Annotated in this window: 49 protein-coding genes (2 of these 49 cut by a window edge); 33 read left to right on the top strand and 16 right to left on the bottom strand. The window is 37.1% G+C overall.

The window, feature by feature from the left end; translation table 11 throughout:
* From HMPREF0874_RS04450 to HMPREF0874_RS04430, 5 genes are all read right to left on the bottom strand, one after another.
* On the bottom strand, window positions 1-19 hold the 5' end (the start) of the coding sequence (locus tag HMPREF0874_RS04450) for a M23 family metallopeptidase (RefSeq protein WP_008601903.1). 938 nt of this gene lie to the left of the window's left edge; only the first 19 of its 957 coding nucleotides appear in the window; the start codon lies at window positions 17-19; the stop codon falls past the left edge of the window.
* Window positions 20-28: 9 nt separating this feature from the next.
* Complete coding sequence (locus tag HMPREF0874_RS04445) at window positions 29-550, bottom strand: DUF4446 family protein (RefSeq protein WP_004694397.1); 522 nt, start codon at window positions 548-550, stop codon at window positions 29-31.
* Between the two features lie 207 nt (window positions 551-757).
* Window positions 758-2,023 (bottom strand): [FeFe] hydrogenase H-cluster maturation GTPase HydF, encoded by a 1,266-nt coding sequence (gene hydF, locus HMPREF0874_RS04440; RefSeq protein WP_008601902.1) that lies wholly within the window; start codon window positions 2,021-2,023, stop codon window positions 758-760.
* Window positions 2,024-2,358: 335 nt separating this feature from the next.
* Window positions 2,359-3,288: a ParB/RepB/Spo0J family partition protein gene (locus HMPREF0874_RS04435; RefSeq protein ID WP_008601901.1), complete on the bottom strand. Its 930-nt coding sequence runs from the start codon at window positions 3,286-3,288 to the stop codon at window positions 2,359-2,361.
* A 179-nt stretch (window positions 3,289-3,467) separates the two neighbouring features.
* Window positions 3,468-4,238: a ParA family protein gene (locus tag HMPREF0874_RS04430; RefSeq protein ID WP_004698040.1), complete on the bottom strand. Its 771-nt coding sequence runs from the start codon at window positions 4,236-4,238 to the stop codon at window positions 3,468-3,470.
* Between the two features lie 921 nt (window positions 4,239-5,159).
* Between HMPREF0874_RS04430 and HMPREF0874_RS04425 the strand changes: the two genes are divergently transcribed.
* Genes HMPREF0874_RS04425 through HMPREF0874_RS04415 form a run of 3 tightly spaced genes read left to right on the top strand, consistent with a single transcriptional unit; the run spans window position 5,160 to window position 9,289 of the window.
* On the top strand, window positions 5,160-5,927 hold the full coding sequence (locus tag HMPREF0874_RS04425; protein ID WP_039965172.1) for a methionine synthase: 768 nt from the start codon (window positions 5,160-5,162) through the stop codon (window positions 5,925-5,927).
* A gap of 47 nt (window positions 5,928-5,974) precedes the next feature.
* Window positions 5,975-8,410: a homocysteine S-methyltransferase family protein gene (locus HMPREF0874_RS04420; RefSeq protein ID WP_008601894.1), complete on the top strand. Its 2,436-nt coding sequence runs from the start codon at window positions 5,975-5,977 to the stop codon at window positions 8,408-8,410.
* 21 nt (window positions 8,411-8,431) lie between these two features.
* A complete protein-coding gene (locus tag HMPREF0874_RS04415) occupies window positions 8,432-9,289 on the top strand; it encodes a methylenetetrahydrofolate reductase (protein ID WP_083791380.1) in 858 nt (285 codons plus the stop codon).
* Window positions 9,290-9,598: 309 nt separating this feature from the next.
* Here HMPREF0874_RS04415 and rsmG read toward each other — a convergent pair whose 3' ends face one another.
* The 8 genes from rsmG to rpmH all read right to left on the bottom strand — a co-directional run bounded on the left by rsmG (window position 9,599) and on the right by rpmH (window position 16,451).
* Window positions 9,599-10,351 carry a 16S rRNA (guanine(527)-N(7))-methyltransferase RsmG gene (gene rsmG / locus HMPREF0874_RS04410; RefSeq protein WP_039965171.1) on the bottom strand — a complete coding sequence of 251 codons (753 nt, stop codon included), beginning with the start codon at window positions 10,349-10,351 and terminating at the stop codon, window positions 9,599-9,601.
* A 124-nt stretch (window positions 10,352-10,475) separates the two neighbouring features.
* Window positions 10,476-12,347 carry a tRNA uridine-5-carboxymethylaminomethyl(34) synthesis enzyme MnmG gene (gene mnmG / locus HMPREF0874_RS04405; protein ID WP_008601888.1) on the bottom strand — a complete coding sequence of 624 codons (1,872 nt, stop codon included), beginning with the start codon at window positions 12,345-12,347 and terminating at the stop codon, window positions 10,476-10,478.
* A gap of 50 nt (window positions 12,348-12,397) precedes the next feature.
* Complete coding sequence (mnmE, locus tag HMPREF0874_RS04400) at window positions 12,398-13,783, bottom strand: tRNA uridine-5-carboxymethylaminomethyl(34) synthesis GTPase MnmE (protein ID WP_008601886.1); 1,386 nt, start codon at window positions 13,781-13,783, stop codon at window positions 12,398-12,400.
* Window positions 13,784-13,972: 189 nt separating this feature from the next.
* Window positions 13,973-14,770: an RNA-binding cell elongation regulator Jag/EloR gene (gene jag, locus HMPREF0874_RS04395; protein WP_008601884.1), complete on the bottom strand. Its 798-nt coding sequence runs from the start codon at window positions 14,768-14,770 to the stop codon at window positions 13,973-13,975.
* 9 nt (window positions 14,771-14,779) lie between these two features.
* Window positions 14,780-15,445, bottom strand: coding sequence for a YidC/Oxa1 family membrane protein insertase (locus HMPREF0874_RS04390; protein WP_004692948.1), 666 nt, complete (start codon window positions 15,443-15,445; stop codon window positions 14,780-14,782).
* A 162-nt stretch (window positions 15,446-15,607) separates the two neighbouring features.
* The gene (gene yidD / locus HMPREF0874_RS09915) at window positions 15,608-15,829 is read right to left on the bottom strand and encodes a membrane protein insertion efficiency factor YidD (protein ID WP_012865047.1); all 222 of its coding nucleotides are present in this window, start codon (window positions 15,827-15,829) and stop codon (window positions 15,608-15,610) included.
* Between the two features lie 48 nt (window positions 15,830-15,877).
* On the bottom strand, window positions 15,878-16,237 hold the full coding sequence (gene rnpA / locus HMPREF0874_RS04385; RefSeq protein WP_008601880.1) for a ribonuclease P protein component: 360 nt from the start codon (window positions 16,235-16,237) through the stop codon (window positions 15,878-15,880).
* Window positions 16,238-16,316: 79 nt separating this feature from the next.
* Entirely contained in the window at window positions 16,317-16,451 is a 135-nt protein-coding gene (rpmH, locus tag HMPREF0874_RS04380) for a 50S ribosomal protein L34 (protein ID WP_004692946.1), read from the bottom strand.
* 1,054 nt (window positions 16,452-17,505) lie between these two features.
* On the opposite strand from rpmH, the gene dnaA reads away from it, so the two are divergent.
* The 9 genes from dnaA to HMPREF0874_RS04335 all read left to right on the top strand — a co-directional run bounded on the left by dnaA (window position 17,506) and on the right by HMPREF0874_RS04335 (window position 27,157).
* Window positions 17,506-19,080, top strand: coding sequence for a chromosomal replication initiator protein DnaA (gene dnaA, locus HMPREF0874_RS04375; protein ID WP_039965169.1), 1,575 nt, complete (start codon window positions 17,506-17,508; stop codon window positions 19,078-19,080).
* A gap of 326 nt (window positions 19,081-19,406) precedes the next feature.
* Window positions 19,407-20,519 carry a DNA polymerase III subunit beta gene (dnaN, locus tag HMPREF0874_RS04370; protein ID WP_008601868.1) on the top strand — a complete coding sequence of 371 codons (1,113 nt, stop codon included), beginning with the start codon at window positions 19,407-19,409 and terminating at the stop codon, window positions 20,517-20,519.
* Window positions 20,520-20,676: 157 nt separating this feature from the next.
* A complete protein-coding gene (locus HMPREF0874_RS04365; RefSeq protein ID WP_004692943.1) occupies window positions 20,677-20,910 on the top strand; it encodes an RNA-binding S4 domain-containing protein in 234 nt (77 codons plus the stop codon).
* Window positions 20,911-20,913: 3 nt separating this feature from the next.
* Window positions 20,914-22,014 (top strand): DNA replication/repair protein RecF, encoded by a 1,101-nt coding sequence (recF, locus tag HMPREF0874_RS04360; RefSeq protein ID WP_008601866.1) that lies wholly within the window; start codon window positions 20,914-20,916, stop codon window positions 22,012-22,014.
* Window positions 22,001-22,903, top strand: coding sequence for a DUF721 domain-containing protein (locus HMPREF0874_RS04355; protein ID WP_008601864.1), 903 nt, complete (start codon window positions 22,001-22,003; stop codon window positions 22,901-22,903). Before recF ends, HMPREF0874_RS04355 begins: the two co-directional genes overlap by 14 nt.
* A gap of 13 nt (window positions 22,904-22,916) precedes the next feature.
* Window positions 22,917-23,165 (top strand): DUF370 domain-containing protein, encoded by a 249-nt coding sequence (locus HMPREF0874_RS04350; RefSeq protein ID WP_004692940.1) that lies wholly within the window; start codon window positions 22,917-22,919, stop codon window positions 23,163-23,165.
* Window positions 23,166-23,242: 77 nt separating this feature from the next.
* Window positions 23,243-25,144 carry a DNA topoisomerase (ATP-hydrolyzing) subunit B gene (gene gyrB, locus HMPREF0874_RS04345; RefSeq protein WP_039965168.1) on the top strand — a complete coding sequence of 634 codons (1,902 nt, stop codon included), beginning with the start codon at window positions 23,243-23,245 and terminating at the stop codon, window positions 25,142-25,144.
* Window positions 25,145-25,154: 10 nt separating this feature from the next.
* Complete coding sequence (locus HMPREF0874_RS04340) at window positions 25,155-26,636, top strand: amino acid permease (RefSeq protein WP_008601859.1); 1,482 nt, start codon at window positions 25,155-25,157, stop codon at window positions 26,634-26,636.
* A gap of 203 nt (window positions 26,637-26,839) precedes the next feature.
* On the top strand, window positions 26,840-27,157 hold the full coding sequence (locus tag HMPREF0874_RS04335; RefSeq protein WP_004692937.1) for a YbjQ family protein: 318 nt from the start codon (window positions 26,840-26,842) through the stop codon (window positions 27,155-27,157).
* Window positions 27,158-27,366: 209 nt separating this feature from the next.
* On the opposite strand, the gene HMPREF0874_RS04330 is transcribed toward HMPREF0874_RS04335, so the two are convergent.
* The 3 genes from HMPREF0874_RS04330 to HMPREF0874_RS04320 form a co-directional block, all read right to left on the bottom strand.
* Window positions 27,367-30,429 (bottom strand): efflux RND transporter permease subunit, encoded by a 3,063-nt coding sequence (locus HMPREF0874_RS04330; RefSeq protein WP_008601851.1) that lies wholly within the window; start codon window positions 30,427-30,429, stop codon window positions 27,367-27,369.
* Window positions 30,426-31,490: an efflux RND transporter periplasmic adaptor subunit gene (locus HMPREF0874_RS04325; protein WP_008601850.1), complete on the bottom strand. Its 1,065-nt coding sequence runs from the start codon at window positions 31,488-31,490 to the stop codon at window positions 30,426-30,428. Before HMPREF0874_RS04325 ends, HMPREF0874_RS04330 begins: the two co-directional genes overlap by 4 nt.
* 419 nt (window positions 31,491-31,909) lie before the next feature.
* Window positions 31,910-33,265, bottom strand: coding sequence for a hemolysin family protein (locus HMPREF0874_RS04320; protein ID WP_004692934.1), 1,356 nt, complete (start codon window positions 33,263-33,265; stop codon window positions 31,910-31,912).
* A 254-nt stretch (window positions 33,266-33,519) separates the two neighbouring features.
* On the opposite strand from HMPREF0874_RS04320, the gene HMPREF0874_RS04315 reads away from it, so the two are divergent.
* The 21 genes from HMPREF0874_RS04315 to HMPREF0874_RS04215 form a co-directional block, all read left to right on the top strand.
* Complete coding sequence (locus HMPREF0874_RS04315; protein ID WP_008601843.1) at window positions 33,520-34,119, top strand: class I SAM-dependent methyltransferase; 600 nt, start codon at window positions 33,520-33,522, stop codon at window positions 34,117-34,119.
* 304 nt (window positions 34,120-34,423) lie between these two features.
* Window positions 34,424-35,593 (top strand): hypothetical protein, encoded by a 1,170-nt coding sequence (locus HMPREF0874_RS04310; RefSeq protein ID WP_039965165.1) that lies wholly within the window; start codon window positions 34,424-34,426, stop codon window positions 35,591-35,593.
* A 246-nt stretch (window positions 35,594-35,839) separates the two neighbouring features.
* Window positions 35,840-37,873, top strand: coding sequence for an LTA synthase family protein (locus HMPREF0874_RS04305; protein WP_039965164.1), 2,034 nt, complete (start codon window positions 35,840-35,842; stop codon window positions 37,871-37,873).
* Window positions 37,874-37,972: 99 nt separating this feature from the next.
* On the top strand, window positions 37,973-38,941 hold the full coding sequence (locus tag HMPREF0874_RS04300) for a glycosyltransferase (RefSeq protein ID WP_008601838.1): 969 nt from the start codon (window positions 37,973-37,975) through the stop codon (window positions 38,939-38,941).
* 15 nt (window positions 38,942-38,956) lie between these two features.
* Window positions 38,957-39,715, top strand: a complete 759-nt coding sequence (locus HMPREF0874_RS04295) for a glycosyltransferase family 2 protein (protein ID WP_008601836.1) — start codon at window positions 38,957-38,959, stop codon at window positions 39,713-39,715.
* A gap of 13 nt (window positions 39,716-39,728) precedes the next feature.
* On the top strand, window positions 39,729-40,667 hold the full coding sequence (locus HMPREF0874_RS04290) for a DUF535 family protein (protein ID WP_008601834.1): 939 nt from the start codon (window positions 39,729-39,731) through the stop codon (window positions 40,665-40,667).
* 9 nt (window positions 40,668-40,676) lie between these two features.
* The gene (locus HMPREF0874_RS04285; RefSeq protein ID WP_008601832.1) at window positions 40,677-41,897 is read left to right on the top strand and encodes a glycosyltransferase; all 1,221 of its coding nucleotides are present in this window, start codon (window positions 40,677-40,679) and stop codon (window positions 41,895-41,897) included.
* A 46-nt stretch (window positions 41,898-41,943) separates the two neighbouring features.
* Window positions 41,944-43,122, top strand: a complete 1,179-nt coding sequence (locus HMPREF0874_RS04280) for an O-antigen ligase (RefSeq protein ID WP_008601830.1) — start codon at window positions 41,944-41,946, stop codon at window positions 43,120-43,122.
* Window positions 43,123-43,373: 251 nt separating this feature from the next.
* On the top strand, window positions 43,374-44,813 hold the full coding sequence (wbaP, locus tag HMPREF0874_RS04275; protein WP_050760775.1) for an undecaprenyl-phosphate galactose phosphotransferase WbaP: 1,440 nt from the start codon (window positions 43,374-43,376) through the stop codon (window positions 44,811-44,813).
* A gap of 32 nt (window positions 44,814-44,845) precedes the next feature.
* Window positions 44,846-45,793 carry an acyltransferase family protein gene (locus HMPREF0874_RS04270; protein WP_232197506.1) on the top strand — a complete coding sequence of 316 codons (948 nt, stop codon included), beginning with the start codon at window positions 44,846-44,848 and terminating at the stop codon, window positions 45,791-45,793.
* A 10-nt stretch (window positions 45,794-45,803) separates the two neighbouring features.
* A complete protein-coding gene (gene glf, locus HMPREF0874_RS04265) occupies window positions 45,804-46,910 on the top strand; it encodes a UDP-galactopyranose mutase (protein ID WP_008601823.1) in 1,107 nt (368 codons plus the stop codon).
* Window positions 46,911-47,147: 237 nt separating this feature from the next.
* Window positions 47,148-48,758: an O-antigen ligase family protein gene (locus HMPREF0874_RS04260; protein WP_008601821.1), complete on the top strand. Its 1,611-nt coding sequence runs from the start codon at window positions 47,148-47,150 to the stop codon at window positions 48,756-48,758.
* Window positions 48,748-49,509, top strand: coding sequence for a DUF4422 domain-containing protein (locus HMPREF0874_RS04255; RefSeq protein WP_039965283.1), 762 nt, complete (start codon window positions 48,748-48,750; stop codon window positions 49,507-49,509). Before HMPREF0874_RS04260 ends, HMPREF0874_RS04255 begins: the two co-directional genes overlap by 11 nt.
* 10 nt (window positions 49,510-49,519) lie before the next feature.
* The gene (locus tag HMPREF0874_RS04250; protein ID WP_039965159.1) at window positions 49,520-50,611 is read left to right on the top strand and encodes a glycosyltransferase; all 1,092 of its coding nucleotides are present in this window, start codon (window positions 49,520-49,522) and stop codon (window positions 50,609-50,611) included.
* Window positions 50,608-51,609 carry a polysaccharide deacetylase family protein gene (locus HMPREF0874_RS04245; RefSeq protein ID WP_039965157.1) on the top strand — a complete coding sequence of 334 codons (1,002 nt, stop codon included), beginning with the start codon at window positions 50,608-50,610 and terminating at the stop codon, window positions 51,607-51,609. Before HMPREF0874_RS04250 ends, HMPREF0874_RS04245 begins: the two co-directional genes overlap by 4 nt.
* A 12-nt stretch (window positions 51,610-51,621) precedes the next feature.
* Window positions 51,622-52,416: a phosphorylcholine transferase LicD gene (locus HMPREF0874_RS04240; RefSeq protein ID WP_008601799.1), complete on the top strand. Its 795-nt coding sequence runs from the start codon at window positions 51,622-51,624 to the stop codon at window positions 52,414-52,416.
* 16 nt (window positions 52,417-52,432) lie between these two features.
* Window positions 52,433-53,152: a 2-C-methyl-D-erythritol 4-phosphate cytidylyltransferase gene (locus tag HMPREF0874_RS04235; protein WP_008601797.1), complete on the top strand. Its 720-nt coding sequence runs from the start codon at window positions 52,433-52,435 to the stop codon at window positions 53,150-53,152.
* A gap of 9 nt (window positions 53,153-53,161) precedes the next feature.
* Window positions 53,162-54,670, top strand: coding sequence for a lipopolysaccharide biosynthesis protein (locus HMPREF0874_RS04230; RefSeq protein WP_008601795.1), 1,509 nt, complete (start codon window positions 53,162-53,164; stop codon window positions 54,668-54,670).
* Between the two features lie 13 nt (window positions 54,671-54,683).
* Window positions 54,684-55,604, top strand: coding sequence for an NAD-dependent epimerase/dehydratase family protein (locus HMPREF0874_RS04225; RefSeq protein WP_004692913.1), 921 nt, complete (start codon window positions 54,684-54,686; stop codon window positions 55,602-55,604).
* Between the two features lie 5 nt (window positions 55,605-55,609).
* A complete protein-coding gene (locus HMPREF0874_RS04220; RefSeq protein WP_004692912.1) occupies window positions 55,610-56,665 on the top strand; it encodes an NAD(P)-dependent oxidoreductase in 1,056 nt (351 codons plus the stop codon).
* A gap of 235 nt (window positions 56,666-56,900) precedes the next feature.
* On the top strand, window positions 56,901-57,671 hold the 5' portion of the coding sequence (locus HMPREF0874_RS04215; RefSeq protein ID WP_008601793.1) for an acyltransferase. 306 nt of this gene lie beyond the right edge of the window; the window shows 771 of its 1,077 coding nt (coding positions 1-771); its start codon is at window positions 56,901-56,903; its stop codon lies off the right edge, out of view.

Raw genomic sequence — 57,671 nt, 5'->3', positions numbered from 1 at the left:
ATGCCGGTATTTTCAACATAAAACTTCCTTATTTCGAGACGATAGCGCTCGTCAACGCTTCCTCATTGGTACGCTCACCCAACGCTTCGTTCAAACTTTCTAATTCTTCTTGTGAAAGACTTACTAAACTTTTACCTTTCACAATAGGTTTACTAAAAATACGAGATTCGCTACGACCGTAAATACTAGAGATACAGATACCATTATTGTTGCCATCTAGCAAGGTAAGCGCAAAGGACAAATCATTTCCGATATTTTCAAAGGCATTATACTTAATAAAGCCAATTTTTTGTATCGTATTACTCTGAATATTGCGGATTGCCACTTGCTCGGATAACAAGGACTCAAGGCCCTTCGCAGCATCGCGAATTTCACTGACCTCTACAGATAATTTACGCTCTAGGCTCGCACCATGCTCCCCTTGCATAAAGAAATCGTATTTCTTTTTCAAGCTACCTAAACGGATGTGTAAGATTACACAATATACGAATAACACTATAACAAGAACGATGGTAACCATGCCTATCCACGGTTGAATCGATTCGAACATGTATTTTCCTTCCTATACAATCATCAAAACTCCAACAGTTAATTATACCACTCCTATTGTGAAAGTTAAATGACTGCATGCAATTTAATTTAATATATCTAATATAGATAAACGATACCTATATAACAATGTATATAACAAGTATGTAATGTATATCTAAATGTATGTGTTACATACATATTACAATGCTATTTATTAGGCTATTTATTAGCCCTCTAGTTCGTCAACAAATGGGCTTATTGCTCGTTCTAGTATACCATGTAGAGCTGCTATGAGTACACCGTAATTTACAATGGGTGTACCTTGTACAACAGCGCATTCTATACGACGTAACACCTCACGGCGTGTTAGCATACAAGCACCACAGTGGATGATCAAATCATACTGTGATACATCCTTAGGGAATGCTCCCCCACTAGTGAATTCTAACTGTAAATCTGTATAACCTTGCTTCTTTAAAAGATTAGGTATTTTTACAGTCCCAATATCATCGCATTGACGACGATGTGTACAACCTTCACTGATAAGTACCTTGGAACCAGCTTTCAAATTCTTAATAGCCTTAACACCAGTGACTAAATCCTGTAATTTTCCCTTGAACCGTGCCATCAAAATAGAAAAGGACGTCAACGGAATCGAATCAGGCGTCAACTCATCAACCCGATCAAACGCTTGGGAGTCACAGATTACCATTTTAGGGGGATTCTTAAGCGAGTGAATCATAGCCGGTAATTCTTCTGTTTGGCAGACTAAAGCTAAACCTTTATGATCGAGAATTTCTCGGATAGTCTGTACCTGTGGCAAGATGAGTCGCCCCTTTGGTGCGGCACTGTCGATAGGACATACAAGAATGATTGTATCCCCCTCTTCAACTAAACCTTGTAAAAGAGTTTGCTCCCCTTCTACATCAAGTGGTGTTAGCCCACCGAGTAGATCAAGCAACTCTAATCGTTTCGCATCAGATGTGAAGTCAGCAGAGCCAATGACAGTAACCAATTCAGATAAACCTGTATGATCTGCTATATAACGCTCTCCCAGTTTATCTCTGCCTACACTAGCTTTAGACTCCGTTAAATTGTTTAGCGCCGCATTAATCTCATTAATAAAAAGTGCAACAGGTACATTATTTTGTTTCAAAAGACCTAACCAGTGCATATCGTCTGAGTTTGGCTCTTCATCGGTGCGAAGCACATAAACAGCCAAGTTAATCTTTTTCACGACCTCTTCTGTTTTCTCCATGCGCAATGCACCTAATTCAGTTGTATCATCTATACCAGCAGTATCAGTAATCACCACAGGGCCAAGTGGTAAAATTTCCATAGCTTTGCTTACAGGATCTGTTGTAGTCCCTGCCACATCGGATACTAACGATACAGGCTGATCAGTTAACATATTGATCAATGTAGATTTACCGGCATTACAACGGCCAAAAAAGCCAATATGTATGCGGTTTGCCTTAGGTGTTTGTTCCATAACCTATCCTTGTTACTTAACCTTCATATATATTACAAATATATTATAAAGCTTCTGATAAATTATCTAATAACTTATCCTATTATTTATTATAATCTCTTAAAATACAGTAAAAGCGCAGCCCGTAGACTACACTTTTACTGCAGATTGTTATTATTACTATTACGACTATTGCAATTGCTATAGCTGTTATTATTGTTATTGTTGTTATTATTATCGTTACTATTATTGTTGGTGTTACGGCTATTGCTATTGCTTTTGCTTTTGCTTTTGCTTTTGCTTTTGCTTTTGCTTTTGCTTTTGCTTTTGCTTTTGCTTTTGCTTTTGCTAGCCAATTATACTCTAAACTCTATTGTTTCCGCATCTTCTGTTTGATCTTGCCCATCCATATATGCAATAAGTCTTTCTAATTCAGCTTCAGAGGAGAAAGCAATTTCAATTTTTCCTTGTACTTTTTTGCCTGCACGGAATTTAATATTCACAGGGGACCCTAAGCTTAGTTTTAAACGGTCCATTAGGGCACGAACCTCTGCCGTATTTTGAGGTTTACCAGTCTTTGCTTTAGACGATTTATTTTGCATAGACTTAACAAGGGCCTCTGCTTGTCTAGCACTTAGCTCACCCTCTTTAATACGTTCAGCTGCTTCTATTTGTTGAGCTGCACTTCTTAACGCTAATAATGGACGAGCTTGACCAACCGTTAAATCACCTTCGATAAGATCCTTTTGTACAGAATCACATAATTTTAAAAGACGAACCATATTAGCAATATATGAACGGCTACGGCCAAGACGAGCAGAAATCATTTCTTGCGTTTGCTTATAAGTATCCATCAATCCTTGATAAGCCAATGCTTCTTCAATGGGATCTAATCCTTCACGTTGTAGGTTCTCTACAAGAGCAACCTCTGTCATTTCTTCGGTATTATATTTTTTAACAATAACTGGTACTGTTTTCAATCCAGCAATCATAGCAGCACGATAACGGCGCTCACCAGCTACAATTTGATATTTATTCTTTTGTTTACGAACTACAATCGGTTGGAAAATACCAAGATTCTTGATTGATTCAGCCAATGTAGCTAGACTATCTTCATCAAAACTTTTACGCGGTTGATCTACATTTGGAACTAACTCAGAAATTGGCAGTTCATGTATCTCCTTTTCAGGCAATACAGACTCTACAGAGTTAACCTTCATTAAATTCTCAAGGCCCTTCCCCAATCCAGACGCTTTGCTTTTTTTGCTTTTAATTTCTCTTGGCATACAACTAACCTCTCTCGGCCTTACAAATATTTACAAATTTAAAATATGTAAATCACGCAAACCACCAAAAACTAATATTCTTAGCATTAGATACATACATATAACAGATACTTATTACCTTTAGGTACTTACTTCGCTTTTGTGTTTATTGAGCTTTAATACTTATTTATCTCTAGTGCTTATTTAGTTTTAGATGCTTTAATTACCTCTTTAGCTAATTTCGTATATACATCAGCACCTTTGGATTTTGGATCATATACAATGATTGGCTCCCCATAACTAGGTGCCTCACTTAAACGTACATTACGAGGAATAATTGTTTTATATACTTTATTGCCAAAGAATTTTTTTACTTCATCGGCTACTTGAATCGATAAATTTGTGCGGCCATCAAACATAGTCAATAGCACGCCTTCAATTTCAAGATCCTTATTTGATGTTTGTTGTACAATTGTTATCGTTTTAACTAATTGACTAACCCCTTCCAATGCGTAAAATTCACTTTGAATCGGAATCAATACACTATCAGCAGCAGTGAAGGCATTTAATGTTAATAACCCGAGAGATGGTGGACAGTCAATAACGATAAAATCATATGTATCTCTTACTGACGCTAATGCTTTTTTCAACATTGTTTCACGTGAAACAACGGAAACTAATTCTACTTCAGCACCAGCTAGTTGAATTGTTGCAGGCGCCACAAATAGGTTTTCAAGCATTGTAGGTTGTACAATATCAGCAATTGGTTCTCCATCAATTAGAACATCATGCACACAGAGCTCTAAATCATCCTTTTCAATACCTAACCCAGAACTAGCATTACCTTGTGGATCCAAATCAACCAGTAATACTTTTTTACCTGCATCAGCTAAACAAGCACTCAAATTTACTGATGTTGTAGTTTTACCAACACCGCCTTTTTGATTAGTAATAGCTATAACTTTGCCCACTTAATTCACCTCACATCTTCGTTCAAAATATTTCTTTTCCATTATAACATAAAACAATGCTAATTACGGTATTTATAAATCAAATTCTCATTAATTTTTATCTACTATATTATTTTATTTATCTACTACATTTTTCCCACTTACATTTATATTACGCACATAAACTTATAGGTAAATAACTTCATTAATATAATTACAACACTTATTTTTTATTGTTTCACGTGAAACATAGCAATTTATTCCTTTACTATATAGTACAACACAAAATAAGAAAAATTACATCAAATGTTTTATAAGTTTTACGATTAAATGTTTCACGTGAAACATTTAAGGATTTAAATCTAACGCAAAAATTAAGTTGTAAAATTAATAAAAAATTTTACAGTAAAAAATTATCATATTAATATAAATCTATACCTATAGACAAATATACACAAAATTATTTTATATCATCTTTTTTATTTATAGAACAACACCATTAGCAAAAGGTATAAAGTAATCAACTTTTGATCGGTAACATTATATATAACAATAATATACGAAATGTAATGAACTAATATTAATATACTTATATACTCATAACAAATTATTAGATTATATTTAATAAATTGTTTCACGTGAAACATTATGGTTAACATTAAACATATAAAACCTTCATCACCAATAACTTTTATGAACAAAAATCATTTTGATATAACTTTAAACTATATCTATATACTACTAAATTATATGAGAATACAGGCCCCATATACTTTGACAGGTATTATTCATATCTATATACTATTAGTTAGATAGTAATTAGATTGATAATCTTAAGAGTCTAGAAAAATCACTTTATAAGATTTATATATACAATTAATAACAGTAAGCACACGCTCTACGGACACGCAGAGCTTTTTATTTTGAAGAGGAGGCGTTTCTATGCCCATCTATAACGGAATGCTTCCTGCCATCGATAAAGCAGAAGTAAAACGATACGCAGGACTTCGTCACGCTGAAGATTTCCCACAAAACTATGTTGACGAAGCATGTAAGGAAATCCAATTATTGGCTACACCTAGGGGTGTATATCAAGAATATGATTACGATGCAGAAACAAAAACAATTTTAAGCAATCCACCGCTTAAAATTGAAGGGTCTATCATTGAAAAACATCTAGAAAAATCTACTAAAGTATACGTATTAGGTGTAACAGTTGGAGAAGATGTAGAAATTCGTAGTGAGCAATTATTTAAACAAGGTAACTATACGGTAGGCTTATTACTTGATGCAGCAGCCACAACTGCTGTAGAACAGGTAGCTGATCAGGTAAACGAAGTAATCAATACAATTGCTAAAAAACAAGGCTATAAGCCAACTTGGCGTTTTAGCCCTGGTTATGGCAACTGGCCACTAGAAATCCAACCACAATTAGCTAAAATCATCAAAACAGAGATGATTGGCTTACAAGTAACAGAGAACTATTTATTATTCCCACGTAAGTCTGTAACGGCTATCATCGGTTTAATGCCAGCAAACGAAGATATTAAAACTAAACGAGGCTGTACATCTTGTTCACAACAAAACTGTGCATCTCGAAAATTACCAGAGAAAGCAACAGTCAACACCCAAGATGGGGGAGAAGAGGCAGGTAGTAAAACTACTGCCGACATTTCTGGTATTGCCATGAAGGGGCAACCAATACAATAGTGTTTCACGTGAAACATTGTAATTTAGGATGTTAAAGGAAGATGTTTATGTATATATTTGACGGTGCTATGGGCACAATGCTTCAAGCGGCAGGCTTAGAAGAGGGCTATTGTCCAGAGCTATTTAATATTGAAAGACCAGAAGTAGTAAAGGATATTCATGCACAATATTTACTTCATGGCAGTGATGTAATCACTACCAATACATTCGGTGCTTGTGGTCTTAAATTAGAAGATTATGATTTACAGGATCGCGTAAGAGAAATCAATATTGCAGCTGTGAAGGTAGCAAAAGAAGCCATTGCAGAGAATAAACCAACTGCTCGTGTAGCAGGTTCTATGGGTCCTACAGGCCGTTTTTTACAACCATTAGGCAATATGAGCTTTGACTCTATCTATGATACATATCGTGAACAAGCCGAAGCATTAATCGAAGGTGGCGTTGATTTTATTATCATTGAAACTATCATCGACGTACAAGAAATGCGTGCCGCTTTATTAGCCTCTTTAGATGCTCGTGAAGCAGCAGGGAAGACAAAAGATGATGTACAAATCATCTGTCAATTTTCTTTTAGTGAAGACGGTCGTACTATTACAGGTACACCACCAGCAGTAGCAACTACTATCGTAGAAGCTATGGGTGCAGATATCATTGGTATCAACTGTTCCCTTGGACCTGAGCAAATCACACCACTTATCGAAGAGATTGCAAGCGTTACAAATTTACCAATAAGCTGTCAGCCAAATGCTGGTATGCCTCAACTAATTAATAAACAAACTGTATTCCCACTCACAGCAGAAGAAATGGGTCCATTAATGCTTGCTATCGTTGATGCAGGGGCTAGTTATGTTGGTGGCTGCTGTGGTACAACACCAGCTCATATTCAATCTATTTCCAATGCTGTGAAAGCGCACACCCCAAAAGAACGTGCCCACATTGCACCTAAAACAATTATTACAAGCCGTACTAAACTTTTAGAGTTGGGCCATCATACAAAACCACTTATCATTGGCGAACGTATTAACCCAACTGGCCGTAAAGTCCTTGCTCAAGAATTACGCGATGGCTCTTTCATCCGTGTTAAACGTGATGCGTTGGATCAAGTAGAAGCTGGCGCAGATATCCTCGATGTAAACATGGGCGTAGCTGGCATGGATCAATCGCCCTTAATGGAACGTGCCATTTTCGAGTTATCCATGCTCGTGGAAACACCTTTATCCATTGATACATTAGACCCAGCAGCTATGGAAATAGCTCTTAAAAACTATCCAGGCCGTGCCCTCATTAACTCTGTAAATGGGGAGGAGGAGTCTATTACTCACGTAATGCCTTTGGCTAAACGGTATGGTGCAGCATTGCTTTGCTTGCCAATCTGTAGTGGTGACTTACCTGAAAAAGCAGAGGACCGCGTTGCTTTAGCTGAAAGCATCGTAAATCGCGCTTACGGTTATGGTCTTCACCCACATGATTTATTACTCGATCCATTAGTATTAACACTTGCCAGTGGTGAAGATAGTGCACGCCAAACATTGCGTACGCTACAGTTATATAAAGAAAAATTTGGCTTCCCAACAGTAATGGGCTTGTCCAATATCTCCTTCGGTATGCCTCAGCGTCCATATTTGAACGGCCAATTCTTAACAATGGCCCTCGCATGTGGCTTAACAACACCGATTATGAATCCACTCAATTATCCAGCCAAAAAAGCATTTGTATCTAGTACTACCTTACTAGGCTGGGACCCAGGTTCTGCTGAATTTATTAAAGAATACGGCTATGAAGACGAAACTACCGCTCCTGGTAACACTGCTCCTAAAGGGCCAGATAAAAAATCCTTCGATAGTAATGATCCTTTAGCCAATATTCGCGCATGTGTAGAACAAGGCGAAAAAGAAGCTATCATTGATCTTGTAAAAAAAGCCTTAGCAGATGGTATCGATCCATTAGATCTTACGAAAAAAGGCTTATCTGAAGCGATGAACGTAGTGGGGGATAAGTTTGGTTCTGGTAAGTTATTCTTACCACAAGTAATGCTTGCTGCTGAAACAATGCAGGCTGCTTTCAACACCATTAAAGAAATTATTCCTGCTAGTGAAAGCTTAGATAAAGGCACCGTTGTCGTAGCTACAGTTAAAGGCGACATTCACGATTTAGGTAAAAATATCGTAGCAGCATTGCTCGAAAACAATGGTTACAAAATCGTCGACCTTGGTAAGGACGTTGACCCAGAAGTTATCGTACAAGCCATTAAAGATAACAAAGCTGCCCTCGTTGGCATCTGTTCCTTGATGACGACTACCATGCCACAAATCGACAATACTATCGCTGCTATCCGTGCAGCAGGCCTTAAAACTAAGGTCATGGTTGGTGGCGCCGTAGTATCTCAAGACTACGCAGACCAAGCAGGTGCAGATATCTACGCTAAGGACGGTATCGCTGCTGTTAACCATGCTAACGATTTCTTTGAAACACTAGAAAAATAATGTATAGTAACGAGGTACATGATGACATTAAGAGAAAAACATCAACAAGGGCAGTTCACCATTACTGTTGAATTGGATCCTCCTAAAAGCAGTTCTGCAGAAAAGACCTTCGAACAAGCAGCCCGTTTGAAAGGGAAGGTGGATGCTATCAACATCGCTGATAGCCCTATGTCCAAAATGCGCATGAGCCCAATTTCTCTTTCTTATTTGTTACAACATAACAAAGAAATTGAAACTATTTTCCACCTTACATGCCGCGACCGTAATATTATCGGATTGCAATCTGAATTACTCGGTGCAGCAGCATTGGGCGTGCATAATATTTTAACACTCACTGGTGATAAACCAGATAATGGGGACCATCCATTTGCACAATCCGTATTTGAAGTCGACTGTATGGGACTACTTAACATCGCTAAGACATTAAATGCAGGCAAAGACCTGGCAGGTAATGACCTAGATGCACCTACGAACTTCTACATCGGTGCCACTGGTAATCCTGGTGCTCCAGATTTAGAGATTGAACGCCAAAAATTAGCTGCTAAAATTCAAAATGGCGCTCACTTTGTACAAACACAACCAATTTACGATTTAGAACAGGCAAAACGCTACATTGACAAGATGTCTGAATTCGATGTACCTATCATGCTCGGTTTGATTCCACTTAAAAGCTTTAAAATGGCTACATACCTCCATGAAAAAGTGCCTGGAATCAATCTTACTCAAGAAATATTGGACCGCATGGAAAAAGGTGGTAAAGAAGCGGGTACAGAAATTGCAATCGAAACACTTGAACAAATCAAGAAAATGGCAGCAGGCGTACATATTATGCCTTTAAATGATATCGATACAACATTATATATTATTGATCACCTATAAAGTCATTCTGAGATTAACATATAACACCTTTCCCACGACCTCCATAGTGAACTAAGTCGTTCTTAGGGAAAGGTGTTATATGTATCTTTATCTCCGCCTCATATAGTGAACAAAATATATAATTTTGTCGTAAACGATATCATTTAATAGATATAGAGTGGGGGAGGGCATACGAACTAATTCGTTACTAAGAAAAGGAAAAGAGGATGCAGATCTAAGATTTGCATCCTCTTTTCCTTTATGTAGCAATATAGCATAGGGTTTATTTATATTAATATATATTAGTTTCTACGCCTAAATCATTAACTGCTATACTAACGGTTTATCTTTGATTTCTTTTGGTTTTCGTGGGTATTGTTTCGGTGTTTTTCCCGTTTTCTTCATATATAAGATTGCACGTTTATCGTCTAAGGTTGGCAACGTAACGGTTCTTACTTCTTCGATAGTAGCTTTTAGTGTGCTAAGGGCTTTATTAGATTCTTTAACTTCTTCTTCGTAGATAGCGCCTTTTAAAGCAACTATGTATCCACCTTCTTTTACATATGGCACAGTCCATTCTAAAAGAATCGGCAAGCGTGCCACGGCACGGCTCGTAGCAATATCAAAGCTTTCACGATAATCTTGGTGACTCAAATCCTCCGCACGTCCGTGTAAGGTAGTACAGTTCGTCAGTTTTAGTTTATCTATAACCGATTCCAAAAAGGTAAGCCGCTTTTTCAAAGAATCAAACAGGGTAACCTTGAGGCTACGGTCATAGATAGCCAATGGAATACCAGGGAAACCTGCACCGGTACCAACATCGATAATCGTCATGCCAGATTTGATAATTTCAGAATCATAACAGGAGAGGGAGTCAATCATATGCTTAACCACGACCTCTTTCATGTCTATGATACCCGTTAAATTGAGATATTTATTTGTTTCAATCATATGCGCATAATACATGTAAAGGTCTTTGGCTTGCTCTTCCGTACAAGGCAAGCCAAAACGGCTCATTTGCTCCATCATGTACGAAACAAATTCAGACTGAGGTGCTATAGGCACATCGTATTTTTCTTTCATAAGTACTCCTAATGAATTGTCTAATATGTATAGGACAATAAGATTTGTAGGAAATATCTTTTAAAATCTGTAAGAAATATCTTCTAAAAAGTTCATATAAAATGCATGTTTTTACATGCTATTTTTATTTACTTCTGTTGTATTGTTCGAGTTGGATCAACAGAACAGATACGTCCGCAGGTGATACGCCAGAGATACGGCTTGCTTGGCCGATGGAGTGAGGACGAATTTTGTTGAGCTTTTGTTGAGCTTCAAGGGAAATACCCTTGATTTGTGTATAGTCCCATTCTTTTGGAAGAATTTTTTCTTCTAGTTTACGAACCTTATCGACTTGCTCCATTTGTTTTTTGATGTATCCTTCGTAGGTAATGGAAATGTCGACAGCTTCCTCTACATCAGATGTATAGCGTTTCAAACCAAATGCATCGGCTACGATAGTATAGGAAAGTTCATTACGTTTTACTAAATCATAAGCGTGAATACCTGTTCTAATAGGTGCTGTACCTAAACTTTCAAGCAAAGCTTGTGTTTCCTTGGATGGGTTGACAGGTGTATTTCGTAACATGTCCATTGCTTCTTCGATAGCAGCTTTCTTGGCTGTAAATTTGGCCCAACGATCATCTTTTACAAGACCGATTTCACGGCCTTTTTCCGTAAGACGCATGTCTGCATTATCTTGACGAAGTAATAAGCGGTATTCACTGCGGCTTGTCATCATGCGATACGGTTCATTTGTACCTTTTGTTACAAGATCATCGATGAGAACACCGATATACGCTTCAGAGCGAGCAAGGATAAACGGTTCTTTACCTTCAAGCCACAATGCTGCGTTGATACCAGCCATGAGGCCTTGAGCAGCCGCTTCTTCATAGCCAGATGTACCATTGGCTTGACCCGCAGAGTAGAGACCTTCAATATTTTTCACTTGAAGTGCTGGTGTCAATTGCGTTGGATTCAAGCAATCGTATTCGATAGCATAGGCAGGACGCATAATTTCAACATTCTCAAGCCCTGGAATAGTACGCAAGAACGCATATTGTACATCCATTGGAAGAGATGTACTCATACCTTGTACATACATTTCATTTGTACCCGTACCTTCTGGTTCTACGAATAATTGATGGCGTTCTTTATCGGCAAAGCGCACTACTTTATCTTCGATGGAAGGGCAGTAGCGAGGGCCTACGCCTTCGATTTTGCCACTATACATAGGAGCGCGGTGAATATTGCTATGAATGATTTCGTGCGTTTCTTTGTTAGTATACGTCAACCAACATACATCTTCATTACGGTTAATCCATTCATCCATGAAGGAAAATGCGTGATGATGTGCATCGCCTTCTTGAACTACCATATTTTCGAGGTTTAAAGTACGTTTATCTACACGTGCTGGTGTACCCGTCTTAAAGCGCATCAATTCAACACCATTATCGAGCAAGGATTGAGAGAAATGTTCTGCTACACGTTGGCCATTTGGACCGCCCACATAATCGATATCACCGATGAGGATTTTACCTTTCAAATAGGTACCCGTACAAAGAATAACAGCCTTAGCACCGTAGAACTCGCCAAGTTCCGTAACGATACCTGTGACCTTGCCATCCTCAACCTTAAGCTCTGTCACCATGATTTGCTTAACATTGAGATTATCTGTATTCTCCAATGTTTGTTTCATCAAATGTTGGTATTTAATCTTGTCGGATTGACAACGCAAAGAATGAACGGCAGGTCCTTTACCCATATTGAGCATACGCATTTGAATAGCCGTAGCATCCGCGTTGATACCCATTTGACCGCCTAATGCGTCAACTTCGTAAACAAGATGGCTTTTACCAGGACCACCCACGGCAGGGTTGCACGGCATAAGCGCAATATTATCTAAACTGATGGTCGCCATCAACGTGCGATGACCCATGCGGGCAGTGGCGAGAGCCGCCTCACAACCAGCATGACCACCGCCGATGACAATGACATCATAATTATCTACTGTGTACATATCAATTAAATTCCTTATATTTGTTACTTATCTTATTGTGAAAGTTTAAATCATTTACCAAGGCAAAAACGACTAAACAATTCATCTATCATGCTTTCTCGGATGGTATCACCTGTGATGTCGCCTAGTAGTTCCCAGGCACTGCGCAGGTCGGTAGCTACAAAGTCTACTGGCATGTCCATGTCGATGGAGGAGAGGGCTTGTTCGACTTGTGCCTTTGCTTGTTCCATAAGGCTAATGTGGCGCACGTTACTAATCATGGCGCTGTTGTCTTGTTTTACGCGACCGCCATAGACGAGTTCTTGTACCCATTTAGAAAGAACTGCAGAGCCTTCGCCTTCTTTGGCGCTAATGCGTTCAATGGCCGTAAAGGTGCCGTGTTCTTTAATATTTTCATCTGTAACGACTTGTGCCACGTCGGACTTATTGAGAAGTACGATGGTGTTCAAACCGCTCACAGAGGTCAAAATTTCGATTTCTTCAGGGTTTAACGGAGTAGATCCATCAATAACGCAGAGCACGATGTCTGCTTTGTTGATATAATCGCGAGCACGCTCCACACCAAGGGCTTCTACCGTATCTTGTGTGTCCCGAATACCTGCCGTATCGATGAGGCGCAGAGAAATGCCTTCTACGGTCATATATTCTTCAATGCTGTCCCGTGTTGTACCAGGAATATCCGTTACGATAGCGCGGTTTTCGCGCAAAAGAGCGTTCATGAGGCTCGATTTACCTGCATTTGGACGGCCTACAATAACCGTCGTAATACCGTCCCGAATGAGGCGACCTGTATTCGCTGTGGACAAAAGATCATCCATAGCTTTCAAAATAGGCTGTAATTGATCACGAACCTCTTGGCTCGTTACGTCCTCGATATCCTCCTCAGGATAGTCGATGGTTACCTCTAAATGAGCAATCATAGCGATGAGCTGTTCTCGCACATCTTTCACAAAAGACGAAACGGTCCCATCGAGCTGAGATACAGCGAGAGAGAGGGAGTCCTCCGTTTTTGCTTCAATAATATCAATGATCGCCTCCGCTTGGGTGAGGTCGATACGTCCGTTCATAAAGGCGCGCTTCGTAAATTCACCGGCCTCAGCCATGCGTACATCATGATTAACGAGCAATTTTAGAATTTGTCGAACTGGCACAATGCCACCGTGACACTGGATTTCCACCACATCTTCCGCCGTATAGGAATGAGGTCCTTTCATTAATAGTACAAGAACCTCGTCGATGGTCTTGTTCGTCATCGGATCCACAATGGTCCCATATTGAATCGTTCTATTTTGGCGGTCCATCAAAGGAACGGTGCCAACGCTCTTGAACAGGCTATTTACAATAGGAAAACTATCCTTGCCGCTGACTCGAATAATACCAACCCCACCAATGCCGGGCGGTGTCGCAATGGCCGCTATTGTATCATCTATATACATACATATCTCCGTATTTCGATTATCTATTATTTGTTTTTGTATATGTTCTTCGCCTGTGAAAGTTAAACTAAACTAATCTTTGCATGCGAAGATTAACTTAGGTTAGCTTTCACCATAACCTAAAGAATAAAGGGAACAGCCCTCAAGTAACGGAAAATCCTAGCTACTTGAAAGCTGCACCACTATATTTTATTTTTTGTACGAAATCACAACATGACGGAATGGTTCATCCCCTTCACTGTTGGTAACAACGTTTTTATCCCCTTGAAGGGCAGTATGAATGATTTTACGTTCAAAAGCATTCATCGGTTCTAAGGAAACCTTTTGACGGTTACGTTTCACCTTAGAAGCCAAACGTTTCGCGAGATTTACCAATGTTTCTTCTCGGCGAGAACGATAGTTTTCCACATCTACAACGATATGGCAGTGGCCAGATACATCCTTGTGAGCCACGAGATTTGTTAAGTATTGAATAGCATCCAATGTTTGACCATGTTTGCCGATCAAAATACCTAAATCTTCGCCGTGTACTTGGAATGTAATCTTGTCTTTGGTCATCATCTTTTCGATAACCACAGTGAGGCCCATTTGTGTAAACATATCATCGAGGAATTGTTTACCTTTTTCAGCAATTTCTTGTTGATCTTCTTTTGAAAGTTCCTTTTTAGAAGGTTTTTCCGTTACAGTACTTTCAGAAGTTTCAACTGCTGTATCTTGTACTTCTATTTCGCTTGTTGCCACTGGTTCGGAAGCAATAGCTACAGATTGTTCTTCTGCATTAGCTACTTCTTTTGCAGTAGCAGATTGAGCCAAAGTGGTGAAGAATAAGCGAACAACTGCTGGTTTACGACCAATGCCTAAAAATCCACTAGAAGGTTGTTCTAAGACTTTAGTTTCTACCAATTCTTGACCTTCAGCGGCTAATTGAGCTACACCTTTAGCAATGGCATCTTCAATGGTTTTAGCAGATACATCGATAAATTCCATAATTGCCTCCTACTTAGCGTTCAAATTTTTGTAAATGAAATGCTGTTGAATCAATTGGAATACGTTAGAAACTACCCAGTAGATAACGAGACCAGATGGGAAGCTCAAAGAAATGTAACCAATGAATAAAGGCATAAAGATTGTCATAATCTTTTGTTGTTGCGCAGCTGCACCAGTCGCACCATTACTAGTTTGACGAGACATAACCCATGTGGATAATGCACTCAAAATAGGTAAGATATACATTGGATCTGGATCGCCAAGGCTAGGCAACCACAAGAATTGTACAAAGTTTGGATCGTATGGGTAATCTTTCAAAGCCCAGTAAATCGCGATCAAGAATGGCATTTGTACCAACAATGGCAAGCAACCAGCCAATGGGTTAACGCCCATTTCTTTGTACAATGCACCCATTTCCGCTTGCAGTTTTGCAGGATCGTTTTTGTATTTATCTTGCAATTGTTTCATGCGAGGCTGCAATTCTTGCATAGCCTTCATGGATTTGATTTGCTTAACAGTAAGTGGTGCCAAAATCGCTTTAATAACGATTGTTAAAAGGATAATAGCCACACCGTAGCTTGGATAACCTATCATTTGAGTCAATTGGAACGCATAGGTTACCAATGTGCTCATTAAATCAACGATAGGTTGGAAAATACCACTTAAAAAGTCCATTGTTTCTCCTTTTTCATACAGTCCGAAATCGTCCTTTGCGCATCTATATATCGTTATGGTATGGTCTAAATTTCATCCATACAGATGCTCAGGTATTTCCAAAACTGTGCTTGATGGTGAAAGTTACTTTCACAGAACGCATCCAGCCTAATCCCACGTGGGTTAGGGAACTGGATCGTAGCCACCCTTATGGAAAGGATGACAGCGAAGAATGCGTTTTAAACCCATCCAGCTACCTTTCAAAGGACCATATTTTTCGATGGCCTGCAGAGTATATGTGGAACATGTCGGATAATAACGGCAACATCCAGGTTTTAAGGGAGATATGGCGAGCTGATAAAACCTAATTAAAAGTCGTAAAAGCATGGTTATACAGCGTTTCATGGAAACCTCCATATACACAAAAAGGACCAAAGCCTCTAACTTGTGGTCCTATTTATCATTTTGTATCAATAATTTGCTTTTTCGCAAGAGATACAAAATCTCCTTTTCCGCTTTTTCATAGGTAGCGTTTTTCAGAGGGCCACGTCCAACAATTACGATATGATACCCTTCGCGAATGGAGTGCTGATTGAGGCGATATACCTCTTTCATCAGGCGTCTAGCTCGGTTGCGCTCCACTGCACAACCAACCTTTTTGCCTGTTACAAAACCAATGCGCGTAGGTTGCTTTGCCACGGGCATACGATACAGTACACACATACGGCCTACTTCGTATTTTCCGTGCTTATACACAAGGCGATATTCATTATTGTGCGTCAGTCGTCTTGCTTTATCAAGGCAATAATCCATATGCATTGTCCTTAAGTCCTAAGAATAGAAAAACTTGGCAGCAGCGCCAAGTTTTTTCTCCTGCCTAACAGCTATTATATTATGCAGATAAGCGTTTTCTGCCTTTTGCACGTCTTCTTTTCAAAACGAGACGGCCACCAATAGTTTTCATGCGTTCACGGAAACCATGGGTACGTTTTCTCCAAAGAGTATTTGGTTGGTAAGTACGTTTCATTAGTAAAACACCTCCTCGTCATTCTGTATTGTTTTACTTATACCATAACAGGGTAATTATAGAGGTAAAACGTAAATTTGTCAATATAATAAAGGGGTTCTGCTGTGAGTTCTTGTATTTCTGAAAATAATTCTACTACACATTTTATCCTGTAATTGATGTTACGTTTCCAGGGGAGGAATATAGGGCTCCTTCATCGCTCCATACTCATCGTAAAGTCGCTCAAAAGGACCCTATATTCCCTCCCTAAGGCAACCCTAATGTCACCTTCAACACCACTACACGATGTAAACGTAACATCAATTTATCAACATACAAGAACTCACAATTCAAATTTTTTCATACTTTGGCAAATTTATGTTTTTATCTCCAGTTGAAGGGGGGGATGAATAGATGTAGTTTTCTCCCTCCATACTGATCGTTTCGGTCAAAAATCCACATCTATTCCTGCTCCTAACACTCCCTTTTAGAAAAATCACTAGTTTGTCATTTTTATCTATCATTTATTTTTGATTATCTGAAGGTTAATGCTGTTATGTTCATCAATTACTTTTCCATCTATGTGTATAATAATCATAAAAATTATCTTATTGGAGGAGGGGAATGAAAACTACTTTTTGAGCGACTTGCGTTAGAATGGAGCGATAAAAGTAGTTTTCATTCCTCCCCCAAAAGTAATTGATGAACAAATGATAAGATAATTATTGAATTATTAACATATTTCCTTCAGATAACCAAAAGTTATCCACAGAATAAATGACAAACTAGTGATTTTTTGGTACAATCATACTTGAAATTAGGAAAAATTATATATTTTTATAGGTTTTTGATGGATAACTTTCGAAGTTATCCACATTTTTTCTCTTTTAGTTTATAAAAACTAAAAAGTCAGTAATTATCTATATAAAATAGACTTTTATTTTTACTTATTCACAGGTTATACACAAGTTATTCACAGGAATAATAGTTTTTTCCACAGCTTTTACAATGGTTATGCACATTATTCCTAAAGTTATACACATTTATTGCAATAGTTATTCACAAGAGGCACGTCATGCAATCATTTGATTTAAATAATATATGGGAGCATATATTGCAAGAGGCGAAAAAGAATATGCAGCATTTACCTGACGCATTGTATTTGCGCGTCACGTCATCGTTGATTCCCATGTCTCTAGAAAGTCATTCGATCCATATTGGGGTCATGCAAACATTTGTAAAAAACTTAATCGACCAGCAGCCGCAGATTAGCAAGGCTTTACAAGATGCGATTACCACGGTCATCGGTTCCCATCGAGATATGGTGTTATTCGATTTCAATCAAGAGAGTGTAGATACTACCTTTGTTGATGAAAGTCTCATCGATACGCCAGTTGTAGCACCGCCGATGCCTTTACCACCTATAGTAGAGGAAAAGGCTCATCAAGAGGAATTTTACACTCCAGTCTATCAAGATCCTGTCTATATCGACCGCGCACCAGCGCCTGTGGAGATTCCAGACGAACCAATGGTAGCGACACCAAAGAAATCTACAGAAACAATGCCAACATTACAGTCTGATAATGTACCTGTAGATTTATCGTTATCTAATCTCAATCCGGCGTACCGTTTTGATAACTACGTAACGGGTAATGCCAACCGTATACCATTTGGGGCTGCACAAAATGTAGCTGAATTTCCTGGTGGAGACTATAATCCGCTCTTTATATACGGTCCATCTGGCCTCGGCAAAACACACTTGATGCACGCCATCGGCAATGCTATCAAAGAAAATCATCCACATATGAAGGTCATGTCCATTACGAGCGAAAACTTTATGAATATTTTCGTCGAAACATTGCAGCGCAATCAAGGTAAATTATTCCGCAACACGTTCCGCAATATCGATGTGCTCATGATTGACGATATTCAGTTCCTTGAAAGCCGTGAAAGTACGAAAACTGAGCTGTTTAATACGTTCAATGAATTATTAAATAACAACAAGCAAATCGTACTTACCTCTGATACGATGCCAAACGATATGGAACAGTTCGAAGATCGTCTTCGCTCTCGTTTCCAAGCTGGTTACATTGCCACAATGGAAAATCCAGATTTAGAAACGCGCATTGCCATCTTCAGATCACTGCTCGAACGAGAATATAAAAAGAATCGCATTATTCGCATCGATAATGATTCAATTAACTACGTAGCATTGCAATTTAGCGAAAACGTCCGCGTATTGCAAGGTGCTTTCACCAAGCTCATCGGTACAGCATCCATCGATCAACGTCTCGAATCTATCGACCTAGAATACACAAAACACGCCTTGGCGGGCCTCGTTCATACCGAAGAGGTGAATATGGTTAATATTGAAAGCATCCAGAATTTTGTAAGTTCTTATTTCAATATTAAAAAGCAAGACCTACTCGGCAAGAAACGAAAAGCCCAATTCGCATTTCCACGGCAAATCGCCATGTATCTATGCCGCGATATGATCAATGAAAGCTATCCTCAAATCGCAGCAGCTTTTTCTCGTGACCATACGACAATTCTCCATGCGTACGATAAAATAACGAAGGAAATTGAAAAAAACGAAGAAACTAAACGAATGGTTGCAGAAATTAAACAGAAATTAACAACCTGTGGATAACTCTGTGGATATATGGTGAATAACTTTGTGGATATCCTAAAACTCGTACTTTGATGTTAATATGTGGATAAGTAGTTACAAACTATCAACATAGTTATACACAACTTATAATTCACACTGTTAGTGGCTTCAAATCACTTTTGCACATATAAACAGACCCCTACTATTACTACTACTAAAACTAACAAACAATCAAAAAACCAGTAGAAATAGATCTACCGCAGAATATCTATAGAGCATCTACGATAGTAAACATACAATATTACAAACAAAACAAGTAATTATTAGTGCTTTTACAATATATAAAAATCATAAAGGAGTAACATATGCATATTACATTCCCTAAAGCAAATCTCCAAAAAGCAATTAACGTATTGCAAAAGGTATCTCAAAATAAAACAAGTTCCAACTTACCAGGCGCTATTTACATGACTACAAAAAATGGTCAAGTAGAATTGCAAGGTAATGACTTTGAACTCGGTATTCGTTTAACCATCGATGGAGACATTAAAGAACCTGGTACTTTAGTGGTAGGTTCCCGATATTTCCAAGAATTAATTCGCAAATTACCTGGCGATACTATTGAACTTTACAAACCAGAAGACGGAAATTCTTTAACCATCACATCTGGATCTTCCGAATTTAATCTTGTTACATTACACCCAGATGATTTCTCCTTGGTGGAACAAATTCACGACCAAGATCATGTAAACATCGATAACTTTGCTATGAAAGAACTCATCGATTTAACAAATTATGCAGCTGCTACTGATGAAGACCGACCTATATTTACCGGTGCTCTTCTTGAAATCAAAGAAAACGAAGTGACTATGGTTGCTACCGATACACACCGTATGGCTGTTAAAAAAATTACCATTGATGAACCAGCAACGACTCCAATGCGCGCTATCATTCCTACAAAAACGTTGGCTGAAGTATCTCGTTTATTACCAACAGATAATCCAGCTATGATCAATATCATTTGGAATCGTACACAAATCGTATTCAATTTTGAATCTATTTATATTATTTCTCGCTTGATTGAAGGTACATACCCTGAATATGAAAAGGTAATTCCTTCTCAATTCGATTCTAGCGCTGTAATCGATCGCCGCGAATTTGCTGGTGCCGTTGATCGCGTATCCTTGTTGGCTAAAGACATCAGCTATAATGTAATTCGTTATGATTGGTCTGAAAATAATGTAACATTGTCTACTCAAAATACTGAAATCGGTATGGCAAAAGAAGACGTATCTGTTGAATTTAAAGGCACACCTTTCACAATCTCCTTCAATGGTCGCTACATTTCTGACATCTTGCGTCACAGCACAGGAGACAATATTCACTTGTTCTTAAAACAAAATGGTCCTGTTGTCATTCGACAAGACAATAATCCGAACTATACATACGTAGTAACACCAGTTCGCACAAATGCTTAAAGTAGGGTGTGAGCTAACAGAGGAGCGGTAGCGACGATGGGAGACACACATCACTTTGGTCGGAGCGTGCAATTTTTCGAAGAAAAATGCCCAGCGAGCGACCTGGACTCAGTATGATATATATGCTTATGTTAATTGTCTACTTTAGGAGAACGTTATGAAAGAGCAACAGCAGGTACCCATTCATACGGAGTATATTCAAATTGATCAGTTGTTGAAGTTAGAAGGCATCATTGAAACAGGTGGTCAAATTAAATCTTTCATCGATGAAGGCATCCTTACCTTGAATGGTCAGGTCGTAACAGAAAAACGCAAGAAATGCCGCGTTGGTGATGTGATTTCTTGTGAAGGTCTCGATGTAGACCTCGTGATTACACAAGAGGAGGCATAATCGGTGAGAATTGACTCACTGCAGTTATTTCAGTTTCGTAATTATAAGGATGTACAGATACAGTTTAATCCTGAGATTATTGTTCTATATGGAACTAATGGGGCTGGTAAGACGAATATCCTCGAATCGATTTATGTTGGTACCATTGGTAAAAGCCATCGTACGAATGATACGTCAGATATGCTCATGTTCAATGTTGAAGAAGCAGGCATAGTTGTAAAATTCGAGAAAAAAGATACGCCTCAAAAGGTAAATATTAAATTATTCCGTCAAGGCCCTAAGGATATTCGATTAAACGATACAAAAATATCTCAAAAAGAACTGATTGGTACATTAAATACAGTTATCTTCTGTCCTGAAGATTTACAGCTCATCAAGGGAACTCCTTCGGGACGTAGGCGATTCCTCGATATGGAAATATCTCAGACCAGCGCTACATATTATCATCAATTGATGCAGTATAATCGGCTGTTACAGCAACGTAATGCAGTCCTAAAAGAATATAGAGGAAAGAATACTATTCCTCTTGAAGAATGGGATTTGCAGCTAGCAGATATGGCGAGCTTTATTGTAAAGAAACGATTAGAAAGCTTAAAAAAAATCAATTTGCTCATCGATTTGATGAATCGTAAATTGACAGGTGGCCTTGAGAATTTAACCATCGGTTATGAACAGCCGTATATGGACAATGGTTCATTGGAATATACAAAGGAAGGCTTTTACGAACGCATCAAAGCAGCGTTGCCGCAGGATCGTCATCGTTTAAGCACTAGTGTGGGTCCTCATCGCGATGATTTACGATTCTTTTCCGATGCGATGGATTTAAAGAAATTTGGATCGCAAGGGCAGCAACGAACCGCTGTATTGTCCTTAAAGTTGAGTGAGCTTGAATTTATCAAGTCAGAGGTAGGAGAATATCCAGTTCTTCTCTTGGATGATGTATTGAGCGAACTTGATGAGTCGAGACGAACGAATTTATTGCAGTTTATTCATAAACGAATTCAAACATTTATTACCACTACAGATATTCACGATTTTAAAGATTTGAAATCCGTTCAATTTATTTCTTGTGAAGGGGGACAAGTTCAGTATGGACAGCCTTGATCTTTGTTTACCAAAGGCCTTAGCAGAACTGAATTTACTGGAACAATATAAATTAAATACTCTCGTTCACAAGTGGCGTGATTTAGTAGGTGATGTCATCGCGGATCATACAAAAATTGTGTCCATCAAGCCTCCAAATATGGTTATTAGTGCAGATAATTCCATGTGGATGCAGGAATTACAGATGCAAAAACGTCGTATCATCGAGGCTATCAACAAGTATTATCGCCAAGAGGTAATCACCGATATTCGCTTCATCATGAAACGTCAGAGCTATGTGAAAGTAGAAACTAATACGTCTCTTACGATTCATGATGAACAAATTATTACAAAACGTATTAACTTTGCAGATATCGTGCTTTCAAAAGAAGACGTAGACGCCATCGATACATCGTTGAAACAAACGGATAACGAAGCATTAAAAGCTGCTTTCCGGAAAGTACAAATTACGGCTCGAAAGAGAGAAATTTATTTAGAGCAGCATGGATACCATCGTTGTAAACGATGTGGCATGCATATGAAATCTAAAAAGGAAATCTGTCCAACCTGTGAATATGAATTGCATCGGGCTCATATTAAGGAAATTAAAGCTGTTATTCGAAAGTATCCGTACTTTAAATACAGCGACTGCCAGCAATTTATACAGTGTAGTTTTCCAGACTTTGCAGAAGCGATGCGAGAATCCATATACTTTTACCTAGATAAGATTTATAAAGGATCTATCAATCGCCGTCATATGTTTATGGTGGCCATGCTTATCACCCACAAAAAGCCTGATGAGTTGACGGATCAGCACGTTATTAATTTGTGTAATAAATATCGATCAAAGTTCCTTGCTGAAGAGGAACAGCGCAAAATCGATGCCCTTAATGGGACATTAGAAAAGTAGAGGGGGCATTCTTATGTATGTTCATATTGGAGATACCATTTCCGTGCCCATAGAATCCATTATTACGATGGTGCATGCCAAGGGCGGAAAGTCCCATAAAAGTCCTATTCATCACTATGAAACGCTAGAATATATCGCCATGGTGCCAGAGGAGCAAATCAAGACCTATGTGGTCACAGATGATTGTGTGTATGGATCTGGTATCAGTATTAAGACTTTAATGAGACGGATTGATGAGTTTTATAGTATAATAAAGAGATAAAGTTTAATCCTGTACATGTTTTGTTACTTTATTTCAATCAAGTGCAGTATGATAGATTGTTAGGAGGAGTTTGTTTCATGCCTGAACAAAATTATGGCGCTCAGAATATTCAGGTTCTTGAGGGTCTAGACGCGGTGCGTAAACGCCCAGGGATGTATATTGGTAGTACGTCTGCTCGTGGTTTGCATCACCTCGTATACGAAGTTGTAGATAACTCTGTGGACGAAGCGCTTGCTGGTTATGCTACACATATCGAAGTATCCATCAATCCAGATAACAGTGTTACCGTTGTCGATGATGGTCGTGGTATCCCAACAGGGATGCATGAATCTGGTATGTCTGCGGTAGAGCTAGTATTAATGAAATTGCATGCCGGTGGTAAATTTGGTGGTGGCGGCTACAAGGTATCTGGTGGTCTTCACGGCGTAGGTATTTCCGTAGTTAATGCATTGAGTGAATGGACTAAGGTTCAAGTATCTCAAAATGGTATTGTTCAAGAAATTTCCTTTGCTCGTGGTCATAAAACTTCCGAGTTGCACGAAATTGGCAAGGCCGAAGGCACTGGTACTACAGTTATTTTCAAGCCAGATGCAGAAATCTTTGAAACTACCGTATTTAGCTTTGATACATTGAAAATGCGTTTACAAGAATTGGCATTCCTTAACAAAGGCCTTCGCATTACATTGAGCGATTTGCGTTTAGAGGAACCTCGTGTTGAAAGCTTCCACTATGAAGGTGGTTTGGTTTCTTTCATTACCTTCTTGAACGAAAATAAAGAAGCAATTAACCCAACTGTTATTAACATTGAAAATACAAAAGACGATGTTGTGGTAGATGTAGCATTGCAATATAACGATAGCTATAGTGAAAACTTGTTGTCCTTCGTAAATAACATCAATACGATTGACGGTGGTACACATCTATCTGGTTTCCGTGCTGCCTTGACTCGTACCCTCAATGATTATGGCCGTAAATCTGGTTTGATCAAGGAAAGTGAGTCTAATCTTTCCGGTGAAGACGTACGTGAAGGTTTGACAGCTGTCGTATCTGTAAAAGTGTTGGAACCTCAATTTGAGGGCCAAACAAAAACTAAACTTGGCAATAGTGAAGTAAAAGGTATTACAGATGTTATCGTTACAGAAGGTCTTAAAACATTCTTCGAAGAACATCCTCAAGATGCGAAGAAAATCATCGAAAAAGCAACGATGGCAAGCCGTGCTCGTGAGGCCGCTCGTAAAGCCCGCGATTTAACGCGCCGTAAAAATGCGTTGGAAGTATCCAGTCTTCCTGGTAAATTGGCGGATTGCTCCGAAAAAGATACATCTATGACTGAAATTTATCTTGTGGAAGGTGATTCTGCAGGTGGTTCTGCAAAACAAGGTCGCGATCGTCGTTACCAAGCGATTTTGCCATTGCGTGGTAAAATCCTCAACGTAGAAAAAGCACGTCTAGATAAGATTTTGGCTAATAACGAAATTCGCTCCATGATTACCGCTTTTGGTACAGGTATTGGCGATGAATTCGATATTACAAAATCCCGTTATAACAAGATTATCATCATGACAGATGCGGACGTTGACGGCGCTCATATCCGTACATTGTTATTAACATTCTTCTACCGCTATATGAAACCATTGGTAGAGGAAGGCCATATCTATATTGCTCAACCACCTTTGTATCAAATCAAGAAAGGTAAATCTCACTGGTATGTATACTCTGATGCAGAGTTGACTGCTAAACTTGATGAAGTAGGCCGTGATGGTACTACAATCCAACGTTACAAAGGTTTAGGTGAAATGAACCCTGAACAATTATGGGAAACTACAATGAACCCTGATAATCGTACGATTTTACAAGTTAGCTTAGAAGATTCTATCGAAGCTGACAAAATCTTTACGGTTCTCATGGGTGATAAGGTAGAGCCTCGTCGTAAATTTATTGAAGATAACGCGAAATACGTGCGTAATCTAGATTTGTAAGAGGTGACCCATGTCTGAAAATCATAATAGTAACGTAGAGTTTACGTCTAACAAAGATCAACACCTAAAACGGTCCCTAAAAGCTCGTCATATGAATATGATTGCTTTAGGTGGTGCTATCGGTACAGGTTTATTCGTTGCTGGTGGTGAAGTGGTAAGTACAGCTGGCCCTGGTGGTGCTCTTGTAGCTTACGGCCTCATTGGTATCATGGTTTATTTCCTCATGACATCTCTTGGGGAAATGGCTACATACTTGCCAATTCCTGGTTCCTTCGGGACTTATGCAAAACGCTATGTAGATCCTGCCTTTGGTTTTGCCTTAGGTTGGAATTACTGGTTTAACTGGGCTATTACCTTGGCTGCTGAAGTATTAGCAGGGGCGCTTATCATGAAATATTGGTTCCCTGATGTACCTGCCATCGTATGGTCTGCTCTGTTCTTGTTCATTTTATTCGGCTTGAACTATTTATCTACTCGTTCCTTTGGTGAAAGCGAATATGTGTTCTCTAGCATCAAAGTTATTACAGTATTCGTATTTCTATTCTGTGGCTTCATGCTTATCTTTGGTATCGGTGGTACATCTCCAGGATTTGCAAACTGGACTGTAGGAGAGGCTCCATTTGTAGGTGGCTGGGAATCTATTCTCGCTATCTTTATGGTAGCAGGATTCTCCTTCCAAGGTACTGAGCTAATCGGTGTAGCCGCTGGTGAAGCGGAAGACCCTGAAAAGAATGTGCCAAAAGCGATTAATACAATTTTCTGGCGTATTCTATTATTCTATATCGGTGCTTTCACGGTTATTGGTTTCTTGATTCCGTATACAGATCCAAATCTGTTGAACTCTAGTGTAGAGAACGTATCTATTTCTCCATTTACACTCGTATTTGATCGCTTTGGTTTTGCCTTTGCTGCTAGCTTTATCAATGCTATCATCTTAACGGCTGTATTGAGTGCTGGTAACTCTGGTCTATACTCTTCTACGCGCATGTTGTACGCACTGGCTAAAGAAGGTCAAGCACCTCAAATTTTTGCTAAGTTAAATAAACGTGGCGTTCCAGTGCCTGCGTTAATCTTAACGACAGCAATCGGTTTATTTGCGTTCCTAACAAGCTTTATCGGCGAAGGTACAGCCTATACATGGATTGTTAATATCTCTGGTTTATGTGGTTTCATCGCATGGGTTGGTATCGCCGTGTCTCACTATCGTTTCCGCCGTGCTTTCATCGCACAAGGCAGAGATCTTAGTGAATTGCCATACAAAGCGTGGTTATTCCCAGTTGGCCCAATTTTGGCGTTCATTCTTTGCGTCATTATCATCTGTGGTCAAAACTACTCCGCTTTCACAGGTGATACCATCGACTGGTACGGCGTATCCGTTGCCTACATTGGCTTACCAATCTTCTTCGCAGTGTACCTTGGTTACAAATACATCAACAAAACTAAAGTTGTGCCGTTGAAAGAAGTTAACTTAGACCGCGATTTTGATAGATAAAAATATAAAATTAGACCTGTTCATTATGAAAGTAGTGAACAGGTCTTTTTTTGATGTATAATATGTAAATTTTTGATATATAGTATGTAATTTTTGGAGATACAATATGTAATTGTTTTATGTGAAAGCTATATTTGTTTTTATCTAAAAGTCTTGTTATAATAAATTAAAATATATTGTAATCAATTAGAAAGGATACAATTATGATTATTACTACAACTATGCATATTGAAAACAAACCTGTACAAGAGTACAAAGGTATTGTATTTGGTGAAGTCGTAGAAGGCCGTAACTTTGTGAAAGATTTCATGTCTGGCATTCGCGATATCGTTGGTGGTCGTAGTGGAAGCTATGAAGATTCTTTGATGAATGCGCGCAAAGCAGCTCTCGACGAAATGTCTCAACGAGCTTCTAAATTGGGTGCTAATGCTATTATTGGTGTATCCTTCCAATACAGCACAGTAGGTGCACAAAATGGCATGCTTATGATTACATGCAATGGTACAGCCGTTGTAGTTTAATAAATAATAGACTAAGTCAGATATAATTATTAATATAATCCTAAGGGAAATAAGTAAGTCGTAATGTATTATTGTGACTAAAAAAGCAGCAGGGGAAAGCCCTGCTGTTTTTTATATGATATTTATTAAAAAACCCCCTATAAAAGTTTCTAATACTTTTTATAGGGGGTTTTTGTATTGTGTTTTACCTTATCTTGCCTTATGGTATCCTATTTTACCTTATACCAGCTTGCATACATGACAGGTAATACGATGAGTGTTAGAACCGTCGCCACTAGTAAGCCGCCGCTGAAGGCGATGGCCAATGGGCTCCAGAAGACAGATCCCATGAGCGGAATCATGCCTAAAATCGCTGCGATAGCGGTAAGCATGATAGGTCGGAAACGAAGTGTAGCGGAGTTGATAATCGCTTCACGAGGTTCTTGTCCTTCTGCCTTGTGAATTTCGATTTGGTCTAACAAGATAATGGAGTTACGGATGATCATACCCGAGAGGGCGATAATCCCTAGAATAGCCATAAAGCCTAATGGCGTTCTCGTAATATTGAGTGCTAATACAACACCGATTAGTCCCAATGGAGCAGTGAGTAGAGCCATTATCATGAGGGCGATACGCTTTAATTGGAACATGAGGATTGTCATGATTACAAAGAGCATAATTGGCATTGGTGTTAATAGCTTTTGAACGGCTGTTTCACTCTTTTCAGCGGCGCCGTCTAGGTCAATAGAATAGCCTGTAGGCAAGGAATCGCGAATGTCTTGTAAGGATTTGTAAACCTCTTTCGTTTTCGCATTACCCAATACACCTGCTTTTACATTGGCATGCACACTAATGGTTGGCATCATATTGCGATGCCAGATAATACCATCCTCTTGTGTCATGGTAATGGTTGCAATTTGGCTAAGTGGTACATAGGAGCCATTTCCTGTTTGAATTGGCAAGGATGAAAGAGCACTTAAGTTATGTTGCTCATTGTCACCTAAACGGAAGGTAATAGGAATGGTTTGGTTCCCTTCATAGTATTCACCAGATTTAGTACCAGACAATAGACTTTGCAAGTGCAAGGATACAGCATAGCTATCGATGCCGAGTAAACGTGCCTTGTTTGGATCGATGTGAATATTGGCTACAGGTTCTGTATCTGGCCAGTCAAAGGCGATATTTTGTAAGTCTTTATCGTCTTGCATTTTAGCTTTTACTTGATTTGCAATTTCTTTTACCACCTTTTGATCAGGGCCAGTAACGCGAAGCATGACTGGAAATTTGGATGGTGGACCGATTTGTAAGAATTGCGTATTTACAAGGGCCGATGGGAATTGCTCGTTTAAATACGGAGTCAATTCAGCATAGAGTTTATCGCGATCCTCTAAGGATTTTGTAACAATTACATATTGCAAGAAGTTGTTCCGTTGCAATTCCGGTTCCAAGGTGAGGACGAAACGTGGAGAACCTTGTCCAATGTAGGAGGTGAAGGTTGCAATGCGCTCGTCGTCTTTCAAATGTTCATCGATGAGTTTTGCTTGGTTAGCAGTATATTCGATAGATGAGCTTTGAGGAAATTGCATGGATATAATGATTTCATTACGCGTTGATGATGGGAAAAATTCCTGTTTGATCAATGGTAGTGAAAGCAAGGATAAAACGAAAGCTCCTAATGTGGCCAGTAGGACTATCTTGTGATGTCCTAGAGCCCAATGTAATAGTTTTTCAAACTTATCATAGAAGGTCACATTGAGCTTGTGCATGATACGGTCTCGTTTAGTCCATTCCGATTCCGGCTTGGGAGCCTTGTTTTCGATGATTTTATAACCCAATACAGGGCTGACGAGAACAGAGGCAAACCAAGATAGAATAAGTGCCATAAATACAACGATGGATAGGGATTTTGTAAACTCTGCTACCATACCTTGTGCCAATGCTAATGGTAAGAAGCCTGCACAGGTAATGAGCGTACCCGATAGCATTGGAAATGCTGTAGATTGGTAAGCAAAGGTAGCCGATTTAAAGTGACCCCACCCTTCTTCGAGCTTAACACTCATCATTTCTACAACGATGATGGCATCGTCTACGAGGAGGCCTAAAGCTAGGATTAAGGCACCTAAGCTAACCTTATGTAGATAGATGCCGCTTTCATACATCAAGATGAACGTCGTAGATACAACGACTGGAATGGTGAGGGCTACAACGATACCGGTTCGTAAGCCGAGAGATGCAAAGCTTACGAGCAATACGATGGCGATAGCTTCAAATAAGGATTGAGAGAAATCGCCGATGGATTCTTTAACGATATGGGGTTGATTCGATACTTGATTGAGTTCGAGACCGGCAGGAATTGTTTTCTGTAATTCTCCGAGTTTTTTGTCGATGGCTTCGCCGAATTCGATATTATTGCCCCCTGCATCCATGGAGATAGCGATGCCAATGGCTGGCTTACCTTTGTAATAGAACTGTGGATCGCTAGGGTCTTGGTAGGTCATGGTTACATCGGCCATGTCACCGAGGCGCAAGGTTTGGTTATTGATGCGGATCGGCATATCTCGCACCGCTTGAGGACTATCGAATAGGCCGTTGACGCGGAGATATACATTGTTTGTATCCGTTGTAATCACACCAGCTGGAACCATCATACTTTGCTGTTTAAGCGCTGTTAACAGCTGTTGTGTACTGACTTTATAGGATGCGAGTTTATCCTTGTTTATGGTTACATTGAGGGTTTGCTGTTGAACTCCAATAAGGCTGATTTTCTTAACATTAGGCACAGATAAAAGCTGACGTTTTAAGTCTTCTGCTTGTTGACGCTTTTCTTCATAAGAAAATTCATCACCACTAATGGCATAGATAATGCCATATACATCGTCAAACCTGTCGTTGATGGTCGGTCCTTGAACGCCTGCAGGCAATGATTTCCATTCGTCGTTGATCATATTCCGCGCTTCTTCCCAAGCGGGACGAATCTTATCGGATGGCAAATCCTCTCTTAGATTGATATAAATAACGGATTTGCTGCCATCTGTGAAAGATTTTGTATAATCTACACCAGGAAGGTCGCGTAGTTTTTCTTCGAGTTTATCCGTTACCTGATTCGACATTTCTTGTGGAGAAGCCCCCGGCCAAGCAACACCGACCACCATGGTGCGCATCGTAAAATCAGGATCTTCCATGCGTCCCATATGGGTAAATGAGAAAATACCGAAGGTGAGGAGCACAGCCATGAAGTAGTAGATAATGGACTTGTGTTTAAGAGCCCATTCGGCTAAGTTAAATTGTTTCATTGACTAACTGCCGTCCCTTCTTGTAATTGTTGGGTGCCTGCGGTGATGACAATGTCGCCCTTAGCTAAACCAGATGTGACGATGACGGAGTTCTTACCGAATTCACCAGTCTTGATAGGCACGAGATGAGCCTTCTTATCGCGGATGATATAGACCGCATTATTACCGTTAGAGTCTTTCACAAGAGCTGTCAATGGGATAGAAATATTGGTACTATCTGTGGTAGATAGATTAGCATTGACTGTCATGCCTAGTTGTACCTCTTTAGGCGCATTTTGTAAGGTAATTTTTACGGTATACGTTCTGGCTACAGGGTCAGGAACTGGTGAAATTTCACGTATTACACCTTGCACGGTTACATTAGGTAGAGCCCAGAAGGTAATAGTAGCAGGGCTTCCTACATGAATTTTACTCAATTCTTGTTCAGGAAGGGCAATGACTGCTTCTGGGTCGTGACCGGCCGCTAAGGTACCAACGCTTTGACCGGCTGCTACGACTTGTCCTGCTTCAATATTTAAAGCTGTAATAATACCTGTATCAGGAGCCGTTAAATTAGTATAGCTATTTTGATTGCTGCTCAAATTAAGGCTTGCCTGTGCTTGTTGTAATTGAGCAGATGTGGCATTCAATTGGTTTTCAGCCTGGTCTAATTGCAATTTACTAATCGCTTGTTGTGCATAGAGTTCGCGGTATCGTTTAGCATTGGTTTCTGCCAATTCGTAGGCCGATTGAGCAGCTTTTACAGCACCTTCAGCATTTTGCAACTGAGCTGATGTATCTGAACCATTGATTTGAGCAATGACTTGGCCTGCTTGCACTACATCACCAACATTTACAAATTTATTGATGACACGCCCTCCAATTTGAAAGGCTAAATTTGTTTCTGTTTTATTATGAATGGTGCCTGCATAGCCAGCATCAGTAGTTCCAGACTCTTCACCTATAGTGATGGTGCGCACCTTGAGACTTGTATCTTCAGGGGGCTTTTCTGATCCACAACCACTTATGATGGCGGTCCCTATTAATAGGGCGCCTATGGTTGCTATGATTCGTTGATTCATAGAATCTCTCCTTTTATTACCACATATAAGTCCTATGAAATACACTATATAAAGTGATCATAGGACTTTATATTTTATTGAACCTATTTTAGGATAGCTATTATTTCTATATTAGATTTAATTATATATTTTATACAATTTAATAATACTATATTTATATTGAAAGTTCTAGCCTTTATGCAGAAAATAAAAGAATTATATAATTAATTTATATAATTGATGATATATTTTAACGATAATTTTTAAAAGTAATCTATATTTTGCCAGTATATGTATTACTTATTTTATGAATACAAAAATGTAGCAAAAAAGTGAGTCCTCTATTGATTGAGCTGTATCCCAAAATATGTCCAATTTTGGGGGTACAGTTCATAGTAAGAGAACTCACTTCTTTAGCTTTTGTCTATATAATTTGAACTTTATTTTTCTTCTTCTTGTTCTACAATAGGTTCTTCATAGGTTACAAGGATTTTATCGATACGAGTATGGTCCATATCAATGACTTCAAAGGTATAGCCGTTCCATTTTGCCTTGTCTAGTTCCTTTGGAATGCGGCCGAAGAGGACGTTTAAGAGGCCGCCCATAGTTTTGTACAAATCGTCTTCTTCACCTGGTAATTCTTGATCGATGTGAAAGAATTCTTTAAATTCATCTACATTGAGAAGGCCATCTACGAGCCATGCTCCATCGCGTTCGATGATCTTGTTTTCTTCTTCCTTGATTTCTTCCTCACCAGAAGGCATCAGACCTACGATTTCTTCCATGATGTCATGCAAGGTGACAAGGCCAGTAAAACCACCATATTCGTCGAGGATAATTGCTTCATGAACGCCTTCTGTACGTAGAACGTTCAATAATTTCATGAGTGAAATGGATTCAGGAACGAGAACAGGTTCTTTCAAACAAGCTTTGATGATATCGTGAATGGAACTTTCACTAGGACGTTGCATAATTTGAACTAATACATCGGATACGGTAACGAGGCCCTTTAATTCATCTAAGGAATCGGTACCTACAGGAATGCGGTAATGGTTGGCATTCTTGAGAACCTCCATGATTTCGTCTTCCGTGCCGTTAAGATCAATCCATTTGAGCTGTGTACGAGGCGTCATGATGTCACCTGCGTTCATATCTGCGAGATGGAAGATATTTTCTACGAGGATAGGTTCTTCCTCTTCGTAAGCACCCATGGCAACGCCTTCGGTAAGCATTTTATTAATTTCAGATTCTGTAACAGGCGCTTCTTCTTTTACAGTAACGCCTAGCATTTTTAAGAGGAATTCTGTGGAAACGCCGAGGAAGCTAACGATTGGTTTTAACGCTACAGATAGCCAGTAAATTGGTTTTGCTACTACAACGGCAATGCTTTCAGGGCTATTTAAGGCCAAGCGTTTAGGCACAAGTTCGCCGATAACGAGGGATAAATAGGTAATGATAGCAACGATAATGAAGGAGCTCACAGAGGCTGCGTAGGGTTCGATGCTTGGAATATTTGATACTAAAATTTCTTCTAATGGACTAGAGAAGGTGGCACCAGAATACAAACCAGTTAAAATACCTACGAGGGTGATGCCGATTTGAATGGTAGAGAACATTTCATTTGGGTTCTCCGATAATTCAAAAGCTGTTTTCGCGCGTTCATTGCCTGATTCTGCTAACTCTTCAAGTTTACGTTTTTTCGCATTTACAATGGCTAACTCCGTCATGGAGAATAAACCATTTGCGATGATTAATACGATGATAATGATAAAATCTAAGGTCAGATCACTGTCCATGTAAGTAGATACTCCTTTTTAATGATATATAATTCTGCACATGAGAATAATAGAAATATTACTCCTAGTATACCATATCGGCATTAATAAGTGTTTCATATAATAAAAGCACCCAATGTGGGTGCTTATGTTATATACTAGTATTATTACAGCTCTAGTAACTAATACCCTAATAAAGGTATAGTATGTATAGAAATTAAGATTAGTATCAGTATTAGGTCATATAATTTAGGCCTCATAATAGGATTATATAGATGGCAACAGAGCAAGAGTGGGAAAGTGTATTACAAATTAAAACCTCTGGCCGCGATGATAGTCGTTCCGATACGGAGCATCATCCGTACGAGCCGACAGATTATTGCGTGCTGGAGCGCTTGGCAAATAGCGGTCATATTCGCAAGAAAAATACGCTCATCGATTATGGTAGTGGCAAGGGCCGAGTGAGTATTTTCATGGCTTACCAAACGGGCTGCCATTCTATAGGCATCGAATACGATGAACGGCTCTATGAAAAGGCTTTAATTAATGGTGAAAGCCCGGCAACTCGCAATCGTGTAAGCTTTGTACTAGGTGATGCAGCGCTGTATGAATTGCCAGATCAGGCTGATCGATGCTTTTTCTTTAATCCCTTTGCACTCCATACGATTAAGCGGGTATTAGGAAATATTTTTGATTCGCTATATCATAATCCTCGGGAGATTAAGTTATTTTTCTACTATGTTAATGAAGAGGTGGAGAACTTTTTAAATAACCATGTTCGCTTGGAACAAGAGGAAGCTATTGATTGTAGTGACCTCTTTGAGGCTAGCGATGCAAAGGAGCGAATTCTCGTCTATTCAGTTAACTTGTTTTAGTGCAGTAATGTAAGACTTTTATGTAACAATTAGATATATTTTAATGTAACAGTTAATTAAATAACCTTGGTTTGAATAGTGTTTTAGTAGTATGAAATGCATACTATTAGGGACGTATTTAAATTGAGGTTTTATTCTATTTTTAAGGAACTTTTACACATATTATTAAGGAAAAAGCAGATAAATTCTGCTATAATAATATATTAGAGATTATAAAATTAATTCATTTTTATGATTCTATACATTGATTCGTATACGTTAATGTAGCGGGTAGGACTGAGTGTATTGAATACAGGAGGTGCATATGGAACTCATCGATACAATGTTGATTGAACGCATTCGTAAAGCGTTAATTAAACGATATGACCGAGATCAACAGATTCAACAAATGATTGAAGAAATTGGTGCAGAGGAAGGCCTTAATGAGACCGAATTATCTATCGTTTACCAAGCGTATTTAGAGGTAAAAGAACGGGTGTACTATACATCTTCTCTCGTTGATTTGTGGAATCAAATTGAAGATGTTCAAAAACGTATGTCCTTATTGCATTCTTACGAATCTTTAGAAGAAGATTTATTTGGTGATGTGTTAGGCGACGATAAGGAAGATATCGTTATTTCTAATACATCTGAACTTGGCAAGGGCGCTAGTTATAATGATGATGCATATGCTATGGAACAGGTACAATTATCTGACATTCCTGTGCATCATGATTCTACGGTGGGCATGAATCATATTAAATTGAATGAATTAAAATCTATAGGTGGTCTTTTTACTGGTTTTGGTGAAAGCTCCGGTAAGAAAATGGCAGATTTTGAAGATACTGCGATTGAGCACCTTGATGTAAAACCATTAGAAGGCGTTGAAAGCTTAGCAATTCATCATTTAGATGAAGATGAAGCGTTAAATGTAGATGGTTTTGATGAATTATCGAAAGATAAGAAATCAGAGGCGGCTAAAATAGATGATGAGGATATGTCGTCTATCGATCCATACACGGCGGTGAATGCTTTGTTATTTGGTAAAGCCGGTTTAGAGTCCGATAAAACAAATAAGAAGATGGAAAAGCTTCTTAAAAAGCAATTAAAACGCGTTGATGATGAATGGGCGCGTATCAACGGTTCTGAAGATAAGAAATCTAAGGACGATAAAAAATCCAAGGAAGATAAAACATCTAAAGAGGATAAGAAATCCAAAGAAGACAAAAAGTCTAAGGATGATAAAAAATCTAAGAAAGATAAAAAGTCTAAAGAAGATAAAAAAGAGAAAAAACACAAGAAGTCTAAGGAAGAAAAACGCTCTAAAGACGAAGAAAAGTTAAAGAAAAAGAAAGACAAGGCTGAAAAGAAGCTTAAAGTCTTAAATGATAAGTTAAAAACAGTCTTCTTAACTGATACTTTCAAGAAAAAAGATAAGAAGAAAGAAAAGAAAAAGGATAAAAAATCTAAAAAGGATGAATCCGTAAAAAAGTAGAATCGATAGTTTCCGTATGGAATAGTAAGGCCTCTGAAAAGATGGTCATGGAGAGTGCTAGTGCAAAGAAATCAGCAGGTGCTGAGACTATCGACCGTGGATGCGGTAAATGCAAACGATGTAAAGGTCCTAAATGTAAGAAATATCCGAAATAATTGATAGTTATGTAGTTTTGTTATATTTGTAACAATATAGTTGGATTAGTGATTTAACAATTTTGTTATAAAATTCAACAGTTAGGGGTTAATGATGAACCGATGGCAGCGATTATTTGAAGGCATACGAACAGAGATTAAGGTATTTATCTTTTTCTCTGCTTTGTTGACTGCATTTAGAATCGTGTTTCTTGCAGTATTTCAATCACAACTAGCTTCCGTGACGATGGAGAATATCCTCACATCCTTATGGCTAGGATTTAGATTGAGTCTCAAGACCGTCGGTTCTTTGTGTTTATTGGGATTTTTAGGGGGAACGTTGGTACATACCTTTGTGCCAAAATGGCCGTCCTTGCGCATTAAACAGGTCCTCTACTCTATTGCGACTATATTGTTGACCTTCCTGTTTTTGGGACGCATTCCGTTCTACAAGATATTTAACTCTTCCTACAACGCGATGCTCATCAACGGTAAAAACGATGATATCGGCGCCATTGTAAATACCGCTATCAATGAATATAATGCCCTCATGTACATCATAGGGGCCGTTGTATTGAGCGCAGCGCTTTGCTATTTTCTAGTTCGTTTCCTAGCGTGGGGGGCCAAGAAATATAGTGACTACGCTGATGATCTAAGGAATGCTGATGATGCGGATACTGTAAGAAATAGTGATTCTGCAGATAATCGACGACTTTGTACTACTTGGTATCCTAAAACGAAGAAAACGCAATGGATGACGGGCATTGCATTGACTGTCGCTATTGGCGTATTAGGTCTATTCTTTAGATTTGGCGGTGCTTTCAGTTATACAAATTCCATCAACTGGGAAAGTGCGGCCCGACTTAGTTCCAATTTGTTGAACGAAAATATTCTAGACGATGTACAGGCTCTCTATCGTGTTAAAAGCATTGCGAAACGGACGGCTGAGCTTGAGGTCATTAACTTAACGCCTCAAGAGTTAAATGAAAAAATCACTGCCGTTGGTGGTAAGTTTAACGGTACAAATTTTGACGGCTCTTTCACGAGAACCATTACGACACAACGATTAGCGGATCAACCGCAGTCCATAAACCTCGTTCTTGGAGAATCCTATGGCTTGTGGCCGTTCCTCGCTGAATATAACGAGCCTGGTGCGTACCTCGTTGAGCAAGGTCGTAAATACGCTGCCAGCCCTCAAGCGATGAGCACGCAGCTATCCCTCGCACAAGGCACAGGTACGATGCCGGCCATCAATGGTTTGTTGACGGGGATGCCTGATACAGGGCTATATCCTAACTATGAAGGTGAAAGTTTCAAAGAGCCTTACGGTTTAGGCATTGGTCCTGTTATGAAAAAGCTAGGCTACAAGACTGTATTCTGGTATGGTGGCTTTAGCACATGGCAAAATGTTAAAAACTTTGTTTTATCTCAAGGTTTTGATGAATTCCACGATGCCTCTGAAATGCCAAGCGAAGACGGCAATGCTTGGGGCGTAGGCGATAAAGACTTGTTTAAAGCTATTTCTGCCTACATGGATCAGCATAGAGGGGAAAAAATCCTCAATGTGATTATGACTACCTCCAATCATCCACCGTATAGCATCAATGTGGCTAAGGAAGGCTACGATGTGAATAAGGTAAAAGGCCATTTGCCAGATTCTATCGAAGAAAACGATAAGCAATTGAACGAAATGGGCCATATTTGGTACGCAGACCACGTAATGGGTGATTTTATCGCTCGCGAAGAAACAGCAGATCCGTCTGCACTCTTCATTATTACAGGTGACCATAGCGAACGATTTAACTTTGCTCGTGAAGTAGGTCCTAATGTGGCATCTACAATTCCTATTATTTTTTATGGCCACGGCATTCATAAAGATTGGCTTGCGCCTAATGCGTTCGGCATGAGCATTCAAATCATTCCAACCTTGGCGGAATTGGTAGGCCGACCTGGTCAAACCTATGAAGCGATGGTACCAAGCTTGTTTACACAAGAGGAATTTGTATTTAATCATAGACTATATCTTGATAAAAGTGGCAAAGTGTTAGAACAAAGTGCGAGCATGCCTCAATCCTATGGGGATATGATTAAAAACATGCGTGAACTTGCGGCATGGCGCATTAAACATGGAAATAACATTAAGTGAGGAACATTTTAGCTAATGATATGTAGCTAGAACGAACTATATAAGTTTGAGAGTTTGTAAATCTAGTTTGGCTAGTACATGTTGTAAGAGGAGCATGGAATGGAGTTAATTTCGGTCATTGTACCCGTCTATAATGTGGAATCTTATGTTGCAGAATGTATTGAATCCATTCAAAACCAAACCTATATGAATTTAGAAATCATCTTAGTAGATGATGGCTCTAAAGATATGAGCGGTGATATTTGCGATCAATATGCAGCCTATGACGAACGCATCAAGGTCATCCATCAAGAAAATGGCGGTCTTAGTGCGGCTCGCAATACGGGGATAGAAGCGGCTAATGGTGACTATATTGCCTTTGTAGACTCCGATGATTACATTGGGCTCACCCTCTATGAAGATATGTTAAAACTCTTAAAAGAGCATAATCTTGATATAATTGAGTTTACTGCTTTCAGAGATAAAAGTGGCGATATTATCGAAGGTTGCAATGATGGTCAATTAGAAATTTATGAGAAAGAGGATGCCTTGCGATTAGCCATGCATGATTGTTTTGTGGCGGTTTGGAGTAAATTATATAAACGCAGTGCCATCGGTGATGTGCGTTTTCCTGTAGGTCGAAAATTCGAGGATACTGCTACATCCTATCTATATGTAGCTAATGCCAATCGGGTGGGTCATATCAATCGTTGTTACTATTACTATCGACTCAATCCAAATTCCATAACTCAAACCTCTTTTGATGCTAAATCTCGATGGGATTTTGTGCTCGGTTACGAGGAACGCTTGCAATATGCTATAGATCATCAATTACCATATGTTGATGATTGTAATAGCTTATTGATGAAAGCTGTATTATCCTGTTTAACGGCTTATTATGCAAAACCAACGGGTAATCAAGTGTATTACGATAAATGTAAAAAAATGATTGAAACTTATCGCAATGATGAATCCTACAAGCTATTAAATTCTAAATATAAGCTCTTTTTATGGTCCTTCGGTCGTGCTGATTGGATTCATAAAATAGGGGCTCGTTTATCGTACTTAGCAAAACAAGTACGTTCGTAAGTGAAAGGTAAAACTATGGCAACTGTATCTGTAATAATCTTAGCGAGAAATGAAGAACACAATATTCATGACTGCATTGAGTCAGTGCAGTTTGCCGATGAAGTTTTAGTTATCGATGATTTCAGTACCGATGATACCGTAAAAATTGCCAAAGAAATGGGTGCTCGTGTTGTGCAACACGCCATGAATGGCGATTGGGGTGCGCAACAGACATTTGGCATTGAACAAGCTACATCTGATTGGATCTTATTTCTTGATGCGGATGAGCGCATTTCTGAGCCTCTAGCAAAAGAAATTCAAGCTATCGTTGTAAATGAACCTAATAAAGCGTATTGGATTCAACGACGTAATAAATTCCATCATAACCACGCCACGCACGGCGTATTACGTCCGGACTATGTACTTCGCCTCATGCCTAAAGAGGGCAGCTATGTAGAAGGCTATGTGCATCCTGCTATAATTACGCCGTATCCAACAGAAAAATTACAACATCCCATGTACCATTACACCTACGATAATTGGCATCAATATTTCAATAAATTCAACAACTATACTACATTATCTGCTGAAAAATATCGTGATAATGGTAAAAGCTGTTCTTTTATCAAGGATATAATTTTGCGTCCTACCTGGGCTTTCATCAAGGTGTACTTCTTACAAGGTGGTATTCTCGATGGGAAGATGGGCTTTATTTTGTCCGTTAATCACTACTTTTACACAATGACTAAATATGTGAAGTTTTACTATTTACTAAAATCCAAGGGAAAATTGTAATAGAGGGAGCATTATGTTAGGCAATTTTGGAAAACATTGGCACATAGGCCGTACTATATATGGTAAGCGCACATGGCGTGAAACGAGACGAACCTTCTTACATGCAATGCGCTCTTGTCGTCATGACTCAACGGTTACGGAATTTGAAAACTTCTTTAAGTCCTATACGGCAGATCCAAAGCTGTTGCAAAAACATCCCAGTCTCTATGAATTGATGAGCCGTATGTTTTTGATTAAAAACTCTACGCCACAATGGCGTTTGGAAGCCCTCCGTCAGCATTTCACCATCTTACAAGAGGTGTTTACGAATGAAGCGATTCAGCTCATGTATGTAGACGAAGTAGAGTTTGATTATTTCGATAAAAAACGAGGTATTACTCTTTGGAGTTCCGATGAACTCGATATGTCTGCTCATCTCTATTACGAGCCAGGACAACGGAAGGAAGGCTTCTTGACGGTTATGCTCCTGCTCGAAGATAAGGGTGTGTATCATGCAAATATTCGCTTTGCTAAAGGCCCTAACGGAGAGAGAAGTCTTGTTATCGGTACTATTCAAGGTTATAAAGATGGACTTGAACGAGCTAAAAAGATTACAAAAAAGATGTATGGTTACCGTCCTAAGAACTTTATTACCTTCTTAATTCGTGAAATCGCTCGTGCTGCGCAAGTAGAATCCATACTTGCCGTATCTGATGAAGGTTTCTATGCAAATTCACATATGGTGCGCGGTAATAAAGCAAAGGTGGCCATTTTAGATACTTTGTGGGAGGATATCGGCGGTACCGTATTGGAATCTGATCCAAATTACTTCACCATTCCACTTGAAGAAGAACGCAAACCTATGGAAGAGATTAAATCACAAAAACGTAGCCAATATCGCAATCGCTATGCTCTTTTAGATGAGTATGAAGCTATGATTCAAGAAAACATAAAACCGTATGTAAGGGCCTAGAGGTGTGCTATGCGCGTAGCAATTTTAGAAAGTATTGTCATGCCTGCTGGTCATGAGGTGGAGTTTGATCGTATCCTCATCAATGAACTGAAGCGTCAAGGTCATGAGCCAGTACTATTCGTGCCGGAGAACTTTCCTTTCAAAGTAGATTATGGAGTAGATATAGTGTACTTAGAAGGGGGAGAAGTAGTGACCTATGCGGGAGCGTCTAAGTGGAAGAAGCCGTTTTTATCCATTTTACGTGAACGCCGTCGCCGCAGTTGGTTCACATCAACAGCAGAAAAAATTAAAGAACATAATATAGATGCTTTAATCATTCCTACGGGGACATATCGCTATATTAAAGCTTTGTTAGACACGCCATTAAAGGACAGTAAGGCAGCAGTACATGTTATCTTCCATGGCATTGGGAAGGGCGAAATGGATCGCTTTATTAAGCAAGCCCATCGTGCTAATGTGTATAAAAATGTGTACCTCGATGTTATCTCTTTGCGCGATGATATGTTGCGCCCTGATCTACCAAGAATCCGTAAAATTTTGCCTCCTGTGTTCTTGCCATCGAGTGAATTGAATGGAGAACAAGGGAATTGTGCTACACAAGGCAATACTAGTATACAAGACAAAAAAGATGCGAACTCTACAACTTGTATAGGTGTTAATTTGGAAACTCCTATATCAGCAAATAAACCAATAAAATTAGGTTTCTTTGGTCAGTTTAGAAAAGAAAAAAACATTGAGCGTTTCATTGATGCCTTTGTATCGCTGAATTATGATGATTCGGTACAACTCGTCGTTCAAGGGGCAACGGTAAAGCCTGAAGATGGGGCTTTATTTGAGTCTATCATCAAGAAATATAGCCAGTATAATAATATTAAGTTCATTCATGCCAGTCTGATTGGAAAAGACTGGGATACAGCCTTATTGAGTGTAGATGCTTTATTATTGCCCTATGGAGCAGAGCGATATCGCTATCACTGGGCAGCTATGTTGTTCACTGCTATTGGCTTTCACAAGCCTGTTCTTATATCTCCAGAGATCAATCCAGAGGTATTAGAACAGTATTCTATTGGGGAATTTTTAAATTTAGATGATGTACATTCTATCAGACAGGGGATTCAAGAGTTTGTAGAGAATTTACAGCATCATAAAGAGCAATATAATCAGGGGTTAATAGATGCAAATGAGGACTACAGTCACCGTGCATTAATTAAATCCATTATACATGTATAAGGGGTACTATGTAAGGTTTGTAGTTTATATGTAAGGGAGAATTAATATGGGGGTATTATCAAGTGTAAGATTAGAATCATGGATTGCCATTATGATTACGTTGATGGCGTGCTTTACAAGGCTATCCATGGCGGCTGGTCAAGTATTTTATGTTATTGCTATTTTGTTAAGTATTTTCTATATTTGGAAACATAGGCATGACCTATATATTCCGTCCTATGTTAAAAAATATAGTAAAACATTTGCTCTAATGTTGTTATTGTTATTACCTTCTGCAGTATTAACGAACAATATAGCTGTAGGATTACCTGAATTTATCAATGTTTGGTTGTGGCGGATTCCTGTGTTTTTTGTTATCGCTCTGTGTATTCGTGATAAGAAAACATTATTTACGATGCTTGCCGTATTTTTTGTGGATTTTGGTATCGATAATTTAGTAGCCTTTTATCAACATGTTTCAGGAATGACCGATAGAGGATGGGGATTTGGTAGTAGCGTGTTGACCATATCGGGCCTCATGGTTATGCTAGTGCCTATTTTCTGCGTCATTTTATTAGATTCAGCCTTTCCTAACTATGTGAAAGTATCTGCTTTATGGGCACTAGGCTGTGTTGGCTTTGGTATGTATGGCAATCAAAGTAGAGGATCTTGGCTTTTTAGTATGATTATGGTGCCTATCGTATCCTTACCATATATACTAAAACGATTCATTTATGTAGTCGTTGTTCTTGCTGCATTAGGTGGAGTTGTATGGGGATTTAGTACACAACCACAATATGTGGCTAGGTTTGAGTCCATTACGAATACGACTACAGATGGTTCCAACCTAGGCCGCTTTGATGTGTGGACATCGTCTATTAATATGTTTAAAGACCATCCTGTGACAGGTGTAGGTATAGGTCAATGGCGTACTATATATGAAGCATCCTATCGATTACCAACGGAAAATCAACATTTATATCATGCACACAATAATTTTATTCAACTTCTTGGTGAAGTAGGCCTTTTAGGTTTATTAGGGGTTCTCATCTTTTATGGATCTATTATTATTGATAATTTTGTGGTTTGGTTTAAGAATCGAGATCCTTATAGCCTCTGTGCTATGATTGCTGTTATTTGTTATGTATTTGTATTTGGTCAAATAGAATATACTTTAGATAATTCATCAGGAATGCGCATTATGTATTTTATGTTAGCTACGATGCTTCAATTGCGGGATAATTGAGAATCGTATATCTGTATTGGAAAGCATTTAACTACCATTTAATAGAGAATTAAGTAGGATTCAAATAGACTTAAAGAATAAATAACTACATAAAAGATAGGTGAAATCTATGTTTTTTTATAGTTTTACATATTTAAATATGATACAATATATGTAAATATTGGTACATTGTATTCGTATGATAGAGAGGTTGTTTTTTTAATATTTTGAGATTGAGAAAACAACCTTTTCTTATAATTTGGGGTATTAGTATGAATAGTTCTATCTGTAATAACAATAATAAAAAGTTATTTATTAGTAAGCTCATAGTGCTTATAGCAGATTATATTGCTATTGTTTTGGGGACATTAGCAGCCTATTATTTGCGTTTAAACTTATCAATTTTACCGGTAAGTTCAAATTTTAAGGTAGAAGAAATTTACGTATATGGTGTTGTGCCTATCGTATTTTTATCAATATTGCTTCTTAATAATGCCTATTCTATAGTATCTCCCTATTGGGATACGATGAAAAATTTATTTCGCAGTATCACCATAGGGGTTGTCGTATCTATTGTCCTCATGTACACGGGCCATGTAATTAATGATGTGTCTCGTTTATTTGTTGCCTTTGCTTATATATGTATGCTCGTATTTATTTTTAGCGAGCGTTTTATCGTAGGAAAAATACTTTCAAAAACAGGATATCTAACAATTCCGATTCTTCTCGTTGGGGCGGGAAAGACAGCGGAACTTGTACAGAGATCATTAGAGCGTATGCCGATTACTACCTATAAGATTATTGGTTATGTAGATGATAATCCTAAATCATCCTCCATCGCTAAAGAATATCCATGCCTTGGGGCCTTTAAAGATGTAGAAAGAGTTATTAAAGATACAGGAGTTCAAACTGTACTTATTTGTGCTCCCGGACTTGAGTCTAAAAGATTAGTATCCTTGATTAATCAATTACAATTATTGGTAAAACGAGTAGCATTTGTACCTGAATTATTTGGTTTACCTACTAGTAATATTAGTGCTCGTGGCATGATGGAAGAACAAGCCGTCATATTGCGTGTACAAAATAACCTAGCGCGCAAGTCTAACCGTATTTTTAAACGTATTTTTGATATTGTAGCTACCGTATGTGGCGGTATTTTGATTTTACCGATTCTCGCTATCATTGCTATATTGATTTACTTGGACTCCCCAGGACCTATCGTATTTGGACATAAACGTGTTGGTCAAGGTGGGAAATTATTTTCTTGTTATAAATTCCGATCCATGGTGCCAAATGCACAAGAGGCTTTGGAGCAATATCTAAAAGATAACCCAGCTGCTCGTCAAGAATGGGAACGAGATTTTAAATTAAAGGATGATCCTCGCGTTACAAGAATCGGAAAATTCCTTCGAAAAACAAGTCTTGATGAATTGCCACAGTTATGGAATGTTCTCATTGGAGACATGAGCCTCGTAGGTCCACGACCTATTGTTCGAGATGAAATTGTAAAATATGGCGATTATATTAATGACTTTTACCTTGTACCACCAGGGATTACTGGTGTTTGGCAAGTCAGTGGTCGCAGTGATACCACCTATGAAGAACGGGTGTTAATGGACTCTTGGTATGTTCACAACTGGTCCGTGTGGATCGATATTGTATATCTGTTGAAAACTGTGTTGGCTGTTGCTAAATCGAAAGGGGCCTATTAACCGTTATTATGAGGGATACTAGTTTTGATATTATGAAGGGAATTGCAATTTTACTTGTTGTTTTGGGCCATTCTGTACCGGATCAAGCAAGTGCTAGTGGAATTGCTAGTTATCCTTTATATTTGATGCGAACGATAATTTATAGTTTCCATATGCCAGTTTTTTTCTTTGTGGCTGGTTATTTTATGCATATACCTTTGAAAGAGGGCTTTCAGAATTTTATAAAAGATAAAAGCATACGTTTGATGGTTCCATATTTTACAATTGGAATACTATATTTTCCTTTCAAATTAGCTTTATCAAAATTTGCAAATCAACAAATAAATGCACAGGATATATGGAAAATATTTATTGGTATTAATCCGGATGGAGAACTTTGGTTTTTATATTGTCTGTTCTTTATTTCAATCCTCATTGCCTTTTTTGTTAAGCGTGTAAATTTTGGTTTATTACTAATATCTTTCATTGTTGGAATCTTTTCTGATATGTTAAATATCTTCTCTGTATCTATGGTATCAAAGATATTGTATTTTCAGTTTTTCTATATCCTAGGCTTATATATAAAGAAATATATGCTATTGGATCATATGAAATCTACAGTGATAGCACTTATATCTATGGTGATTTTTATTGTAGGTAATTATGCATTACTTCATGATATGAATGCTTTTAAAATAGTTACTCTTATAACAGCGGTTTCGGGGATTACTATTACACATTATATTGCTAATCAAATTCAATCTAAAGTTGGTCTATATAAAACACTTTTAGTCTTTTTAGGTACCGTTTCAATGGATATATATATCTTTAGTGATATTGTTAAAATTCCATTTAGAATTGTACTTTGGTCTAAGCTAGGATTGTATTATGAAGCCTTTATTGTTTGCTTCTTAGCATCTACAACTTTATCTATTTTGATAGGTTATATCTTAAGAAAAAATCATTATTCACGATTACTATGTCTTGGAATGAAAAAATAAGGATATATATATGAATAAAAAATTTGACTATTTAGTAGTTGGGGCGGGCCCATTTGGTGCTGTATTTGCCCATGAAGCGCACAAGCGTGGTAAATCAGTACTCGTCATCGACCGTCGTGATCATATAGCAGGTAATATGTATTGTGAAAGCAAAGATGATATCAATATTCACGTCTATGGCGCTCATATTTTCCACACATCCTTGAAACATGTGTGGGATTATGTCAATCAATTTGCAGAATTTAATCACTATGTAAATAGCCCTGTGGCAAATTATAAGGGAGAGATGTACAATTTACCGTTTAATATGAACACGTTTTCTAAAATGTGGAATATTCGAACTCCAAAAGAGGCACAAGATATTATTACTAAACAACGAGCTGCCATCTCAGGGGAACCTAAGAATTTGGAGGAGCAAGCCATCAGCCTCGTAGGTACTGATATTTACGAAAAGCTTATCAAAGGGTATACGGAAAAACAATGGGGGCGTAAATGTACAGAGCTACCAGCTTTTATCATTAAACGCTTGCCAGTGCGTTACACATACGATAACAATTACTTTAATGACCGTTTCCAAGGTATTCCTATGGGGGGTTATACCAAGATGATTGAACGTATGTTAGAAGGTATTGAAGTGCGTCTTGGCATAGACTTCCTCAAACATCGCGATGAATACGAAGCTTTGGCAGATAGAATTATCTACACTGGCCCTATAGATGAATATTTTGGTTATTCTGAAGGGATATTAGAGTATCGTGGTCTTCACTTTGAAACTGAGCGTCTCGAAGAGGAAAATCATCAAGGCGTTGCGGTGGTGAACTATACGGAAGGTGAAATTCCGTATACTCGTACCATTGAACATAAGCATTTTGAATTTGGTACACAGCCCGTTACGTATGTAACAAAAGAATATCCAAAGGACTGGAAAATCGGCGAGGAAGCGTATTATCCGGTAAATGACGTAAAGAATTTAGAGCTATATTCTAAATATGTTAAAAAGGCCGAAGCGATTTCCAATGTAATATTTGGTGGTCGTTTAGGTGAATATAAATATTACGATATGGATAAGGTTATTGCTAGTGCTTTAGCATTATGTAATAAGGAGTTTCAGGAATGAGGATTGAGTGGATAGATTCACTAAAGGAGGCTACTATATTTTTAGATGTTGTTGGTCATGTTAATCGCAATTGTATTTTAGTTATCTAAATATTATGCAACATTGTATGAGATTATCTAAATGAGTAATCATTTTAATTTAGTTGATTTAATGCATATTTTTATAGCCCCTCTTTCTTTGGTAATTCCAAGTTAATATAATTGAAATCATAAGATGAGAGTAGTAGGATGAGAGTATATGTCTAGTAATAAATATATTGATAGTTTAATAGGATTAAGTTTTATATTTGTAATATTCCCTGTAATCCCCATGTCTTTACGAATAGGTTTTTTAGGTGGCGAGTTTTCAGCAAAAGCATCATTTTATACATTATTTATTTGTTTAGTGTATAGTGTATGGCTAAAAAGACATAGTCTACGTCACTATCATTTATATCGGAAAGAAATATTATATATAGCTCTTTTAGGTTTCAGTATTACTGGATCTTTAATTTATGGTTTGATTAATTTCCCTTACTATGATTTAGTTCCTGGCACTAATTATATAAATCATAAATTGGAAGCCATAATTCAATTTATATTTAATGAAACTGCGAGTGAATATACTTTATCAGTCATTCATTTTAGCTTTAGAGTTCTAAAGAATTCCTTGACTCAACTTATTTTTACATTTGGATTTTCTTATTTGATTTTCTATTGGTATAAAAATCGCTCTGAAACAATTACAAAAATAGTAAGTAAGGGTTCATTAATTTCTGCTAGTCTAGTTGTTATTTTTGGTGTTATTGAACTATTTTATTTTGGTAAACAACAATGGGCACTTTCATTATTAACATACATAAGACCTATTGTTCATGCTATTGAGATTAATAATACATGGTGGCCACCATTATTTTGGTCTGAATTTCAAATTCGCTCTCTTTTTCCAGAGCCGTCCTTTCTAGGTATTTATACTGTTATTACAATTCCTTTTATATGGAATGTTATTTTTTCATCTAAGAATAAGAAATTGCTAATCTTTTCCTCCATTCTTTTATTACTTTTAGAAATGATTACTTTATTGGCAAATAGTAGAACGGCAACTGTTTTATTGATAATAGATCATATATTGCTTGTAGTGGCACTTTGTATTCAGTTTAGAAACAAAAAATTTGTAGTACATACAGTTCTTGTAACTTTAATAGGTCTTTTAGCTTTTATAGGAAATATAGTATATACATCTAATGTTCTTTATGTACAAGATACTTCTAATAAAAGTACAACTAGTACAATAGTTAAAAATATATCAACTCAGCAGGTTGCAAATGAAATTAAATCTTATGGGGAAAATAATATTTCTTCACTATCTAAAAAAGACAGGAGAAGTAATAATCAAAGATATGGTGTTATGAAAGCTGACTTAGATATTTTCAAAGAAAATCCATTATTAGGAATTGGGCAAGGGTTACGTACCCCATATGTTTTGAATCATTTAGATGAAGATACATTAAATGGTGCGGAAGTAAAAATGTGGATTGAAAATATTAAAAATAAAGGCCTTATTAATATTTCTATTCCTATGTTAGGAGAATATACCTCTCGCTTATCGGAAACAGGAATCATAAGTTTCGTATTGTTTATGGGACCTATTGTATTCTTATTAGTTAGATTGCTTATTTATGTATTTAAAAATCCAAAAGATATATGTATTATATTTTTTACAATTGCTTATATAGAGTCTTTGTTGACAGGGATAGGAACGACTTTAAATGAGCTCTATTATTTTTGGATATTATTAGGGTTTGGTTATGCATTAGTTTATACGAGAAATTCATATCGTAATAAGGTGGATGAAATTAGTGAATATTAAGATTTTAGTAGCAACACATAAACAATATTGGATGCCAGAGGACTCCGTATATTTGCCAATTCATGTGGGTCGTAAAGATAAATCTGATATTGGATATATTGGTGATCATACGGGAGATAATATCTCTTCAAAAAATGCAAATTACTGTGAATTAACAGGTTTATATTGGGCTTGGAAAAATCTTGATGCGGATTATATTGGTCTCGTCCATTACAGACGATATTTTACTCGTAAAGAGGTGCGCAATATAGAAGAGAAAAAAAATCAGATCCTTATGGGTAAGGAATGGGAAGCATTACTTTCACAATATCCTGTTGTGGTAGCTGATAAGCGTAAATATTATATTGAGTCTAATCGTTCTCACTATAATAATGCCCACCATAGCTCAGGACTGGATGCGGCAGAACAAATCATCGTTGAAAAATATCCTGAATATAGCGCTGCGTTCACAAAGGTTTGTAATCGTACATGGGCTCATATGTTCAACATGTTCGTTATGCGTAGAGATTTATTTGATCAATACTGTGAATGGATGTTTTCCATCTTAGAAGAAATCGAAAAACGTGTTGATATTTCTGATTATGATACGTATGAAGCACGTATCTATGGCTTTGTTAGTGAAATCTTGCTTGATGTATGGATTGAAGCTAATAATATTAGCTATAAAGAACAAAATGTATCTTTCATGGAACCTCAAAATTGGATTAAAAAAGGTGGATTATTTTTAAAACGTAAATTATTTGGGAGATAATATACTGACTATGATAAAGGTAATAGAACTTCCTATAGATAAAGATATGGGAGGTTTAACATCTTATGTTCTTCAATTGTATAGAATGATTGATAAAAAAGAATTTGAATTAACATTACTGAGTTATGATGATCCTCAAAATTTTGATGTAAATTATAAGGTAGAGACGGTTAGTAGACCGTATCATATTATTCAGTTTTATAAAAAAATGAAGTGCCTACTTTCTGAAGGAAAAGATATCATTCATTTTCATCAATCTTATGTTAATATTATTCCTATTTTGATTGCTAAATTAGCTGGATTTAAAACTATTATTTTACATGCGCATAGCTCTAGTATAGATGATAATCGAAAAATCGTACGCTTTCTAAAGACAGGATTACATAAGGTTGGAAGATTTTTATTACCTTATTTGGTTGATACTTATATAGGTTGCTCTACTAAGGCCTCAGAATGGATGTTTCCTAGAAAGTGTATAGATAGTGATTCATATTATTTATTACATAATGCGATTGATTTAGATTTATATGATAGAAATATAAATCTAGGGTTGGAGGTTAGACAAAAATTCAACATTCCTAAGGATGCACTGGTAGTAGGGCATATTGGTCGTTTTACGCCTGTTAAAAATCATCCTTTTATTATCGATATATTTAAAGAGGTATTAAAACAAAATCCTAATAGTTATTTATTTCTCTTGGGGGATGGTGTAGAACGTCATAAGATTGAAAGTCTTGTAAAATCAGCAGCTATATCTGACAAGGTTATTTTTATGGGGTATGTAAATAACACTGTGGATATTATGCAAGCTATAGATATTATGATATTACCTTCTTTATTTGAAGGGCTACCCCTAATTGCTATTGAGTCTCAAGCATTAGGTATACCAATATTAGTATCTGATGCGATTACACAAGAGGTTGTGTTAACTGATTTATGTAGGACTCTACCAATTGATAATCCTAAACCATGGGCTTATGAGATTATATCTAAATTTGGTAAGAATAAATATATTGATTATAGAGCTAGAATTAAAGAGTTAGGTTATGATTCTAGTGTTGCTATAAAGAAGATTGAAAATATATACAAGGGAAAACAATGAGTCTTAAAGGTTATATAAAAGAGAATCTACCATGGATTCGATCTATCTATAGAAAAAGATTGGCTCCAATCAATTTAATCCATAATATTTTTGATAAGCCAGTAGTTGTTTTACTTTATCATAGAGTTAATCATTTGAATCGTGATTTATTTAATATTAATGTAACTCCTGATAATTTTGAAAGACATATTCGAATCTTAAAAAATTACTACAATGTAATAACTTTTAATGATTTAAAACGCAATGATATAAAGGAACCATCTGTTATTATTACCTTTGATGATGGATATTATGATAATTACAAATATGCCTTTCCAATTTTAAAAAAGTATCAAGTCCCAGCGACGATTTTTATAACATCTGGCGGTGTAGATACGGGTAAAGAGTTTTGGTGGGATCGATTAGAAACCGTCTTATTCGAAAATAAAAATCTACGAGAATCAATTGAGTTAGATATATTAAATCAAAGACATATATTTGATGTATCTGATGATAAAAAGCGATTACATAGTTTTTATACATTACACCATATGCTTTTTTCTCTACATCCTAATGAAAGAGATATGATGTTAGACAGATGGTATGAATCTTATGGATTGAAAGTTAATCCTAATAATAGGACTATGACCTCATCGGAGTTAATAGAGTTATATCAAAGTCAGTTAGTTACATTAGGAGCGCATACTATTCATCATCCAGCGTTGAAACAAATTAGTAGAGAAGAACAAATACAAGAAATACAATCTTCTAAGCTTTTTTTAGAGAACTTGTTACACACGGATATAGATATTTTTGCGTATCCTTTTGGTCATAAAGAAAGTTTTGATCAAGTGACAGAACAAATTGTTCGAGATCTAGGATTCACATATTCAGTTAGTACTAAAAGAGCACAGCTTCATTCTAATACTAATCCATTTTCTATACCTAGATATGGCATTGAAGACTGGTCAGAAGATGAATTTATACGACAAATAAAGTTAGTATGGTTTGAAAATTAGGGGATTTTTATAATGTTGACTATATCTGAAATTCAAGATCATTTATATATAATGCTTAAAGAGTTTGATTCCTTTTGTAAAGAGAATGATATTAAATATTCGCTATCAGGAGGATCATTATTGGGGGCCATTAGGCATAAAGGTTTTATTCCTTGGGATGATGATATAGACATTTGTTTAAGTCGACCAGATTATGAAAAATTAATTACTATATTTCCAAAGGTTTTTCATAGTAATTACCTGCTTAGATCTATTGAGCGTAATAACTCAAAATATCCTTTTGCGCGATTAGAAAAGCTTGATATCAAGATTGAAGATGAGTACAGTAATGCTAATCAGTTTTTATTTATGGATATTATGCCTGTTGATGGATTACCAAATGATAAAAATGAAGTTGTTAGTATCTATAAAAAACGTAAAATTTATAGCAAAATGCTCGAATTATGCGATGCTAAATTAGGTCATGGTAAATCATTTAGTAGAGCATTTATCAAGTCTATATTAATTATTTTTGCTAAATGTGTGGGATATAAATATTGGGCTCATAAATTAGACCAATTAGCAAAACAGTATGATTATAATACTTCTGATTATGTAGGAGCTATTACTGGGGGCGTTTATGGTGAAGCTGAATGTATGGTAAAGGATGCTTTTGAAAAACGTGTCCCTATAGAATTTAGAGATTTAAAATTAGAGGTTTTTTCATGTTACGATACATATTTAAGTAATTTATATGGTCGTAACTATATGGAAATACCGCCAGAAGGTAAACGTAAAATATCAAGTATTAGAGCATATGAGATTTAATGTATAGGGGTATAGCATGAATATAGGTATTATTTTTGCTGGAGGAACTGGACAACGCATGAGTTCTACTGGCACACCGAAACAATTGCTAGAAGTTAATGGGAAACCAATATTAGTGTATACGCTAGAACACTTTCAAAATAATGATAATATTGATGGAATTGTTTTGGTAGTATTAGAGTCTATTATTGGAGAGGTTAGTAAATTAGTACAAAAGTATAGTTTGGATAAAGTCAAATCGATTATTCCAGGTGGAAAAACAGGGCAAGAGTCAATTTATCTTGGAATTCAAGAGTCTTCAAGACTATATGATCAAGATAGTATAGTTTTACTACATGATGGGGTTAGACCTATTATTTCTGATGAGCTAATTAATACGTGTATATCGTCCACAAAAACATATGGCAATGCCATTACTGTTTCACAAGCTATAGAAACTATTGTTTTAAAAGATAATGAGCTTTCTCATGTAGGGAAAATACTTTCTCGAGATGAATGTTTACTTGCTAAAGCTCCACAATGTTTCTATTTAAAAGATATTTATAAGGCACATGACAAAGCAAGATCTGAAAACTTGGAGTTCATAGATTCGGCATCTATGATGCAGTTTTATGGGACTGAACTGTTTACAGTAATAGGACCAGCTGAGAATATTAAGATTACAACACCTATTGATTTTTATACATTTAAGGCTTATTTAGAAGTAAAAAATAGCCTCAATATTATGGGATTATAGGCTGATATTATGCGGACAGTTAGTGCAATTAAGAATATAAATTCCACGTTAATTGTATATGGATTAAATATGGTATTACAGTTCATTATCCGTTTTGTATTACTATATTATTTATCTATTGAATATTTAGGCTTGAATGGTTTATTTGATAATATTTTGACTGTATTATCTCTTACTGAATTGGGCATTGGTCCAGCTATTATATTTAGTTTATATTCTCCTTTAGCTAATCATGATTTAGAAACAGCAAAATCAATCATGAGAATATTTAAAAAAGCATATATTTATATTGGTACACTTATTCTATTCTTAGGGTTATGTATATCGCCTTTTGTTCAATATCTTATAAAGGTACCTCCTAATATTGCATATTTAAATATTTTCTTTTTACTTTTTGTTGTTGATACGGGTATTAGTTATTTTTACTCTTATAAAAAATGCTTGCTTATAGCTGACCAAAAACAATATATAGCTAACTATTACAGAGGGATTACTCAACTGATAGGGAGTTTATTCCAAATTGCCTTAGTCATTTTAACTCATAGTTTTTGGGTATATATTATTCTACGTATATGTATGACCTTTTCTGAGAATTTTTTAATAGCTAGAAAAGCCGATCACTTATATTCGTTCTTAAATGAAAAGAATATTCAGCCTTTAAATAAAGATATATACCAAAATATTATTAGAAATATAAAGGCTTTAATACTTCATAAAATTGGTGGTGTTACTGTTTTTGGAACATCAAATATTATTTTATCAAAATTTGTAGGTTTAAGTGCTGTTGCGTTATATACGAATTATTATTTGATTATTAATGGTATCGATAAGTTGTCTGATCAGGTATTTAATGCACTAAAGGCATCTGTAGGAAATTTGAATGAGTCTCATGATGATGCTCATAAATTAGTCATTTTCAAGAGATTAGAATTTATGACAGCCTATTTGGCTTGTTTTATCTGTAGTAACTTGTACCTTTTGTTAAATCCATTTATTACCATCTGGCTAGGAAGTAGCTATCGTTTTGATGAAAGTATAGTGCTTTGGATGGTTATCAACTTCTATCTAATGTTTATGCGTAAAGGCGTCTTAGTATTTAAAGATGCTATGGGGCTCTTTTGGCAAAATCGATATATGTCCTTAATAGAGGCCTTAATAAATTTAGGATCTTCCATTGTTTTGGTTCAATATTTTGATGTTTGGGGCGTGTTATTGGCTATGTTTATTAGTACGATTTGTATGCCTTTTATAGTTGAACCATATGTTTTGTTTAAATACGGATTACGTTGGTCTTTGGTCAGTTATTTTAAACTTTATTTCCGTTATACTCTAATTACATTTATATTAGTTTATTTCAGTAAATTCTTATCACAGTTTATTGCTTTGGATAGTGGCTGGTTTGGGCTTTTACTGGGGGTTGTATGTAATAGCATCTTTATAATAGTGGCATGGGGAATATTATTTATTAGAAGTAAAGAATTAAGGTTTTATCTTGATTTAATAAAAAGTAGGCTATAAGAAGGGGATAATAATGAGAATAACTGTAACTGGTGGGGCTGGGTTTATTGGCTCTCATTTAGTTGATCGTTTAATAGAGGATGGTCATACTGTACAGGTTATTGATAACTTATATACAGGAAACAAAGAATTTGTTCATTCGAAAGCACAATTCGTAGAATTGGATATTAGAGACCCAAAGTTATACTCTGTCTTAGAAGAATTTCGTCCAGACTATATATTTCATGAGGCTGCACAAACTGAAGTTTCCACATCTATGAGTGATCCAATGTTAGATTGTGATATTAATTTGATGGGGTTAATCAATTTACTTAATGCAGCAGTAAAACTAGATGTTAAAAAGTTTTTGATGCCATCTTCTGCAGCGGTTTATGGTAATTTAGATACATTACCACTAAATGAGGAAATGATTGGAAATCCGTCTTCATTTTATGGATTAACAAAGTTAACTACAGAACATTATCTTCGTATTTATCATGAAGCTTTTGGATTACCATATATATGTTATCGCTATTCTAATGTGTTTGGTCCACGACAAGGTAATGGTGGAGAGGGGGGCGTTATTAGTATTTTTGCTAAAGCGATTGTACAAGGCTCTCCTATTATTATTTACGGTGATGGAAAACAAACAAGGGACTTTATATATGTGGATGATGTAGTTGAAGCTAATATTTTAGGTATGCAACACCAGGTTACAGGTATTTATAATGTAAGTACTGGCATCTCAAGTTCCGTCAATTTGTTAGTGGATGAGTTTAGAAATATTAGCGGTAAAGATATAGAGGTAGTTTATGATAAACCTAGATTAGGCGATATTAGAGATTCTGTTTTGGCAACTGATAAATCAGAAAAAGAGCTTTTATTTACAGCAAAATATAATTTACACGATGGGTTAATAAAAACATATGAGTATTTTAAAACAGTAGAGGGCTAGTATTTATGAATGATGTTTTATCTTATGAGTTGGAACGCACTGCTAAAGATATTCATATTTTCTTATCTAAACTTTCAGGGAAAACTATTTTGATAACGGGGGCAACCGGATTCATAGGATCTATGCTCACCCGATTGTTTTTAGTTAGTAATATGAAATATGGAACAGATATTAATATTATTTGTTCCGTGAGAAATATAGAAAAGGCAGAGGCTTTGTTCTCTAACCTTAAGAATTCAGAACAGTTAGTCTATATTACTAATGGCCTTGTTGCATGTAATGATTCTGTTGATTATATATTTCACACTGCAGCACCTACTACATCTAAGTTTTTTGTTACACAGCCAGTTGAAACGTTAAATGGTAGCATTAGTACAACATTAGACGTCTTGCAATATGCAACAAAGAATAGAGTTAAAAAAATCGTATATTTATCCTCTATGGAACAATATGGTATTCAGCAAGTAGATTATCAAAATATGACTGAAGATGATTTAGGTTATATTAATCATTTAGATGTTAGAAGTTCGTATTCTGAAGGTAAACGTATTTGTGAATGTTACTGTAGTGCTTATTTTCATGAATATAATGTACCAATTTGTATTGCTCGCGTTGCACAATGTTTTGGTCCAGGTCTTTCACTTTTAGATAATCGTGTATCTATGCAATTTGCTAAAAGTGTTATGCATAATGAAAATATTATTTTACATACCAAAGGACAATCTGTATCAAACTTTTGTTATATAACTGATGTACTTTCCGCTTTGGTACTATTACTGTTTAAAGGAGAATGTGGAGAAGCATATAATATATGTAATAGTAATGAAACAAGAAGCATCAAAGATATTGCAAATTTAGTAGCGAAAGAAGTCGCTAAGGGTAAAATAGACGTGGTATTTGATATACCAGATAATGCCAATCAATATGGATATGCACATGATGTAAAATTTATTCTAAATAGTGAAAAAATCCAGTCGTTAGGGTGGAAACCCAAGATTAACATGGTAACAGGATATAGAAATTTAATTGATTATATAAAATATGAGAAGAACATCTCATAAGGGTAAAAAATAGTCGTACCGAATCGTATATGTTAAAAACAAGTATATTAGAGTAACTTGATAATATATAATTTGTAAAGACAGTTGATTATATCAGCTGTCTTTTTTATGTGTAAAAATTGTCACAACATTCTCATATATTTCATGTATTTTATGATGTATACAAGTCATCATGGTAGTTACTAGTTGGCGTAGTATTCATATAGTTTGAGAGGAAGAATATGAGGTATAGAGAATGAGAGCGAGCAATATTGAGTTGTTGCGTATCATTTCGATGATACTAATTATTATGCACCATTTCAGCGTGCACGGTTGTTTCCCCTTTACGCCAGATTTAACGTTTAATAAGGTGTTTCTCCAAGTATTTGGACTTGGAGGTAAGGCTGGTGTAGTCGCCTTTGTTATGATAACAGGCTATTTTATGATTTCTAGTAGCTTGAAGTTGCACAAGTTTGCCAAATTAGTTGGGCAAATATGGTTTTACAGCATTGCCATGCTCGGCATGGCTATGGGTTTAGGACTCGATACGGTGACATCACGAAATATGATGTTAGCCTTATTGCCCATTGGTGCCATGAGTTGGTTCGCCCAGAACTTTTTAGTACTCTATTTATTAACGCCTGTTATTAATCGAGTACTTCATTGGCTGCAGCATACATACTACGTTATACTCCTAGTGGTTTCCACGGTAATTTGGTTCTTAATGCCGACGGTGCTGAATTTGTGGCCTAATGTACCGCATACCACTTTTGGATTTAAACATATCTTTTCCTTTATCGTATTCTATTCGATGGGGGCGTACATCAAGCTGTACGGCTCACATATAACAAAGAAAATAGGTATTATTTTTAGCGCCATAGGCTTTGTAGGGGCCTTTCTAGGGGACATCCTCGTTGATGTACTAGCCATGACGAATCCAGTGTATATGAAACAGATTTTCTACTTTACACAAAATGATTATGGCTTCTTTCAATTGCTATTAGGCATTGGCTTATTTATTATTTTT

The organism is Veillonella sp. 6_1_27, from assembly GCF_000163735.1.
In the GTDB taxonomy this organism is placed as follows: domain Bacteria; phylum Bacillota; class Negativicutes; order Veillonellales; family Veillonellaceae; genus Veillonella; species Veillonella parvula_A.
This window is presented reverse-complemented; position numbering and strand designations above follow the sequence as displayed.

Bases quoted from the DNA above. Each gene is read 5' to 3' on its own strand.
- HMPREF0874_RS04445 (WP_004694397.1), bottom strand. From the start codon at position 550: ATGTTCGAATCGATTCAACCGTGGATAGGCATGGTTACCATCGTTCTT.
- hydF (WP_008601902.1), bottom strand. From the start codon at position 2,023: ATGGAACAAACACCTAAGGCAAACCGCATACATATTGGCTTTTTTGGC.
- HMPREF0874_RS04435 (WP_008601901.1), bottom strand. From the start codon at position 3,288: ATGCCAAGAGAAATTAAAAGCAAAAAAAGCAAAGCGTCTGGATTGGGG.
- HMPREF0874_RS04425 (WP_039965172.1), top strand. From the start codon at position 5,160: ATGCCCATCTATAACGGAATGCTTCCTGCCATCGATAAAGCAGAAGTA.
- HMPREF0874_RS04420 (WP_008601894.1), top strand. From the start codon at position 5,975: ATGTATATATTTGACGGTGCTATGGGCACAATGCTTCAAGCGGCAGGC.
- HMPREF0874_RS04415 (WP_083791380.1), top strand. From the start codon at position 8,432: ATGACATTAAGAGAAAAACATCAACAAGGGCAGTTCACCATTACTGTT.
- rsmG (WP_039965171.1), bottom strand. From the start codon at position 10,351: ATGAAAGAAAAATACGATGTGCCTATAGCACCTCAGTCTGAATTTGTT.
- mnmG (WP_008601888.1), bottom strand. From the start codon at position 12,347: ATGTACACAGTAGATAATTATGATGTCATTGTCATCGGCGGTGGTCAT.
- mnmE (WP_008601886.1), bottom strand. From the start codon at position 13,783: ATGTATATAGATGATACAATAGCGGCCATTGCGACACCGCCCGGCATT.
- jag (WP_008601884.1), bottom strand. From the start codon at position 14,770: ATGGAATTTATCGATGTATCTGCTAAAACCATTGAAGATGCCATTGCT.
- HMPREF0874_RS04390 (WP_004692948.1), bottom strand. From the start codon at position 15,445: ATGGACTTTTTAAGTGGTATTTTCCAACCTATCGTTGATTTAATGAGC.
- yidD (WP_012865047.1), bottom strand. From the start codon at position 15,829: ATGAAACGCTGTATAACCATGCTTTTACGACTTTTAATTAGGTTTTAT.
- rnpA (WP_008601880.1), bottom strand. From the start codon at position 16,237: ATGGATTATTGCCTTGATAAAGCAAGACGACTGACGCACAATAATGAA.
- rpmH (WP_004692946.1), bottom strand. From the start codon at position 16,451: ATGAAACGTACTTACCAACCAAATACTCTTTGGAGAAAACGTACCCAT.
- dnaA (WP_039965169.1), top strand. From the start codon at position 17,506: ATGCAATCATTTGATTTAAATAATATATGGGAGCATATATTGCAAGAG.
- dnaN (WP_008601868.1), top strand. From the start codon at position 19,407: ATGCATATTACATTCCCTAAAGCAAATCTCCAAAAAGCAATTAACGTA.
- HMPREF0874_RS04365 (WP_004692943.1), top strand. From the start codon at position 20,677: ATGAAAGAGCAACAGCAGGTACCCATTCATACGGAGTATATTCAAATT.
- HMPREF0874_RS04355 (WP_008601864.1), top strand. From the start codon at position 22,001: ATGGACAGCCTTGATCTTTGTTTACCAAAGGCCTTAGCAGAACTGAAT.
- HMPREF0874_RS04350 (WP_004692940.1), top strand. From the start codon at position 22,917: ATGTATGTTCATATTGGAGATACCATTTCCGTGCCCATAGAATCCATT.
- gyrB (WP_039965168.1), top strand. From the start codon at position 23,243: ATGCCTGAACAAAATTATGGCGCTCAGAATATTCAGGTTCTTGAGGGT.
- HMPREF0874_RS04340 (WP_008601859.1), top strand. From the start codon at position 25,155: ATGTCTGAAAATCATAATAGTAACGTAGAGTTTACGTCTAACAAAGAT.
- HMPREF0874_RS04335 (WP_004692937.1), top strand. From the start codon at position 26,840: ATGATTATTACTACAACTATGCATATTGAAAACAAACCTGTACAAGAG.
- HMPREF0874_RS04330 (WP_008601851.1), bottom strand. From the start codon at position 30,429: ATGAAACAATTTAACTTAGCCGAATGGGCTCTTAAACACAAGTCCATT.
- HMPREF0874_RS04325 (WP_008601850.1), bottom strand. From the start codon at position 31,490: ATGAATCAACGAATCATAGCAACCATAGGCGCCCTATTAATAGGGACC.
- HMPREF0874_RS04320 (WP_004692934.1), bottom strand. From the start codon at position 33,265: ATGGACAGTGATCTGACCTTAGATTTTATCATTATCATCGTATTAATC.
- HMPREF0874_RS04315 (WP_008601843.1), top strand. From the start codon at position 33,520: ATGGCAACAGAGCAAGAGTGGGAAAGTGTATTACAAATTAAAACCTCT.
- HMPREF0874_RS04310 (WP_039965165.1), top strand. From the start codon at position 34,424: ATGGAACTCATCGATACAATGTTGATTGAACGCATTCGTAAAGCGTTA.
- HMPREF0874_RS04305 (WP_039965164.1), top strand. From the start codon at position 35,840: ATGATGAACCGATGGCAGCGATTATTTGAAGGCATACGAACAGAGATT.
- HMPREF0874_RS04300 (WP_008601838.1), top strand. From the start codon at position 37,973: ATGGAGTTAATTTCGGTCATTGTACCCGTCTATAATGTGGAATCTTAT.
- HMPREF0874_RS04295 (WP_008601836.1), top strand. From the start codon at position 38,957: ATGGCAACTGTATCTGTAATAATCTTAGCGAGAAATGAAGAACACAAT.
- HMPREF0874_RS04290 (WP_008601834.1), top strand. From the start codon at position 39,729: ATGTTAGGCAATTTTGGAAAACATTGGCACATAGGCCGTACTATATAT.
- HMPREF0874_RS04285 (WP_008601832.1), top strand. From the start codon at position 40,677: ATGCGCGTAGCAATTTTAGAAAGTATTGTCATGCCTGCTGGTCATGAG.
- HMPREF0874_RS04280 (WP_008601830.1), top strand. From the start codon at position 41,944: ATGGGGGTATTATCAAGTGTAAGATTAGAATCATGGATTGCCATTATG.
- wbaP (WP_050760775.1), top strand. From the start codon at position 43,374: ATGAATAGTTCTATCTGTAATAACAATAATAAAAAGTTATTTATTAGT.
- HMPREF0874_RS04270 (WP_232197506.1), top strand. From the start codon at position 44,846: ATGAAGGGAATTGCAATTTTACTTGTTGTTTTGGGCCATTCTGTACCG.
- glf (WP_008601823.1), top strand. From the start codon at position 45,804: ATGAATAAAAAATTTGACTATTTAGTAGTTGGGGCGGGCCCATTTGGT.
- HMPREF0874_RS04260 (WP_008601821.1), top strand. From the start codon at position 47,148: ATGTCTAGTAATAAATATATTGATAGTTTAATAGGATTAAGTTTTATA.
- HMPREF0874_RS04250 (WP_039965159.1), top strand. From the start codon at position 49,520: ATGATAAAGGTAATAGAACTTCCTATAGATAAAGATATGGGAGGTTTA.
- HMPREF0874_RS04245 (WP_039965157.1), top strand. From the start codon at position 50,608: ATGAGTCTTAAAGGTTATATAAAAGAGAATCTACCATGGATTCGATCT.
- HMPREF0874_RS04240 (WP_008601799.1), top strand. From the start codon at position 51,622: ATGTTGACTATATCTGAAATTCAAGATCATTTATATATAATGCTTAAA.
- HMPREF0874_RS04235 (WP_008601797.1), top strand. From the start codon at position 52,433: ATGAATATAGGTATTATTTTTGCTGGAGGAACTGGACAACGCATGAGT.
- HMPREF0874_RS04230 (WP_008601795.1), top strand. From the start codon at position 53,162: ATGCGGACAGTTAGTGCAATTAAGAATATAAATTCCACGTTAATTGTA.
- HMPREF0874_RS04225 (WP_004692913.1), top strand. From the start codon at position 54,684: ATGAGAATAACTGTAACTGGTGGGGCTGGGTTTATTGGCTCTCATTTA.
- HMPREF0874_RS04220 (WP_004692912.1), top strand. From the start codon at position 55,610: ATGAATGATGTTTTATCTTATGAGTTGGAACGCACTGCTAAAGATATT.